Origin of the sequence: Micromonospora sp. C97 (assembly GCF_018070385.1) — a bacterium.
In the GTDB taxonomy this organism is placed as follows: Bacteria; Actinomycetota; Actinomycetes; order Mycobacteriales; family Micromonosporaceae; genus Micromonospora; species Micromonospora parva.
Genome location: NZ_JAGPXU010000041.1, coordinates 1 through 43,716, shown reverse-complemented (window position 1 = coordinate 43,716; position 43,716 = coordinate 1). Strand labels below are relative to the sequence as shown.

The 43,716-nt window shown below is 71.8% G+C and carries 40 protein-coding genes; 14 read left to right on the top strand and 26 right to left on the bottom strand.

Annotated elements, in window-relative coordinates; all coding sequences use genetic code 11:
- Positions 1 to 1,743, top strand: a 1,743-nt coding sequence (locus tag KBX26_RS30780; RefSeq protein WP_210867016.1) for a lipopolysaccharide assembly protein LapB, incomplete at its 5' end; no start/stop codon positions are given.
- Between the two features lie 101 nt (positions 1,744 to 1,844).
- On the opposite strand, the gene treZ is transcribed toward KBX26_RS30780, so the two are convergent.
- The 3 genes from treZ to glgX are packed head-to-tail and all read right to left on the bottom strand — an operon-like array spanning position 1,845 to position 7,991.
- Positions 1,845 to 3,569: a malto-oligosyltrehalose trehalohydrolase gene (gene treZ, locus KBX26_RS30775; RefSeq protein WP_210867015.1), complete on the bottom strand. Its 1,725-nt coding sequence runs from the start codon at positions 3,567 to 3,569 to the stop codon at positions 1,845 to 1,847.
- Complete coding sequence (gene treY, locus KBX26_RS30770; RefSeq protein WP_210867014.1) at positions 3,566 to 5,872, bottom strand: malto-oligosyltrehalose synthase; 2,307 nt, start codon at positions 5,870 to 5,872, stop codon at positions 3,566 to 3,568. The genes treZ and treY overlap by 4 nt, the downstream gene beginning before the upstream one ends.
- A gap of 1 nt (position 5,873) precedes the next feature.
- Positions 5,874 to 7,991, bottom strand: a complete 2,118-nt coding sequence (gene glgX / locus KBX26_RS30765) for a glycogen debranching protein GlgX (RefSeq protein ID WP_030332618.1) — start codon at positions 7,989 to 7,991, stop codon at positions 5,874 to 5,876.
- Between the two features lie 316 nt (positions 7,992 to 8,307).
- Here glgX and KBX26_RS30760 point away from each other — a divergent pair, with 316 nt between their 5' ends.
- Complete coding sequence (locus tag KBX26_RS30760) at positions 8,308 to 9,747, top strand: glycosyltransferase family 4 protein (RefSeq protein WP_210867013.1); 1,440 nt, start codon at positions 8,308 to 8,310, stop codon at positions 9,745 to 9,747.
- Between the two features lie 230 nt (positions 9,748 to 9,977).
- Positions 9,978 to 10,622, top strand: a complete 645-nt coding sequence (locus KBX26_RS30755) for a maleylpyruvate isomerase N-terminal domain-containing protein (RefSeq protein WP_156057571.1) — start codon at positions 9,978 to 9,980, stop codon at positions 10,620 to 10,622.
- 182 nt (positions 10,623 to 10,804) lie between these two features.
- On the opposite strand, the gene KBX26_RS30750 is transcribed toward KBX26_RS30755, so the two are convergent.
- The 5 genes from KBX26_RS30750 to KBX26_RS30730 form a co-directional block, all read right to left on the bottom strand.
- Positions 10,805 to 12,088: a citrate synthase gene (locus tag KBX26_RS30750; RefSeq protein ID WP_030332612.1), complete on the bottom strand. Its 1,284-nt coding sequence runs from the start codon at positions 12,086 to 12,088 to the stop codon at positions 10,805 to 10,807.
- 300 nt (positions 12,089 to 12,388) lie between these two features.
- Positions 12,389 to 14,434 carry a sulfatase-like hydrolase/transferase gene (locus tag KBX26_RS30745; RefSeq protein ID WP_210867012.1) on the bottom strand — a complete coding sequence of 682 codons (2,046 nt, stop codon included), beginning with the start codon at positions 14,432 to 14,434 and terminating at the stop codon, positions 12,389 to 12,391.
- The gene (locus tag KBX26_RS30740) at positions 14,427 to 15,860 is read right to left on the bottom strand and encodes a bifunctional 2-polyprenyl-6-hydroxyphenol methylase/3-demethylubiquinol 3-O-methyltransferase UbiG (RefSeq protein ID WP_210867011.1); all 1,434 of its coding nucleotides are present in this window, start codon (positions 15,858 to 15,860) and stop codon (positions 14,427 to 14,429) included. Before KBX26_RS30740 ends, KBX26_RS30745 begins: the two co-directional genes overlap by 8 nt.
- A gap of 17 nt (positions 15,861 to 15,877) precedes the next feature.
- The gene (locus KBX26_RS30735; protein ID WP_165947858.1) at positions 15,878 to 16,027 is read right to left on the bottom strand and encodes a hypothetical protein; all 150 of its coding nucleotides are present in this window, start codon (positions 16,025 to 16,027) and stop codon (positions 15,878 to 15,880) included.
- A gap of 217 nt (positions 16,028 to 16,244) precedes the next feature.
- The gene (locus KBX26_RS30730) at positions 16,245 to 18,086 is read right to left on the bottom strand and encodes a glycoside hydrolase family 15 protein (RefSeq protein ID WP_210867010.1); all 1,842 of its coding nucleotides are present in this window, start codon (positions 18,084 to 18,086) and stop codon (positions 16,245 to 16,247) included.
- A 68-nt stretch (positions 18,087 to 18,154) separates the two neighbouring features.
- Between KBX26_RS30730 and KBX26_RS30725 the strand changes: the two genes are divergently transcribed.
- Both KBX26_RS30725 and KBX26_RS30720 read left to right on the top strand, forming a co-directional pair.
- The gene (locus KBX26_RS30725) at positions 18,155 to 18,913 is read left to right on the top strand and encodes a sensory rhodopsin transducer (RefSeq protein ID WP_210867009.1); all 759 of its coding nucleotides are present in this window, start codon (positions 18,155 to 18,157) and stop codon (positions 18,911 to 18,913) included.
- 47 nt (positions 18,914 to 18,960) lie between these two features.
- The gene (locus KBX26_RS30720) at positions 18,961 to 20,085 is read left to right on the top strand and encodes an aromatic acid exporter family protein (RefSeq protein WP_210867008.1); all 1,125 of its coding nucleotides are present in this window, start codon (positions 18,961 to 18,963) and stop codon (positions 20,083 to 20,085) included.
- Positions 20,086 to 20,097: 12 nt separating this feature from the next.
- Here KBX26_RS30720 and KBX26_RS30715 read toward each other — a convergent pair whose 3' ends face one another.
- The 3 genes from KBX26_RS30715 to KBX26_RS30705 form a co-directional block, all read right to left on the bottom strand.
- The gene (locus tag KBX26_RS30715) at positions 20,098 to 21,609 is read right to left on the bottom strand and encodes a HAMP domain-containing sensor histidine kinase (protein ID WP_210867007.1); all 1,512 of its coding nucleotides are present in this window, start codon (positions 21,607 to 21,609) and stop codon (positions 20,098 to 20,100) included.
- A complete protein-coding gene (locus tag KBX26_RS30710) occupies positions 21,587 to 22,333 on the bottom strand; it encodes a response regulator transcription factor (protein ID WP_030332598.1) in 747 nt (248 codons plus the stop codon). Before KBX26_RS30710 ends, KBX26_RS30715 begins: the two co-directional genes overlap by 23 nt.
- A gap of 98 nt (positions 22,334 to 22,431) precedes the next feature.
- Positions 22,432 to 22,662 carry a hypothetical protein gene (locus tag KBX26_RS30705; protein WP_091408172.1) on the bottom strand — a complete coding sequence of 77 codons (231 nt, stop codon included), beginning with the start codon at positions 22,660 to 22,662 and terminating at the stop codon, positions 22,432 to 22,434.
- Positions 22,663 to 22,850: 188 nt separating this feature from the next.
- On the opposite strand from KBX26_RS30705, the gene KBX26_RS30700 reads away from it, so the two are divergent.
- The 3 genes from KBX26_RS30700 to KBX26_RS30690 all read left to right on the top strand — a co-directional run bounded on the left by KBX26_RS30700 (position 22,851) and on the right by KBX26_RS30690 (position 26,351).
- Positions 22,851 to 23,789, top strand: coding sequence for a serine/threonine-protein kinase (locus KBX26_RS30700; protein ID WP_210867006.1), 939 nt, complete (start codon positions 22,851 to 22,853; stop codon positions 23,787 to 23,789).
- Between the two features lie 70 nt (positions 23,790 to 23,859).
- Positions 23,860 to 24,285 (top strand): OsmC family protein, encoded by a 426-nt coding sequence (locus KBX26_RS30695; protein WP_030332593.1) that lies wholly within the window; start codon positions 23,860 to 23,862, stop codon positions 24,283 to 24,285.
- A 1,217-nt stretch (positions 24,286 to 25,502) separates the two neighbouring features.
- Complete coding sequence (locus KBX26_RS30690; protein WP_210867005.1) at positions 25,503 to 26,351, top strand: hypothetical protein; 849 nt, start codon at positions 25,503 to 25,505, stop codon at positions 26,349 to 26,351.
- A gap of 151 nt (positions 26,352 to 26,502) precedes the next feature.
- Here KBX26_RS30690 and KBX26_RS30685 read toward each other — a convergent pair whose 3' ends face one another.
- The 5 genes from KBX26_RS30685 to KBX26_RS30665 all read right to left on the bottom strand — a co-directional run bounded on the left by KBX26_RS30685 (position 26,503) and on the right by KBX26_RS30665 (position 30,919).
- The gene (locus KBX26_RS30685; RefSeq protein WP_210867004.1) at positions 26,503 to 27,021 is read right to left on the bottom strand and encodes an ATPase; all 519 of its coding nucleotides are present in this window, start codon (positions 27,019 to 27,021) and stop codon (positions 26,503 to 26,505) included.
- Between the two features lie 113 nt (positions 27,022 to 27,134).
- Complete coding sequence (locus tag KBX26_RS30680; protein WP_030332583.1) at positions 27,135 to 27,581, bottom strand: response regulator; 447 nt, start codon at positions 27,579 to 27,581, stop codon at positions 27,135 to 27,137.
- Between the two features lie 84 nt (positions 27,582 to 27,665).
- On the bottom strand, positions 27,666 to 28,013 hold the full coding sequence (locus tag KBX26_RS30675; RefSeq protein ID WP_030332581.1) for an STAS domain-containing protein: 348 nt from the start codon (positions 28,011 to 28,013) through the stop codon (positions 27,666 to 27,668).
- Positions 28,014 to 28,127: 114 nt separating this feature from the next.
- Complete coding sequence (locus tag KBX26_RS30670) at positions 28,128 to 29,153, bottom strand: cobalamin-dependent protein (protein ID WP_030332579.1); 1,026 nt, start codon at positions 29,151 to 29,153, stop codon at positions 28,128 to 28,130.
- Between the two features lie 8 nt (positions 29,154 to 29,161).
- Positions 29,162 to 30,919, bottom strand: coding sequence for a PP2C family protein-serine/threonine phosphatase (locus tag KBX26_RS30665; protein ID WP_210867003.1), 1,758 nt, complete (start codon positions 30,917 to 30,919; stop codon positions 29,162 to 29,164).
- Positions 30,920 to 31,132: 213 nt separating this feature from the next.
- Between KBX26_RS30665 and KBX26_RS30660 the strand changes: the two genes are divergently transcribed.
- Positions 31,133 to 31,462, top strand: a complete 330-nt coding sequence (locus tag KBX26_RS30660) for an STAS domain-containing protein (protein WP_210863418.1) — start codon at positions 31,133 to 31,135, stop codon at positions 31,460 to 31,462.
- 75 nt (positions 31,463 to 31,537) lie between these two features.
- Here the strand turns inward: KBX26_RS30660 and KBX26_RS30655 are convergent, their stop codons facing one another.
- Entirely contained in the window at positions 31,538 to 31,852 is a 315-nt protein-coding gene (locus KBX26_RS30655) for a hypothetical protein (RefSeq protein WP_030332569.1), read from the bottom strand.
- Positions 31,853 to 32,052: 200 nt separating this feature from the next.
- On the opposite strand from KBX26_RS30655, the gene KBX26_RS30650 reads away from it, so the two are divergent.
- The 3 genes from KBX26_RS30650 (at position 32,053) to KBX26_RS30640 (ending at position 35,092) form a co-directional block, all read left to right on the top strand.
- Positions 32,053 to 33,030, top strand: a complete 978-nt coding sequence (locus KBX26_RS30650; RefSeq protein ID WP_030332568.1) for a DUF2267 domain-containing protein — start codon at positions 32,053 to 32,055, stop codon at positions 33,028 to 33,030.
- Between the two features lie 114 nt (positions 33,031 to 33,144).
- On the top strand, positions 33,145 to 33,939 hold the full coding sequence (locus KBX26_RS30645; protein ID WP_210867002.1) for a spermidine synthase: 795 nt from the start codon (positions 33,145 to 33,147) through the stop codon (positions 33,937 to 33,939).
- A gap of 58 nt (positions 33,940 to 33,997) precedes the next feature.
- A complete protein-coding gene (locus KBX26_RS30640; RefSeq protein ID WP_210867001.1) occupies positions 33,998 to 35,092 on the top strand; it encodes an AI-2E family transporter in 1,095 nt (364 codons plus the stop codon).
- Positions 35,093 to 35,143: 51 nt separating this feature from the next.
- Here the strand turns inward: KBX26_RS30640 and KBX26_RS30635 are convergent, their stop codons facing one another.
- The 8 genes from KBX26_RS30635 to KBX26_RS30600 all read right to left on the bottom strand — a co-directional run bounded on the left by KBX26_RS30635 (position 35,144) and on the right by KBX26_RS30600 (position 41,638).
- Positions 35,144 to 36,445 carry an NAD(P)/FAD-dependent oxidoreductase gene (locus tag KBX26_RS30635; protein ID WP_210867000.1) on the bottom strand — a complete coding sequence of 434 codons (1,302 nt, stop codon included), beginning with the start codon at positions 36,443 to 36,445 and terminating at the stop codon, positions 35,144 to 35,146.
- 117 nt (positions 36,446 to 36,562) lie between these two features.
- Entirely contained in the window at positions 36,563 to 37,090 is a 528-nt protein-coding gene (locus KBX26_RS30630) for a GNAT family protein (protein ID WP_307857950.1), read from the bottom strand.
- Between the two features lie 186 nt (positions 37,091 to 37,276).
- A complete protein-coding gene (locus KBX26_RS30625) occupies positions 37,277 to 37,999 on the bottom strand; it encodes a VOC family protein (protein WP_210859669.1) in 723 nt (240 codons plus the stop codon).
- 220 nt (positions 38,000 to 38,219) lie between these two features.
- Entirely contained in the window at positions 38,220 to 38,513 is a 294-nt protein-coding gene (locus tag KBX26_RS30620) for a DUF6510 family protein (RefSeq protein ID WP_210859668.1), read from the bottom strand.
- 24 nt (positions 38,514 to 38,537) lie between these two features.
- Positions 38,538 to 39,302: a ferredoxin reductase gene (locus tag KBX26_RS30615; RefSeq protein WP_210867018.1), complete on the bottom strand. Its 765-nt coding sequence runs from the start codon at positions 39,300 to 39,302 to the stop codon at positions 38,538 to 38,540.
- 7 nt (positions 39,303 to 39,309) lie between these two features.
- Positions 39,310 to 39,909, bottom strand: a complete 600-nt coding sequence (locus KBX26_RS30610) for a sulfite oxidase-like oxidoreductase (RefSeq protein ID WP_030332555.1) — start codon at positions 39,907 to 39,909, stop codon at positions 39,310 to 39,312.
- A 75-nt stretch (positions 39,910 to 39,984) separates the two neighbouring features.
- The gene (locus KBX26_RS30605; RefSeq protein WP_210866999.1) at positions 39,985 to 41,010 is read right to left on the bottom strand and encodes a TerC/Alx family metal homeostasis membrane protein; all 1,026 of its coding nucleotides are present in this window, start codon (positions 41,008 to 41,010) and stop codon (positions 39,985 to 39,987) included.
- A 217-nt stretch (positions 41,011 to 41,227) separates the two neighbouring features.
- Entirely contained in the window at positions 41,228 to 41,638 is a 411-nt protein-coding gene (locus KBX26_RS30600) for a DUF2267 domain-containing protein (protein ID WP_030332553.1), read from the bottom strand.
- Positions 41,639 to 41,793: 155 nt separating this feature from the next.
- Here KBX26_RS30600 and KBX26_RS30595 point away from each other — a divergent pair, with 155 nt between their 5' ends.
- Together KBX26_RS30595 and KBX26_RS30590 are read left to right on the top strand one after the other, a co-directional pair.
- A complete protein-coding gene (locus KBX26_RS30595) occupies positions 41,794 to 42,066 on the top strand; it encodes a DUF2795 domain-containing protein (RefSeq protein WP_030332551.1) in 273 nt (90 codons plus the stop codon).
- A gap of 42 nt (positions 42,067 to 42,108) precedes the next feature.
- Complete coding sequence (locus KBX26_RS30590) at positions 42,109 to 42,777, top strand: DUF1345 domain-containing protein (protein ID WP_210859667.1); 669 nt, start codon at positions 42,109 to 42,111, stop codon at positions 42,775 to 42,777.
- Between the two features lie 261 nt (positions 42,778 to 43,038).
- Here KBX26_RS30590 and KBX26_RS30585 read toward each other — a convergent pair whose 3' ends face one another.
- Positions 43,039 to 43,707, bottom strand: a complete 669-nt coding sequence (locus KBX26_RS30585; RefSeq protein ID WP_210867017.1) for a hypothetical protein — start codon at positions 43,705 to 43,707, stop codon at positions 43,039 to 43,041.
- Positions 43,708 to 43,716: the final 9 nt, after the last annotated feature.

The window sequence follows — 43,716 nt, the reverse complement described above, 5'->3', positions numbered from 1 at the left end:
CTCGCCATTGATATGCGTCTAGCTGAAGCCGACCCCGACAACGCCGAAGCACAACGCGACCTCAGCATCACCCACAGCAGACTCGGCGACATCGCCCACGCTCGCGGCAACCTCAACGACGCCGAGAACGCCTACCGAACCGCGCTGACCATCCGAACCCACCTCGCGGAAACCAACCCCGACAACCTCCAGGCACAACGCGACCTCAGCATCAGCCACAGCAGGCTCGGTGACATCGCTCAAGATCGGGGCAACCTCAACGACGCCGAGAACGCCTACCGAACCGCGCTGACCATCCGAACCCACCTCGCGGAAACCAACCCCGACAACCCCCAAACACAACGCGACCTCAGCATCACCTACGGCAGGCTCGGCGACATCGCGCACGCTCGCGGCAACCTGAACGATGCCGAGATTGCCTATCGCACCGCCCTCACCGCATTCCAACGCCTGGTAGAGACCAACCCCGACAACCCCCAGGCACAACACGATTTATGCATCACCTACAACAGGCTCGGCGACATCGCCCGGGAGCGCGGCAGCCTTGATGACGCCGAGAACGCCTACCGCACCGCCCTCACCGCATTCCAACGCCTGGTAGAAACCAACCCCCAAAACACCGAGGCACAACGCGACCTAAGCATCGCCCAGAGCAAACTTGGCGACATCGCTCGAGATCGGGGCAACTTCAACGACGCCGAGAACGCCTACCGAACCGCGCTCGCCGTCCGAACCCACCTCGCGGAAATCAACCCCGATGACCGGGAGGCACAACGAGACCTGGGCATCGCCCACGGCAGGCTCGGTGGCCTCGCCCACGCTCGTGGCAACCTCAACGACGCCGAGAACGCCTACCGCACCGCCCTCACCGCATTCCAACGCCTGGTAGGAGCCAACCCCGACAACCCCCAGGCACAACACGACCTCAGCATCACTCATGGCAAGCTTGGCGACATCGCCCGGGAGCGCGGCAACCTCCAGGACGCCGAGAATGCTTACCGCGCCGCCCTCGCCGCATCCCGGCTTCTAGTAGAGGCCAACCCGGATAACACCGACGCACAACGCGAATTAAGCAATATTTACAGCATGCTCGGCGGTGTCGCCCAAGACCGGGGAAACCTCAAAGAAGCTGAGAACGCCTACCGAACCGCGCTCGCCATCCGAACCCACCTGGCGGAAACCAACCCCAATGACCGGGAGGCACAACGAGACTTGAGCATCGCCCACGGCAGGCTCGGCGACATTGCTCACGACCGCGGCAACCTTGACGAGGCCGAGACCGCCCAACGCGCCGCGCTAACCCTTGATGTGCGCCTAGCCGAAGCCAATCCGAATGACCCCCGAGCGCAACGTGATTTGACGATTACCTACAGCAGAATCGGCGATCTAGCTCAAGCTCGTGGCCGCTTTAACGAAGCGGAGACCGCCTATCAGGCGGCGTTGAACATCCAAAAACGATTGGTAGACGCCGATCCCGACAACGCTGAGGCTCAACGCGACCTGAGTATCACCCAAAGCAGGCTTGGCGACATAGCCCGGGAGCGGGGTAATCTCGACGAAGCCATGACCGCCTACAACGCAGCTCTAATCATCCAGGCTCGTCTAGCCGAAGCGAACCCCGACGACCCCGAGGCACAACGCGATCTTGGCACTACCCAGGGTCGGCTGTCTGACATCAAGCGAGCAAATATGACCAATACCGACCCTGGCCTTTCGGCTGGTTCCGACAAGGGTGTTACCTGACCAACGATCCATAGGCATGACTATCGTCACAAAGGTTAGAGAGGCGTGGACGATAGCCTCATTTATCCTGCATGGCCTTGACCGAGTCTGTCGCGCGCCGCTTAGAGGGCCACGATCGCCGCAGTCTCCGCTGGCAGCTCGATCCGGTCCCGCATCACAGTGACCCCCTCCCCCGTAGCCAGGAGCACTCGCCGAGCCACCCCAGGCAGCGACACCCCCTGCCCCCGCCCAGCAAAGTTGGCCACCACCAACGTGTCCCCCCGCCGCATCACCAGGAACTGGTCCCCGTGCTGCACAGACACCTCGTGCATCCGAGGATCCGACAGGTCCGAAGACGAGCGACGCAGGGCAATCAACCGCTGGTAGAACGACAGCATCGAAGCGTGTTCGGGCTTGTCCAGCTCAGCCCAGTCCAACCGCGACCGAGTAAACGTCTCCGGGTCCTGCGGGTCCGGCACGTCCCCCTCCGGCCACCCGTGCGAGGCGAACTCCCGCCGTCGCCCGGTCCGCACCGCAGTGGCCAACTCCGGCTCAGGATGCGACGTAAAGAACTGCCAGGGCGTGGAGGCAGCCCACTCCTCCCCCATGAACAGCATCGGAGTAAAGGGCGCGGTCAGCAGCAGCACAGCGCCAACCCGCAGCAGCGCAGGCGACAGCGAAGCCGAGATCCGATCCCCGGTGGCCCGGTTCCCGATCTGATCATGGTTCTGCAAATACGCAACCAACCGATGACCAGGAACCCGGGAATCCAGAGGTCGCCCGTGGTGCCGGTTGCGGAAGCTCGACCAGGTCCCCGCGTGGAAGAACCCGCCGGTCAACACGTCTGACAGCGTCTCCAGGGAGCCGAAGTCGCCGTAGTACCCCTGCCGCTCCCCCGTCAGCAGCGTGTGCAGCGCGTGGTGGGCGTCGTCGTTCCACTGGGCGTGCAACCCGAACCCGCCAGCCTCCCGGGGCGTGATGAGCCGCGGGTCGTTGAGGTCCGACTCGGCGATGAGCGACAGCGGCCGACCCAGGTGCGTCGACAGAGCCTCGACCTCAATCGCCAGCTCCTCCAGAAGCGGCACCGCCCGCGTGTCCGGCAGGGCGTGCACGGCGTCCAGGCGCAGCCCGTCGACGTGGTAGTCGCGCAGCCACATGAGGACGCTGTCGATGATGTAGCGGCGTACCTCGTCGGAGTGCGGGCCGTCCAGGTTGACCGAGCGGCCCCAACTGTTGCTCTGCTCGGCGAGGTAGGGCCCGAACTGCGGCGCGTAGGCCCCGGAGGGCCCGAAATGGTTGTAGACAACGTCGAGGATCACCCCCAGCCCTTTGGCGTGGGCGGCGTCGACGAACCGTTTGAGGCCGTCGGGGCCGCCGTATTGCTCGTGTGGGGCGTACCAGCAGACGCCGTCGTACCCCCAGTTGTGTTCGCCGTTGAAGGCGTTGACCGGGAGCAGTTCGATCAGGTCGACACCGAGCGAGACGAGGTGATCGAGGCGGTCGATGGCGGCGTCGAAGGTGCCGTCCGGGGTGAAGGTGCCGATGTGCAGCTCGTAGAGGATGCTGCCGGGCAGTTGCCGGCCGGTCCACGAGCTGTCGGTCCACGCGAAGGCGGAATGGTCGTAGCGGCGGCTGGGCCCGTGCACTCCCGCAGGCTGCCACGGTGACCGGGGGTCGGGCAGTGGGGTTTCGTCGTCGTTCAGCAGAAAGGAGTAGTCGAGGCCGGCGTCGGGCACCTCGACCCGCCACCAGCCGTCGGCGGTGGCGCGCATCTCGTGGTCGGTGTCGCCGGCCAGGCGCAGCCGCACCCGGGTGGCGTCCGGTGCCCAGACGGAGAATTCGGTCATGAAACGGCCTCCTCGGCAGCGGTGGGAGGAGCCAGCAGAGCGACGGGATAGTCGGCCAGAAGAGTGTCCAGCGGCGTCTCCCCGCCACTGTAGACCCGGCCGGTGAACAGGTCCTTCATCTCGTGAACGGGAAGTGACAGGGCTGTGTCGCACCACCCGCCGGCGCGGGCCAGGCCCAGCGGCAGCCGGGTCGCCACGGCGATCACGCCACCCCGGTCGAAGGCCAGGGCGTGCCGGCCCAACGGCCCATGCGCGGGCACCGGCCGGTAGGTGGTGAACAGCTCCGGGTGCGCCCGCCGCAACCGCAGGGTCCGCGACACGACGAGCAGCTTCGCCGCTCCGTCGGTGTCGATCGGGGGACGCCAGCCGCCGTCGATGCGTGCCAGCAACTCTCGGCGTACGTCGAAGTCGACCGGGCGGCGGTTGTCCGGGTCGACGAGGGAGTTGTCCCACAGCTCGGTGCCCTGGTAGGTGTCCGGCACCCCGGGCATGGTGAGTTGGATCAGCTTCTGCCCGAGGGAGTTGCACCAGCCGGCCGGGGTGATCGCGGCGGCGAGTTCGGTCAGCTCGTCGTGCAGGCTCGGGTCGTCGTACATGCGGTCGACCACGTCGTGCAGTGCCTGCTCGAAGGCCGGGTTCGGGTCCCCCCAGCTGGTCGAGGCGCCGGCCTCCCGGGCGGCCTTCTCGACGTACGCGTGCAGCCGCTCCCGTTCGATCGGCCACGCGCCGACGGCGGTCTGCCAGAGCAGATGGGCGAACGCCGGGTCGGGCAGTGGCGCGTACTCCATCCAGGTCTTGACCTGCTCGGCCCAGCGGCCCGGCAGTTCGCTGAGCACGGCGAGGCGGGCGCGGACGTCCTCGCCGCGTTTGGTGTCGTGGGTGGAGAGGGTGGTCATGGTGGCCGGCCAGCGGACCTGTTGGGCGGCGGCGAAGCGGTGGAACTCCGCGGGTGGCACCCCGAAGCGGGTGGGGCTGTCGCCGACCTCGTTGAGCGCCACGAACCGGGTCCACCGGTAGAACGCGGTGTCCTCCACGCCCTTGGCCATCACCGCGCCGGTGAGCTGGGGGAACCGCATGGCCAGCTCGTCGTCGGGGTTGCGCAGCCGGCGGGTGATCGCGTCCAGGGCGGCGGCCAGGTCGGGGCGGCGGCGGCCGGCCTCGGAGCGGGCGGCGGCGAGGTGCCGGGCGCCGTGCGGCGGGTAGCCGCGGTAGACGTCGAACGCGGCGGCCAGCTCGGCGAGCGCCGCGCGGGCCTGCTCGGTGGGCACCTCGGGGGCGAGAGCGGCCAGCCGGGTCAGCTCGGCGGCGAGCAGTTGGGTGGCGGCGGCCAGCTTGGTGGTGTGGGTCAGGTCCTCCCAGGAGGTACGCCGACCCGCCAGCTGGGTGTCCAGCACCGTGAAGTCGCCCTCGGCGTCGATGTCGATGAAGAGCCCACCGGCCATGGCCAGGGCGTCGTAGCCGGTGGTGCCGTCCACCGGCCAGTCCGGCAGCTCCTCGCCGTACTCCAGGATCTTCTCCACCACGAGCCACGCGTCCGGCGCGGCGGCCCGCAGCCGGGCCAGGTAGCCGGCCGGGTCGCGCAGGCCGTCCGGGTGGTCGACGCGGATGCCGTCGACCTCCCCGGCGGCGGCCCAGCGCAGGATCAGCTCGTGGGTGGCGGCGAACACCGCCGGGTCCTCCACCCGCAGGCCCGCCAGGCCCGCGATGGCGAAGAACCGGCGGTACGTCAGCTCGGCGTCACCGCGCCGCCAGGACACCAGCTCGTAGTGCTGCCGGTCGTGCACCTCGGCCGCGGTGCCGTCGCCGGTGCCGTCGGCGACCGGGAAGCGGTGCTCGTGGTAGCGCAGCTCCCCGTCGACGAGCTTGAGGTCGTCCAGGGCGCCCGCGTCGTCGGCCAGCACCGGCAGCAGTAGCCGGCCACGGTCCCAGTCGATGTCGAACCAGTCGGCGTACGCCGAGTCGCGCCCCCGGCGCAGCACGTCCCACCAGGCCGGGTTGGCGGCCGGGACGGCCACCCCGGCGTGGTTGGGCACGATGTCGACGACCAGGCCGAGGCCCTTGTCGCGCAGCGCGCGCAGCAGCCGCTGCCGGGCGGCCTCCCCGCCCAGCTCCGGGTTGACGGCCCGGTGGTCGACCACGTCGTAGCCGTGCTGGGAACCGGGGGTGGCGGTCAGCAGCGGGGCGCTGTAGAGGTGGCTGACGCCGAGGTCGGCCAGGTAGTCGACGATCGCGGCGGTGGCGTCCAGGTCGAAACCGGGGCGGACCTGGACGCGGTAGGTGGCCTTCGGAGGGGTGGCCGGCATGTCAGATCATCCTCTCCAGCACGACGAGGGAGCGGTCCGGCACCCGGATGGTGCCGCCCGCGCTGATCACCGTGGCGTCGTCCGGCTCCGGCTCGGCGGTGCTGATCACCCGCTCCCACTTCTGGCCGTACTCGCTGCCGGGCATGGTGAAGTCCAGTGGCGCGTCGTGGGCGTTGAAGCAGAGCAGGAACGACGCGTCGTGGTGCTTCTGGCCGTACTGGCCGCGCTCGCGGATGCCCTCGCCGTTGACGAAGAGCGCCACCGAGCGGCCGAAGTCGTTGCCCCAGTCCTCGCCGGTCATCTCCCGCCCGTCCGGGGTGTACCAGGCCAGGTCGGGCAGCGGCTCGTCGATGCCGCGCCCGCCCACCGGCAGGCCGGTGAAGAACCGGCGGCGGCGGAACACCTGGTGTCGTTTGCGGAACGCGGTGAGCGTGCGGACGAAGTCCAGCAGCTGCTCGTCGGCGTTGTCCCAGTCGACCCAGGCCAGCTCGCTGTCCTGGCAGTAGACGTTGTTGTTGCCGTGCTGGGTGCGGCCCAGCTCGTCACCGTGGCCGATCATCGGCACGCCCTGCGACAGCATCAGGGTGGCCAGGAAGTTGCGCCGCTGCTTGGCCCGCAGCGCGAGCACCGCCTCGTCGTCGGTGTCGCCCTCGACCCCGCAGTTCCAGGACCGGTTGTGGCTCTCGCCGTCCCGGTTGTCCTCGCCGTTGGCCTCGTTGTGCTTGTCGTTGTACGACACCAGGTCGTTGAGGGTGAACCCGTCGTGCACGGTGACGAAGTTGATGCTGTGGAACGGGCGGCGGCCGTCGTCCTGGTAGAGGTCGGCCGAGCCGGAGATGCGGGACGCGAACTCGGCCAGGGTGGCCGGCTCACCGCGCCAGAAGTCCCGCACGGTGTCGCGGTACTTGCCGTTCCACTCGGTCCACAGCGGCGGGAAGTTGCCCACCTGGTAGCCGCCGGGGCCGACGTCCCACGGTTCGGCGATCAGCTTCACCTGGCTGACCACCGGGTCCTGCTGCACCACCTCGAAGAAGGTGGACAGGCGGTCCACCTCGTAGAACTCGCGGGCCAGGGTGGCGGCCAGGTCGAACCGGAAGCCGTCGACGTGCATCTCGGTCACCCAGTACCGCAACGAATCCATGATCAGTTGCAGGGAGTGCGGGCTGCGCACGTTGAGGCTGTTGCCGGTGCCGGTGTAGTCGACGAAGTAGCGGGGGTCCTCCTCGCTGAGCCGGTAGTAGCTCGGCGCGTCCACCCCCTTGAAGCTCAGCGTCGGCCCGAGGTGGTTGCCCTCGGCGGTGTGGTTGTAGACCACGTCGAGGATGACCTCGATGCCGGCCGCGTGCAGCGCCTTCACCATGCCCCGGAACTCCTGCACCTGCTGGCCGAGCCGGCCCAGCGCCGAGTAGCCGTGGTGCGGGGCGAAGAAGCCGATGGTGTTGTAACCCCAGTAGTTGCGCAGCCCCAGGTCGGCGAGGCGGTTGTCGTGGATGAACTGGTGCACCGGCATCAGCTCGATCGCCGTCACCCCGAGCCGGGTCAGATAGTCGATCATCGGTGGGGAGGCGATGCCCGCGTACGTGCCGCGCAGCTCCTCCGGGATGTCCGGGTGGCGCATGGTCAGCCCGCGTACGTGCGCCTCGTAGATCACCGAGTGGTGGTAAGGGGTGCGCGGCGGCTTGTCGTTGCCCCAGTCGAAGTACGGGTTCACCACCACCGACTTCGGCATGAACGGCGCGGAGTCGGTTTCGTTCATCCGCTCCGGCTCGTCCATGTCGTAGTCGTAGACCGCCGGGTCCCACGTCACGTCACCGTCGATGGCCTTCGCGTACGGGTCGATCAGCAGCTTGTTCGGGTTGCAGCGCAGCCCGTTCGCGGGGTCGTACGGACCGTGCACCCGGTAGCCGTAGCGCTGGCCCGGCTCGATGCCCGGCAGGTACGCGTGCCACACGTAGGCGTCCACCTCGCGCAGCTCGACGCGGCGCTCCGCGCCGGTGTCCCACTCGTCGAAGAGGCACAGCTCGACCCGCTCGGCCACCTCGGAGAAGATGGCGAAGTTGGTGCCCATCCCGTCGTAGGTGGCGCCAAGGGGGTACCGCTCGCCCGGCCAGACCTGCATCTTGCTCCCTCAACCCATGGTGATGTGCGCACCGGCCGACGCTGCCCCGCGCGCAGGCAGGTAGTGCCCCCTGCCCGTACGCGCCAATCCATCCTTTCAGGCGGTGCCCGGAAACCACCTGTCTGATGCGACCTAAACCATCGGGTGTCCTCCGTCACGATGGCCCTTTTCGAGATGCGTTCTTGGGCCGGATGCCCTTTCCTTGTTCGGGGGCAAGCGTCCGCTCGCGCCCGCCAGGCCCTCGGCCACCCCTTACACCTCTCGCTCCGCCGCCACTGACGCCGGCGCGCACCACCATGCATGGACGGAGATTGATGTGACGACCCTGCGGGTCGACGAGCAGCTCGCTGCCACCAAGGACCGGGCCCACCGGCCCACCCTCACCTCACGGCCCAACGCGCAGCCCGGCCCGAGCCCGCAGTCCGGCCCGGTCGTGCCGGCGCAGTCCGGCCCCGGGGTGCCCCCGCAGACCCGCCGCATCCTCATGCTGTCCTGGGAGTACCCGCCGGTGCTCGTCGGTGGCCTCGGCCGCCACGTGCACGCCCTGTCGGTGGCCCTGGCCGCCGCCGGCCACGAGGTCACCGTGGTCACCCGGCACAGCGAGGGCGCGCCCCTGGAGGAGTACGCCGAGGGCGTACGCATCCTGCGCGCTCCCGAGGACCCGGTCACCTTCCCCCTCGCCACCGGTTCGCTGCTGGCCTGGACGATGGCCTTCAACCACACCCTCACCCGCACCGCGCTGCGCGCCACCCAGGCCGGCTCGTACGACGTCATCCACGCCCACGACTGGCTCGTCGCGCACACCGCGATGACGCTGCGCGAGCACCTGGACATCCCGCTGGTCAGCACGATCCACGCCACCGAGGCCGGTCGGCACCAGGGCTGGCTGCCGGAGGAGATGAACCGCACCATCCACGGTGTCGAGCACTGGCTCAGCAGCGAGTCCAACCGGGTGATCGTCTGCTCCGGGTACATGCGCGACGAGGTGAACGCGCTGTTCGGCGTACCGGCCGGGAGGGTCGACGTGGTCGCCAACGGCGTGGAGCCGCACCGCTGGCGGGTGCCCGCGAGCGCGGTGGCCGCCGCCCGCGCCCGGTTCGCCGGGGACGGCCCGCTGGTCACCTTCGCCGGCCGCCTGGTGTACGAGAAGGGCGTGCAGCACCTGATCGCCGCGCTCCCCCGGCTGCGCGAACGGCACCCCGGGCTGCGTGCCGTGATCGCCGGCGACGGCCCGTACCGCGCCGAGTTGGAGGCCGAGGTGCACCGCCGCGGCCTGGGCGGCCTGGTCAGCATGCCGGGCTTCCTCGGCGGCACCGACCTGCCGGCGCTGATGGCCGCGTCCGACTGCTTCGCCGTGCCCAGCATCTACGAGCCGTTCGGCATGGTCGCCCTGGAAGGCGCCGCGGCCGGTGCGCCGCTCGCCGTCGCCGCCACCGGTGGCCTCGCCGAGATCGTCGAACCGGGTGTCACCGGGATGACCTTCCGCCCGCACGACCCGGACAGCCTGACCGACGCCGTGCACGCCCTGCTGTCCGACGCCGACCGCACCCGTGCCATGGCCCGCCACGCCCGCCGGATGGTCCACGACCAGTACGGCTGGGCCGCGATCGCCCAGCACACCGCCGCCAGCTACGCCGCCGCCATCCAGCACGACGCCGCGTTCACCGCCGAACGCGCCGAGCAGCGGATGTCGCAGGGCCGTGCGCTTCCGGCGCTCCCCGAGGGCAACCTGCTCGCCGCCGCCGGCCTGCGCTGACCACGCCGGCCCGGCCCTTGCGGTTGGCCGGGCGGGGCGGGCGGGCCGGGCGGGGCCTTGCCTTGTGCGGTTGATCGACTCGGTTTTCTTGAAGTCGGGGTGTCCCAGTGCCGGGGACGCCCCGACTTCCTGAAAGCCGAGTCGATCACGCTGGGCCCGGCGGGTGTGATGCCCGTCGGGGCGGGCCGCGTCGCTCGGCGGCTGTCGGCCGGTCCTGCCAGAATGTGCTGATGTTTCGCGCTGTCGACGCCCTGGATGCCGCCTTTCCGACCGCCGCCGCCGTCGCGCTGGACCTGATCCGACGCCCCGAGGTGACCGAGCGGTGGTCACACCCGAGCGCGCTGCCACACCTGTCGGTGGGTGGCCTGGCGTGCCACCTGGGACGTCAGGCGGTCCGCGCTGCCGAGTTGCTGCCGATGCCGACCGACCTACCGACGTTGGATTCGGCGGACGACCACTACGAGCAGGCCCCGTGGGTCAGCGAGGGCACCCCGGACGAGAAGTCGGTCGCCGAGAGCAACGACGAGGCGGACGCGGCCCGCGGACCGGCCGACCTGCACGCCCGCTGCGCCCAGGCGCTGGAAGTGGTCGGCGACCTGCTCTCCCGGGGTGCCGCCGGTGAGGTCGTGCCGATCCCGTGGCAGGGCTGGTCGCTGCGGCGTGGGGACTTCCTGCTCACCCGCCAACTGGAGATCGTGGTGCACTCCGATGACCTCGCGGTGAGCGTCGGCGTACCCACGCCGGAGTTCCCGGCGGACGTCTTCGACCCCGTCCGGGACCTGCTGGTCCGACTGGCGGTGCGCCGCCGTGGTCAGTCGGCGCTGATCAGCGCCCTGAGCCGCAGCGAGCGATCCCAGGACATCTCGGCCTTCTGACTCCCGGCGGTGCCCGGTCGTGATCGACTCGGCTTCCTGAAAGTCGGGGTGTCCCGGCCCGAGGAACACCGCGCCTTCACGAAACCAGAGTCGATCAAGGGCGATCGGGCACGGCCAGAGCGGAAACGCGGCAGGCCGCCGACCCGGAGGGGTCGACGGCCTGCTGTGCAACGAAGAGCGGGTCAGCGCTCGCCGAAGGGGACGTAGTTCCGCTCGGCGGAGCCGACGTAGACCTGCCGCGGACGGCCAATCTTGGTCTCCGGGTCGTTGATCATCTCGCGCCACTGGGCGATCCAGCCGGGCAGCCGGCCGAGCGCGAAGAGGACAGTGAACATCTTGGTCGGGAAGCCCATGGCCTTGTAGATCAGACCGGTGTAGAAGTCCACGTTCGGGTAGAGCCGACGCGACACGAAGAAGTCGTCGGCGAGGGCGATCTCCTCCAGCTCCATGGCGATGTCCAGCAGCGGGTCGGGCTTGGCCATCCGGCCCAGCACGTCCTGCGCGGCCTTCTTGACGATCGCCGCCCGCGGGTCGTAGTTCTTGTAGACCCGGTGGCCGAAGCCCATCAGCTTGACGCCGTCCTGCTTGTCCTTGACCTTACGGACGAAGGACCGGACGTCGTCGTCGCCGGCGTGGATCTGCTGGAGCATCTCCAGCACCGCCTGGTTGGCGCCGCCGTGCAGGGGGCCGAACAGCGCGTTCACGCCGGCCGAGACCGAGGCGAACAGGTTGGCGTTGCTGGAGCCGACCAGCCGGACGGTCGACGTGGAGCAGTTCTGCTCGTGGTCGGCGTGCAGGACGAAGAGCATGTCCAGCACCTTCGACATCACCGGGTCGACCTCGTACGGCTCCGCCGGCACGCCGAACGTCATCCGCAGCAGGTTGTCCACGTAGCCCAGCGAGTTGTCCGGGTACAGCAGCGGCTGACCGATGGACTTCTTGTACGCGTACGAGGCGATGGTGGGGACCTTGGCCATCAGCCGGACCGTGGAGATCTCCACGTGCTCGGAGTCGAACGGGTCCAGGCTGTCCTGGTAAAAGGTGGACAGGGCGCTCACCGCGGACGAGAGCACCGCCATCGGGTGGGCGTCCCGGGGGAAGCCGTCGAAGAAGCGACGCATCTCCTCGTGCAGCAGCGAGTGGCGCCGAATCCACTCGGTGAACTCGGTCAGCTGCTGCTCGGTCGGCAGCTCACCGTAGATGAGCAGGTAGGAGACCTCCAGGAAGGAGGACTTCTCGGCCAGCTGCTCGATCGGGTACCCCCGGTAACGCAGGATGCCCGCGTCGCCGTCGATGTAGGTGATCGCGGATGAGGCAGCGGCGGTGTTGACGAAACCGGGGTCGTACGTGGTCATCCCGGTTTCCTTCAGCAGCTTGCTCACCCCGATACCGGCGGGGCCCTCGACCGCAGGATGTACCGGCATCGACAGCTGCCCACCGGGGTGATCGAGCTTGACTTCCGTCATGTGGTTCCTCGCTTCGCCGGCAGATCTACGTTGAATTGCCTTCGCTTCTACCGTAATTGCGGCTCGGGGGACAACGCCCGCCGTGGTTCGGCGGTGAGGTATGCGTCACCCGATTCCCGACCAGGCGGCCGGGAAACCCGGCATCCCGCCAACCGGGACCGGACCGGACCGGACCCGGAAGCCAGACCGGACCGACCCCGGACACCAGACCCGACCGGCCCGGAGAGCCAGGCCGGATCGGACCCCGACGCCAGACCGGGCCGACCCCGGACATCAGGCGAGACCAATCCGGAAGCACAGTCACGACAGGGTGAGGCGGCGCAGCGCACCGTCCGCCGCGACCTGGTAGACGTCGAGTGTGTTGGTGCCGGCGTGGAACAGCTTGTCGTCGGCGAGCAGCGCGGCGAACCGGCGTCCGCCGGGGTCGGCCGGCACCACCGGGACGACCGCCCCGACGCGACCGTTGACGGCGACGGCGAGCAGGGTGCCGTCCGGGATCCGGTCCGGGACGTCGCCCCAGACAAGCGCCGGCAGGGTGCCGGTGTCCGGGTCGGTGGCGGTGAACGCGGCCAGGTCGGCGACCCGGGCGCTGCCGGCGGCCGGGCCGGCGCGTACCTCGGTGCCGACCAGAGGGTGCGGTGTGGGCAGCGGCGGCGGGGTGGGTACGCCGCCGGGGAAGGTGACCGGTTCGCCGGGGCGGTCGTAGAAGTGCTTCGTACCGTCGGTGCGGGGCGCTTGCCGGGCGGAGCGCCCGTCGACCCGCCAGGGCAACCGGATGCCGGCCTCGTCGGCCACCGTCGGCAGCAGGTCGACGTGTTCCCAGTTGCGGTCGTCGACCCGGCCGGTCTGCTGCCGGGGTTCCTTGACGAACGTCGGCACCCAGGCGACCTCGCCGGCGGCGGCCTTGATGGCGTCCATGCCCCGGCCCTGGGCGCCGGGGCGGAAGCTCACCCCGTGGTCGGCGGTCACCACGACGAGCGCCTGGTCGTAGAGGCCGCTGGCGCGCAGCGTCCGCAGTGTCTCGCCGATCAGCCGGTCGGTGTAGCCGAGCTGGGCGAGGTGCCGCTGCCGGGCCAGGTCGACCCAGCCGGCGCCGTCGTTGGGCAGGTCCTCGGGGGCGTCGTAGCGCGCGCCGGACGGCAGGTACGCCCACGGTGAGTGCGGCATCAGCAGGTGCAGGAAGTGCAGGGTGGGGCGGGCGGTCGGCTTCAGCCCGGCCAGGAAGCTGGTGAACCGGGCCGGTTGGTTGTCGTCCAGGCTGTCCCACCGGAACTTCGGGTCGGCCGGCACCGGTTCGGCGGCGTCCAGGCCGGCTTCGGCCCGGGTCTGCTCGCGATAGGAGTCTTCCGGGTCGACGGTGCTCTCGGTGGGTCCGGCGACCCGGCCGAGCAGCTTGCCGGTCTCGCGGACCAGCACGCCCATCCCCTGTTCCGGGGTGACCGGCTGTTCGCACCGGCTGGGTGGGCACAGCCGGGTGATGCTCTCCTCGGCCTTGATGTCGTAGAGGCCGCCGAAGGCGGTGAAGATGTTGTCCGGGTACTGCGAGTAGTGCGGGGCGACGGGCTTCGCCGGGTAGCGGCCGGTGAGCATCGCCGGCAGCGCGTTCGGTGTCCACCCGCTGACCCCTGTCGAGTTGCGGTACCAGGTGGAGGCTCCGGCCAGTTCGGCGAAGTGCGGGTACCGACCGGCGTCGATCTGTCCGTCCGGGCCGAGCAGGCTGACCAGTGGCAGCTCGTCGAGAATCAGCATGACCACCGGTGGGTGCACGGCCGAACCCTGCGCGGTCCCTGCCGCACCGCCGTCGCCGCGCGGCAGGACCACCGCCGAGGTGGGCGAGACGAGCAGGAAGAGCGCCACGAAGGCCACCGGGCCGGCGGCGGCCAGTCGCAGGACCCGGCCCGGCGCCCGCCACCGCCGGTGCGCGAGCGCGCCGGCGGCTCCGGCCAGCACGGCCACCAGCAGCAGCGGTACGCCCCGAAGCGGCGTCACGTGCCGGCCCACCTGCACGGCGAGCGCGGCGACCAGCAGCCCGACCAGCCCGGTGTGGGTGACGGCGCGGGCGGTCCGGCCGGCGAGTCGGCTGAGCGCCCCGAGCAGCGCCACCGCGACGGTGGGGACCACCGTCACCAGGGCGACCAGCAGCAGGATCTCGGCCGGGTCGGCGCGGTGGAAGAGGAAGAAGTCGGGGCTGCGGCCGAGCACGTCCAGCAGGGGTTGGGTGACCACGAGACCGACCAGCGCGACGATCTCCAGCAGCCGGCCCAGCTCTGCGCGCCAGCCCCGCTCCCACCGCCCGGCCGGCGGGTCCGGCAGGGCGGGCGGGTCGACGGAGGCCGGTTCAGCCACCCATCACCGTCCGGTAGAGGGTGCGGGTGCCCGAGGGCAGCTCCAGCCGGTCGGTGATCCGACCCCGGGCGGCGAGCACCGTCTCGAAGGCGTCGCGGCGGTAGTCCGGGAAGAGGCCGGCGGGCTTGTTGGCCAGCAGCCGGGTCGCCATCGGGTCCTCCGGGTGGACGAACTCCACCACCACCGCCCCGCCCGGTGCGGTCAGCCCGGCGAGCCAGTCGACGACCTCCGGCAGCGGCACGTTGCGCCCGATCGCCAGGTGGTGCACGACGGCCAGGGCGAGCACCACGTCGGCGGACGCCCGCTCGGCGAAGCCGGCCCGCTCGACGCCGCGCCAGCCGCCGCCCGGCGAGGGGTCGGCCAGGTCCAGCACCAGCGGCAGGATGCGGCGCTGCCCCTCGGAGCGCAGTTTGCGGTACAGCTCGTCGACAACGGCCGGGTCCTGCTCGACGGCGACCACGTAGTCGGCGTGCCCGGCCGCCAACCGGGAGTACCGGCCGTCGTTGGCGCCGAGGTCGAGCACCAGGCGGGGGCGGGTGCCGGCGGCAGCCACCGAGGCGGCCACGAACTGCTCCTTCGCCACCCGGTCGCGCACCGTGTAGCCGCAGGTGCGCTGGTAGTCCGACCAGTGGGTCCCGGCCGGGCGGTGCTCCAGCTTGCGGACCAGTTTCTCGATGCCGCGGACGGTGGCGAGCAGCAACTCCCGGGAGAAGCCGGCAGCCCGCAGTTGGTCGCGGACCTCGGTGGTGCTGGCGGCGGCGTTGCGTTGCTGCATGGCCCCGTGCAGGTGCAGGTGGGTCAGCACGCCGGGGCGCAGCCGGCGGGCACCGGTGAACAGGGGCCGCAGCTCGTCGGCCTCGATGCCGTCGACCCGGGCGCGCAGCCAGGGTTGGAAGTCGACGCCCAGGTGGGCCGTGAGCATCAGCGGGTAGAGCACTGTCTGGCAGAACTGCCGGTAGCCGGCCCACGGTTCGCCGTCGCGGACCGGTTCGAACGAGCCGATGTCGATGAAGACCGGTTCGGCGCCGCGCCACTGGAGGTTGTACGCGGAGCCGTCCTTGGTGGTGAAACCCTCGCCGAGCGCGGCGTTGAGGATCTCCAGGTGCAGCAGGGCGGCGTCGCGCAGCATGCTGAACGACCACTCGTACGGGTGGGAGACGAACGGGATGCGCTCGTGACGCAGCACGGCGGCCCACGGTGTTCCGGTCGCGGCGGGCACCAGTGTGGGCGGGGCGTCCTCGGTGGCGCAGACCTTGCGCGCGGCGACGAGTGCCGGAAAGAACGTGCTGCCGGTCAACGCCCGCCAGTGCTGCGCGGCCTGGGGGTCCAGCCCGCGCAGCACCTCGTCGCCGACGTGGAAGACCCGGTTGGCCGGGTCGCGGAAGGAGGCCGGCTCGGGCCGTACCCCGGTGGGTGAGATCGCCATGGTCGGGACTGGCCTGCTCAGCGCTGGTCGGTGGGTTGCCGGCGGAACCGGTCGACGAGCCGTCGCCAGTAGAGCTTCGCGGCGACCGCGGCGCCGGCCACCCCGCCCACGACCGCCTGCACGATCAGGCTGCCGGACCCCGCGTCCAGGTAGGCCAGATGTTCCACGGATCGCTCCTTGCCCTCGCCGTCTCGACACCGGCATCCCGGTCATCACCAATGAGGCTTTTAACCCGGAAAGCCGGACTTGTCCATCACCGTACGCTGGTCCCCGTTGCCGTCGCGGCCACATCGGCGGACTCCCAGACTCGGCACAGAATGCGGCAGCGACGGCCGGGCACGCCGGCACGCTGCGGACACGCGCTGGGACCTCACCGAGACGCGGTCAGCCGTCGGCTGTTCCCGGTCGCGCCGCCCGTTGCGCCCACGCGTGCAGCGCGTCGCGGTCGCCGGCACCGTCGAGGTTCAGCGCCGCCTCGATCAACGCCAGGTGGGTGAAGGCCTGCGGGTAGTTGCCCAACGCGGTGCCGTCGGCGTCGAGCTGCTCGGCGTACAGGCCGAGCGGCCCGGCGTACCCGCACAACTGGTCGAACAACTCGGCGGCCTGCTCGCGTCGCCCCGCCAGGACCAGGGCCGAGACCAGCTCGAAGCAGCAGAGCAGGAACGCGCCCTCCTGCCCGGGCAACCCGTCGTCGGCCGTGTACCGGCGGATGAGCGCCGGGGCGACGGCCAGATCCCGCCGGATGCGATCGATGGTGGACAGCACCCGCGGGTCGTCACCGGAGAGGAAGCCGACCAGGGGCATCCGCAGCAACGACGCGTCGAGTTCGGTCGAGCCGTACGCCAGCACGAAGCTGCCGATGCCGCTGTCGAAACCACGCTCGACGACCTCGGCGTGGATGGCGTCGCGCTCCCCGCGCCACCGCTCGACGGGGGCGTCGTGGTCGCCGACCAGGTCGGCGAGGCGGATGCCCCGGTCGAGGCAGACCCAGGCCATCATCTTCGAGTTGACGTAGTGCCGCAGCGGCCCGCGGATCTCCCAGACGCCGTGGTCCGGCTCCCGCCACCGGGTGGCCATGGTGTCCACGTGCCGGCGCAGCACCTGCCACTGCTCAGTGGTCAACTCGCCGGTGAGCTGCTGGTACGACAGCGTGGCGTCGAGCACGTGCCCGTACGTGTCGAACTGCAGCTGGTGGGCGGCCTCGTTGCCGATACGCACCGGCCGTGAGTCGGCGTACCCGTCGAGGTGCTCAAGCACCGCCTCCTCGCGGGTCACCCCGTGGATCCCGACGAGGGGGGTGAGAACCTCGCCGGCACAATCGCACATGGTGAGCAGGAAGTGCAGGTAACGACGGCCCTCCTCGGCGTGACCCAGCCGGAACAGCGCGAGCAGCAGCAGCGCGGCGTCGCGGTGCCAGGTGAAGCGGTAGTCCCAGTTGCGCACGCCGCCGATCTCCTCGGGCAGCGAGGCGGTCGGCGCGGCGAGCAACGCACCGGTCTCGTCGAACGACAGGCCCCGCAGGACGGCCGCGCTGTGCCGCACCTCGGCGCTGCCCCGCCCGGTGTAGTCGGTACGGTCCGTCCACTCCCGCCAGGTCCGGCAGGTCCGCGCCAGCAGCTCGGCCGGGTCGACCTCGTCGATGCGGCCGGGGCCGTAACCGAGCAGTACGTCGACCGTCTGCCCCGCGCACAGCACCGTTTCGGCGCGCAGCGTCGCGCCGTCGACCCGGAACGACAGCCCGGAACGCAGCCGCAGCCCCGCCTCGGCGGCCACCCACTGGCCGTGGTCCCACCGCCAGTCCACCGGGCGGGAACCGTACCCGGGGCGCGGTGTCACCTCGGCTCGTACCCGCACCGACCCGGCGCGCACGTGCAGGCGGCGCACCAGCAGCATGTCCGCGCGGAACGGCTGCGCCTCGTCGCCGGTCCGGACGGCGAGGAAGTCCTGACCGGTCGCGGTGCCACCGGCGGCCCGGTACGCGCTCTCCACCACCAGGGTGCCGGGCAGGTACCGGCGGACCGGCGCGGCGTCAGCGGCGACGGAGAAGGTGAACGCGCCACCGACGCGACGGTCCAGCAGCCGGGCGAAGACCGCGTCGCCCTCGAAGTGCGGCACACAGAACCAGTCGACAGCGCCGTCCGCGCCGATCAGCGCCCCGGTGTGGGTGTCGGAGAGGAACGCGTACGAGTCGATCGGCGGCGTGCTCGCGGAGCCGAAGGCCGGCACGCGACTGCCTACCCGGCGGGTCGGCGCGGAAACGCGACTACCGGTCATGCCGGTGGGTACCCCGCCGCATGCGACAGTTCGTCAACTGGTCCGGCAGCCTCTCGTTCACCCCGAGGGAGTTCGCCGAGCCGGCCGACGAGGACGCGGTGCGGGAGCTGGTCGTCCGGGCGCGGGAGTCCGGGCGGACGATCCGGCCGGTCGGGTCGGGCCACTCGTCGAGCCCGCTGACCCGCACCGACGACATCCTGCTCAGCGTCGACCGGCTCGCCGGTGTCATCGCCGAGGACGCCGACCGGGCGCGGGCCTGTGCGGGCACCAAACTCAAGGCCCTCGGTGAGGGCCTGTACGACGCCGGGCTGGCCATGGACAACCTCGGCGACGTGGACTACCAGTCGATCGCCGGCGCGACCGCCACCGGCACGCACGGCACCGGCGTCGGTTTCGGCAACCTGTGCACCCAGGTGGTCGGCGTCCGCCTGGTCACCGGCACCGGCGAGGTGCTGGACATCTCCGCCGACGACAACGCGGACCTCACCAGCTTCGACCAGCTGTGCGTCCTGAACACCACCGACACCCGCGCCGACACCGAACTGCACCTCTACTACGCCGACGCCGAGCCGGTCGGCCCGTACGCCATCACCGTCGACGCCCGTCGGGTGCGCCACGTGCGGCTCAACGACCTGATCGACCCGGAGGCGGTGCGGCTCGACCGGCCGTACGGCTGTCTGCTGCGCTCCCCGGTCCCGGTGGTGGTGCAGTTCCTGCGCCAGGACACCCGGCTGCCCGGGGTGGTCGCCCTCACTGCGGCGATGGCGTACCCGGCGTAGCCGTTCGGCGCAGGTTCGGTCGGGGGCCGGGCCGGGTAGCCCCCGCCATGAGACTCACGGCCGGGACGCGGACGGCGGGCAGGCTGCGGACCCGCGCCGGGCGGGCCGTGCGGGAGAGTCGCCAGCGGATGCGGCTCTATCTGATCGTGGCGCTCCAGGCCGGTGTGGCTGCCGCCCTGGCCTGGCTGGTGGCCCGCGAACTGCTCGGCAACCCGGAGCCGACCTTCGCACCGGCCGCAGCTGTCGGTGTCATCGCGGCGTCGCTGGGCAACCGTGCTCACCGCGCGCTGGAGCTGGTCGCCGGGGTGGTGCTCGGCATCGGCGTGGGTGACCTGCTGATCAGCCTGTTCGGCACCGGCCCCTGGCAGACCGGTGCGATCGTCTTCCTGGCGATCACCGCGTCGGTGCTGGTACGCGGCACCGGCGCGCTGATGACCCAGGCCGGTGGTACCGCCGTGCTCATCGCCACCCTCACCCCGACCGCGCCGGACCTGGAGCTGCCCCGAACGATCAACGCCCTGGTCGGCGGGGCGGCGGGGCTGTTCGTGATGCTCGTCCTGCTGCCCCTCAACCCGATGCGGATGGTGCGCCGCTCCGCCGAGCCCGCCCTGAACCTGTTCGCCCGGGAGATGACCGCCTCGGCGCAGGCGCTGGCCGAGGCGGACTGGGGCCGCGCGCGGGCGGTGCTGGACCGGATGCGTGCCGCCGACCCGCAACTGCGCCAGCTCGTCGCCGTGACGACCGCCGCCGACGAGGTCGTCCGGCTCTCCCCGGTGCGGTGGCGACGACGCCGGGCGATCGCCACCTACCGGGCCGGGGTGACGCACATGGAGCGGGCCTTCCGCAACAGTCGCGGTCTGGTCCGCCGCATCGGCACCACCCTGCGCGACGAGGAACCGGTGCCGGCGGCGCTGCCCGCCGCCGTGGAGCACCTCGGCGAGGCGGTCCGGCTGCTGCACCGGGAGTTCGTGGCCGCGCAGGAGCCGGTGCGGGCCCGGGAGCGGGTGCTGCACGCCGTCCGGGAGGCGGGCGTGGCCTGCCGGCAGGACCTGGGTTTCTCCGGGACGATAGTGGTCTCCCAGCTGCGGACCGCCGCCAACGACCTCCTCCGGGCCACCGGCGTGCCCCGGGACGAGGCACGCCGGCTGGTCCGCGAGGCCGCCGCCGGCTGACCGGCGACCCGGTCACGCCGGTTCGGCGTCCGCTGTGGGATTCGGCAACCGGACGGTGAACACGGTCCGACCCGGACGGCTGTGCACCCCGACAGTGCCGTGGTGGGCCTCCACCACCGCCGCGACGATCGCGAGGCCGAGACCGGTGCTGCCCTGCGCGCGGGACCGGGAGCTGTCACCCCGGGCGAAGCGCTCGAAGATCTCCGGTTGCAGCTGCGCCGGCACCCCCGGCCCGTCGTCGGCGACGGTGAGCACGGCGTCGGTGCCGTCGACGGCCAAAATGGTGGTGACGGTGCTGCCCGACGGGGTGTGCACCCGGGCGTTGGTGAGCAGGTTCGCCACCACCTGGTGCAGCCGGGCGGCGTCGCCGGGCACCCGGATCGCCACCTCGGGCAGGTCGAGCTGCCAGCGGTGGTCGGGGCCGGCGACGTGCGCGTCGCTGACCGCGTCCACCACCAGGGCGGTCAGGTCGACCGGTTCGACAGCGAGGGGACGGCCGGTGTCGAGGCGGGCCAGCAGCAGCAGGTCGTCGACGAGGCTGGTCATCCGGGTGCTCTCCGACTCGACCCGGCGCAACGCGTGCGCCACGTCGGCGGGTACCTCGTCGCGGCCGCGCCGGGCCACCTCGGCGTAGCCGCGGATCGCCGCGAGTGGCGTGCGCAGTTCGTGGCTGGCGTCGGCGACGAACTGGCGTACCCGGGTCTCGCTGGCCTGCCGGGCGGCGAGCGCGTCGGCGACGTGGCCCAGCATCCGGTTCAGCGCCGCGCCGACCTGACCGACCTCGGTGCGCCCGTCGGTGTCGGCGGTCGGCACCCGGACCGCGAGCGCCACCTCCCCACGGTCCAGGGGCAGCTCGGTGACGCGGGTGGCGGTGGCGGCCACCCGGTGCAGCGGTCGCAGGGTGGCCCGCACGATCAACGCCCCGGCGGCACCGGCGATGACCAGCCCGATCGCGGCCACCCCGAGCTGCGCCGCGATCATCCCCCAGACGATCTCCTGGACGCCGGAGAGGGGGATCGCGACGACGCGTACCCGGCCGTCCCAGTACTGCCGGGCCACGGCCCGGTAGTCGCCGCGGTCACCGAGGTCGACGGTGCGCGGTGCGGTGTCGACCGGCAGGTCCGCCAGCGCGGCGACCTCCCCCACCGGCACGGACCGCGGGTCGGGGAACGCGTCGGAGGCGCTGTTGGTCAGGGTCCGGGCGCTGGTCACCCGGCCGTCGGTGATCTCGGCGACCACGGTGCCGGACGGCAACCCGGGTGGGATGCCCGGTCCGTTGCCGGGGAAGGCCGGCCGGCCCGGCCGGTCCCCCCGCATGGCCGTCGCGGGGGCCAGCTGGGCGTCCAGCCGGTCGATGAGGAAGTGCCGCAGCGCCACAGTGGTCAGGCCACCGATGGCGACGCTGACCAACGCCAGCAGCGCGAGCAGGGCGAACACCAGTCGGGTACGCAGAGAGCGCCCGGCCAGCCAGCCACGGACGGCGCGCAGCGGACGGCGGTGGCTACTCGGCGGGTTTGAGGACATAGCCCGCGCCGCGCAGTGTGTGGATCATCGGCGGCCGACCGGCGTCGATCTTCTTCCGCAGGTACGAGATGTACAGCTCCACCACGTTGGCCTGGCCGCCGAAGTCGTAGTTCCACACCCGGTCCAGGATCTGCGCCTTGCTGAGCACCCGGCGCGGGTTGCGCATCAGGTAGCGCAGCAGCTCGAACTCGGTGGCGGTGAGGGTGACGAGTTGGCCACCCCGGCGGACCTCGTGGCTGTCCTCGTCGAGGCTGAGATCACCGACGGTCAGGACCGCCTCCTCCCGGGCGGCGACCGCGAGCCCGGAGCGGCGCAGCAACGCGCGCAGCCGGGCGATCACCTCCTCCAGGCTGAACGGTTTGGTGACGTAGTCGTCGCCGCCGACGGTCAACCCGGCGATGCGTTCCTCGACCGCGTCGCGGGCGGTCAGGAAGAGCACCGGCACGGTCGGGGCGTCCTCGCGCAGCCGGCGCAGCACCTGGAAGCCGTCCAGGTCGGGCAGCATCACGTCGAGCACCACCGCGTCCGGTTGGAACTGTCGGGCGGTGCTCAACGCCGCCATGCCGCTGCCGGCGGTGCGCACCTGCCACCCCTCGTAGCGCAGGGCCATCGACAGCAGGTCGGTGAGCGTGGGTTCGTCGTCGACGACCAGCACCCGGACGGGTTCACCGTCGGGGCGACGCAGCTCGATCCGGCTCGGCGCGGCCTGCCCGTTCATGACCATGCCCCCATCGTGGCCACGATGCCTGTGCCGGGCCCCTGCGGACGCTGTGTGCCAGCTGTGCGGCCGGGCCGCCGCCACCGGTCAGCCCCGCCTCATGGTCACTCGGACACCCCGTAGGCGTCGGTGCGCACGAAGCGCATGCTCCAGCCACCAGCCTCGTCGGGCCGGTCGCGTTCGTAGAGATGGTCGGGGCCGGGCTGCACCGGGCCCGTACCGTCCGGGTGCCGCATGATCCAACGCTGGGGTGGGGCGCCGTCCGACCCCGCCGGCAGCAGCCGGACCAGGCCGTCCGCGGGCCCGCCGACGAAGCGTACGGTGACCTCGCTCATCGCGGTGTCCCCTCAGGTGACCGTGCCGGCACAATCGGTGACACCGGCTCTGGCTCGCAAGCTACCGCACCCCGCCGCCGGGGCGCAGCGAGTGCCCGGGGCCGTCCGGCCTCGGTTTGCCCAGTTCGGAGTACGGGTACCGCGATCGAGCACCCGGCCGTCGGCGGGGCGAGGGCGAGGAGTGGTCGATGCGGACGCTGGACGGGCGGTACCGGCTCGAACAGCGCATCGGGGTGGGCGGGATGTCCGAGGTGTGGCGGGCGTACGACCAGGTGCTGGACCGGCCGGTCGCGGTGAAGCTCATCTCGCCCGGTCGCGACGACCAGGACGGCCCGGTGGACCGGATCCGCGCGGAGGCCCGGTCGGCGGCCCGCCTGGAGCACCCGAACGTGGCGAGCGTGCACGACTTCGGCACCTCCTCGACGTGGCCCGGCCGGCCGGTGTCCTACATCGTGATGGAGCTGGCCGAGGGTGAGACGCTCGCGGTGCACCTGCGCTCCGGGCCGCTGGACTGGCGGATCGCGGTGCGGGTCTGCGCGGAGGTCGCCGCCGCGCTGGCCGCCGCGCACGCCGAGGGCATCGTGCACCGGGACGTCAAGCCCGCCAACGTGATGCTCACCCCGGCCGGGGTGAAGGTGCTCGACTTCGGCATCGCCATCGCCGCCGGTGCACTGGACCCGATGCCGTCCGGGGTGGTGCTCGGCACCCCGGCGTACCTGGCGCCCGAACAACTGGAGAAGACGCCGGCCACCCCGGCCGCCGACATGTACGCCCTCGGCGTGCTGCTCTACTACAGCCTGACCGCTCGCCTGCCGTACCGCGCGGAGACCGCCAGCGAACTGCTCCTCGCCCGCCGCTGTCAGCCGCCGGAGCCGCTGCCCGACATCGCCGGTCTCCCGGCGGAGGTCGCCGAACTGTGCCACTCCTGCCTCGCCGACGACCCCGAGCAGCGTCCGAGCAGCCTGGTCGCGGCGCTGCTGCTGGCCGAGGCGGTGGACGCCCGGGTGTACGTGCCGATGACCATCCCGACGGCCCGTCGGCCGGCCCCGACATCGCCGTGGACCGAACGGGCCGCCGCGGAGGCCACCGAGGCGGTGGCACTGGTGGACGAGCCCTCGCGGCGCTGACCGTACGGCGCACGGCGTTTCGCCGGGCGACGGCGGGGTAGCCGGCCTGGTGAGCGACGGGAGAAACGCGATGCCGGATCAGAGTTCCTGGCTGCGTGAGGCCACAGCGACCGCCGAGGGCGGTCACGTACGCACCGACGATGGCGGGCTCTCCACCGCGCTGGCCTCACCGCTGGCGCCGCACTGCACCGGGCTGACCCCGGAACAGTTGCTGGCCGCGGCCTTCGCCTCCTGCCTGCACCACGCGGCGGTGGAGGTGGCCGGGGAGATCACCGACGAGGCGCACACCGTGCAGGTCCGGGCGGAGGCGAAGCTGGGACGCGACAACGACGGCCGGTACCGGGCCGACGTGCACGCGGAGATTTCCTCGGCCGGCCTGAGCCGAGATCAACTGGCCGACCTGGTCGAGTACGCCGACCGGCTCTGGCCGTTCTCCAGCGGCGACGCCAGCCGGCACCGGCTGACCGTCACCCCGGCCGAGAACGGCCGACACTGACCCGCCGGGCGGCCCCGACCCGACGATCGTGACGCGTGTCGGCCCCGCATGATCGTGCTCGATCCTGGTTGTAGGTGCCTCGTTCCTGCTTGAGGGCCCTGTTTCCTGGATCGGGCACGATCTTGCCGAGGGCCTCGGCGACTTCGTCTACGACGCCGACGGGCACCGCGGCCATCACCCGCTTGATCGACTCGGGTTCCTGAAAGTCGCGGCGTCCACGTGGCGGGGTTACCCCGACTCGTCGACGACGCCGACCGGCACCGCGGCCATCACCCGCTGATCGACTCGGGTTCCTGAAAGTCGCGGTGTCCAGGTGGCGGGGTTACCCCGACTTCATGAAAGCCGAGTGGATCATGTCGGTCTGCGTCGTTCGCGCAGCCTGACTGGGCCGACCCAGCCGCACCGCGCCGTGCGGCAACCCCGATGGTGGTGCACAACCGGTCGATCAAGACCCTTGCCCGGCCGCCCAGCAGGACCCGCGACCAACCTGCGCCGGCCAAACCGGCCTCCGCCGGCCTCGCCGGCCGAACGAGGCACCACACTCTCAAGATCGTGCCCGATCCAGTAAACAGGCCCCTCCCCATGCCGAGGAGGCCACTACAACAAGGATCGAGCACGATCATCGCGAGCGGCGAGACCCCCACCCCACCAAGCGAACCGACGGCGGCCAGTGGGAACAGCCCCCGCGGGCCGAGCCAGGGGGCCGGGTGTCGCAACCCGGCACCGTGACGCGGCACCGTGACGCGCCACCATGACGCGCCACCATGACGCGGCACCGTGACGCGGCACCATGACGCGGCACCGTGACGCGGCACCGTGACGCGGCACCGTGACGCGCCACCATGACGCGGCACCATGACGCGGCGCCGTGACGGGGCACCGTGACGGGGCACCGTGACGCGGCACGCCGATGCCTGCCGATCGCGGCACTTCGCTGCGCCGCCGCCGGAGGATCGGCCGAGGGAGCGGTGGGCTTTCCGGGGGCATCGCATCGGGTGTTCGGTGGAACCTGGAGCGCGGTCGGACGTCGGACCGACGGCCCCTCGCCGCGAGCGCATTCACCCGGCAAGTCGGGAATAACCGTCTGGAGGCATCCGTGAGGTTGATCAGCTTCGCTCTGCTTTTGCCCGCTAAAGTCATCATGATCAGGGCAAATTGTGGCGCATGCCACCGTACCGGCCTATGGCATCGGGCATTCAGCTCTTTAGCCTCGGCAGGTGCATCCCGACGACCCCTCCGCCCAGAAGCTGACCGACGCGCGCCCGACCACCCCACCGGACGACGCCGCATCAACCGAACGGACGATCGGCCGTCACCGCGCTCCCGAACCGCGACGACGGGCCCTGCTGGGCTCGACCCCGGTGCGGGTGGCGCTGGCCACCGGTGTCACCTGCTGCCTCAGCCTCGTCGCGGTCGCCACCGCCCAGGGCAACGACGACACCCCCCGTACGGTCGAGCCGCTCGCCGAGGCGGTGGCCGAGCGCGCCGCCATCGCCGACGAACGCGCCTCCCGGTCACTGGACCGCGACCTCGCCCCCGCCCGGGTCCTGCCCAGCCCGACGGCGAAGCCGACACCCACCCCCACCGCCGTCCGCAAGACACCCAAGAAGCCGGTCAAGCCCCGTCGGCCCCGGCCCGTCGCCGGCCTCGACCAGGCCCAGATGGACAACGCGAAAGTCATCGTGGACGTCGGCCTGGAGATGAAGATGCCGCGCCGCGCCCTGGTGGTGGCGTTGGCGACCGCCATGCAGGAGAGCAACCTCTACAACCTGGCCAGCGACGTCCTGCCCGAGTCGGCGCAGTACCCGAACCAGGGCAGCGGCTCCGACCACGACTCGGTCGGGCTGTTCCAGCAGCGGCCCAGCAGCGGCTGGGGCACGGTGGCCCAACTGATGCGTCCGTCGTACGCCGCCCGGGCCTTCTACAGCGCGCTCAACGAGATCCCCGGCTGGCAGGACATGAGCGTCACCTCCGCCGCCCAGGCCGTCCAGATCTCCGCCTACCCCGACGCGTACGCCCAGCACGAGGACCGGGCGACCACCGTCGCGGCCGCGCTCACCACCTGAGCCGGGCGACCGACCCCGCGCCCACGGGCCTCAGCGACGACCCGGCGGCTGCACGCCCGGGTCCGGCCCACCGGCCTCGCGCGCACAGGCCCAGCGACGACCCGGCGGCTGCGCGCCCGGGTCCGGCCCACCGGCCTCGCGCGCACAGGCCTCAGCGACGACCCGGCGGCTGCACGCCCGGGTCCGGCCCACCGGCCCCGACGCGGCTGCCCGGCATGCCGGCGGCGGCGGTCGGGGTGTCCGCGGGCACCTGGTCGACCGTCACCTGGCTGAGGATCTCCTCCACCCGCGCCTCGCGCCGTCGACGGGCGTCCAACGCCGCCTCGACGTCACGTCGGGCCTGCACGGCCTCCGCGTACGCCTGCTCGCGCACCCGCCGTGCCTCCTCGCGGGCCTCGTCCAGCTCGACGCGGGCCCGGGCCAGGATCTCGGCGGCCTCGCGCCGCACCGCGTCCCCGGCGTGCCGGGTGACGGCGGCGTCGCCCAGGTCCAGCCGTTGCAGCAGCCCGCTGAGCCAGGCCGCCTCCTGACGGATCTCGTCCCACTCCCGGGCCGCCCCGGCCGCGCTCTCGGCCCGCGCCGCGAGCCGGGACAGCCGGATCCCCAGCTCGTCCAGGCAGTAATCCACCTGCCGCTGGTCGTAACCGATGTCAACGACGGAGAACCTCATACTGTCGCCCCCAGGCAGCCGCTGTTACTTCCCCACCTGGATCCTCGGCCGGGACCGCTCGCGCCGAGGAGGTTCGGGGAAAATGTTCAGCATCCGCTCAGGTGGCGGCGGCGTCAGGTGCGCTTGGGCAGCACCACGACCCGACCGAAGAACTCGTCGATGCGGCGGACCACGTCGTTGAAGTCGTCCAGGTCGATCGGCTTGGTGACGTACGCGTTGGCCTGCAACGTGTAGCTGCCGACGATGTCGGTGTCGGCGTTGGAGGTGGTCAGCACGACGATCGGGATGGTCCGCAGATCCTCGTCCTGCTTGACCGCACCGAGCACCTGCCGACCGTCCATCCGCGGCATGTTCAGATCCAGCAGGATCACGTCCGGTCGGTGGGCCTGCTGGTGCCGGCCCTCGGCGCGGAGAAACTCCATCGCCTCCTCGCCGTCACTGACCACATCGATGATCTTTTCGACGTCGGAGTCCGCCAGCGCCTCCTCGATCATCAGGACGTCACCCGGGTCGTCGTCGACCACCAGGATGCGTACCGGCTGCGGGCTGTCTACGCCCATCACTACCTGCCTCAGAGTCGGCGGAGACGGGACCCTGACGGTCACCGCGCTGGCGGGAAAATGCTGGCGGGGAAATCTAGCCCATCAGGACGCACTGCGGGACGCGGGGTCGACCGACTCCGGTTCGTAGCGCAACACGTCGGCGAGGCCCGTCACCCGCAGCACCCGCTCGACCCGCCCACGGGCGCCGGTGAGCCGGAGCCATCCCCCGTCGGCGGCCGCTCGGTTGTCACCCCGGACGAACACGGCCATCCCGGTGGAGTCGCAGAACGTGAGGTCGGTCAGGTCGAGCAGCACCCGGGTCTCGCCCGCCGCGGTGAGCCGGTCGATCACGGCGGACAGCTCGGGGGCGGTGCTCAGATCCAGCTCGCCGACGAGCCGCAGGTAGGCGCCACCACCGCCGCGCTCGACGTAGTTGACGCTGAACGTCACCGTTCTCCCCCTCGCTCCACCATGGGTGGGACGTTTGCAGTCCGGCAAGTATACGCAGAGCTGACCGTGCCGCCGCTGAGCGCGGTGATCGATCCGGAGCCACCAGTGGGTCGGTCAGCGGGGCCTGCCAGGCAGCGTCGCCGATCCCAGCGCCAGCGCCCGCGCCGCCCGCGGAAAGTCCCGCAACGCGCCGGCGTAGTGCTCCAGCGGCAGGGCGATCGCCCCGACGGGCACCCCACGACTGAGCAGAATCCCCGACAGCCACTGCACGAACTCCGTGAACAGCGAAGCGTCGTCGACGTAGACCGCGGCGGCCAGGAAGTCAACGATGTGGCCCAGGTCGCTCACTGTCGCGTCGAGCTGCGCGGCGGTGTACTCCCGGGTCGCCGGCACCCGCTCCCGCAGCTCCGCCAACGCGCTGTCGATCAACTCACCCCGACGACGCAGGAGGCTCGGGTACTCGTCGTCGGCCAGGTGGGCCAGCCGGGCCGGCGGCGCCCCGCGCAGCGCCCGCTCGTCGGCGATCAACTCGGCCGCCGAGGGCGCGTCCGGTGCCCAGGCCACCCCGAGCCGGCCCGCCCACCGGCCGTCAGCACCGAACCCGCGCCCGCCGACCACCACCGGCACGTCCGAACGGCGGCACGCCTCGATCATCCGGTGGGCGTACGGCAGGCGCATCGGCAGCGCGCACGCCAACGCGACCGCGTGCGCGTCGTAGCGGTGCAGATACGACACGAGGTGCGCGGCGGGCACGCTGGCCCCCAGGAAGGTCACCTGCCACCCGCGCAACCGCAGCACCTCGGCCACCAGCCGGGGCGGCAGCGCGTGCCACTCGCCGTCCATGCAGGCGACCACCACCCGACCGCCGGTCGGCCGCGGCTTCACGTGCGCCGACACCGCCGCCACCACCTGCTCGCTGATGTGGGTGGCCGCGTGCTCCTGGGCGACGCTCCACTCGTTGCGCGCCCACCGCTCGCCCACCTCGGCCTGGGCGGGAGCGACCAGGTCGAGCAGCACCCGTTCCGCCGCGACGCCGGCGTCGAGCAGGCCGATCGCCAGGTCGGTGGCGGCGTACTCGTCAGCGTCGGCGAGGTGGTCCAGGTAGCCGGAGTACGCCTCACCGAGGTCGGGGGCGGCCATGGCGGCGGTCACGCGTCGGTCTCCTCTGTCCGGTCGATGCCGGCGGGCACCGAGTGCAGGTGCCGCCCTCCGCGCCCGCCCGGGCCGGCCGCCCGCAACGCCAGCACGGCGATGTCGTCGTGGTCGCCCTGGGCCAGCCAGTCGCAGGTGACCTGCTCGACCCGTTCGGCCAGGGCCGGCGCGGGCATCCGCTGGCAACCGGTCAGCGCGGTGACCAGCCGCTCGGGGCCGAACAGCTCGTCGCCGCGCCGGCCACCCCGGGCCTCGGTCACGCCGTCGCTGTAGAGCAGGCAGGTTTCGCCCGGTGCCAGCCGCACGGTCACCTCTCCGACGCGGGGGTCGGACACCACCCCGATCAGCATGCCGCGTAACGGCACCGTCTCCACCTCGCCGGAGGCGCGCAGCACCAGTGGTGGCAGGTGCCCGCCGCCGGCCATGGTGAGGGTGAGGCCACCGTCGCGCTCCGGGCGGGCCACGCCGAGCACGATCGTGGCGAAGCGGCCCTGGCCGTGCGCCTGGGTGGTCTCGAGCAGCGCGTCGTTGAGCAGCCGCAGCAACCGCGCGGGGTTCGACTCCAGCCGGTGCAGCGCCTGAAGGCACTGGCGCAGTTGGCCGGTGAAGACGGCGGCCTCGACGCCCTTGCCCGACACGTCGCCCAGGAAGAACACCGAGCCACCGTCGGTGAGCCGGTGCGAACCGTAGAAGTCCCCGCCGATGCGCAGCCCCGCCTGCGCCGGGCGGTACGCGGTGCCCCACTGCACACCGACGGCCTCGACCGGCTCGACCGGCAGCAGGCTGGCCTGCAGGGTGTCGGCCACCTCCGCCTGGTCGCGGTAGAGCAGCGCGGTGGTCAACGCCGCACCGGCGCGGGCCGCGAACGCGCGGACCAGCTCCACGTCGTCCTCGTCGTACCAGCGGGTGGCGCGGCGGGCCACCAGCAGCACACCGACGGGGGCGTCGCGGCCCGGCAGCGGGACGACCCGGGCGACGGTCTCGGTGTCGGCGAGCCCCGGCAGCCACCCGGCGTCGACCGCCTGCTCGACCAGCCAGTCCACCGCGTGCGGCTCGGCCCCGGTCAGCCCGTCGGCGATGGCTGTCGGCAGCTCGCCGCCGACCAGCACGCCGCTGTCCACCGCTGGCGCGTCGTCGTCGGTGCGCGAGGCCCGCCACCAGCGGGCGCGCCCCCCGCGCGGGGCCAGCACCAGCACCGCCACCTCGGCCAGGGTCGGCACGGCGAGTCGGACGACAGCGGCGGCGGCCCGGTCCGGGTGCAGCGGGTTGCCGAGCTTGTCGCCGACCACGGCCAGGAACGCCGAGCGGGCTCGCTCGGCGAGCAGCGCGTCGGCACGGCTGACGCTGTCGGTGACGTCCTCGACGTACCAGCAGCAACGGGCACCGGAGAGGGGCACCCGGCGCGCGGTGAGCCGACGCCCACGATGGGTGAAGCCGCCGCGGGCGTCCTCGCTCAGGCCGGGCACACCGGCGGAGCTGAGCGGCTCGCCGGACGTCACCTCGGGCAGCAGCCGCTCGGCCACCGGGCTGACGTGGCGCACCACGCCGTCGGCGTCGCAGACCACCAGGCCCTCACGGAAATGCTCGACGACCTCGAACCAGTCGGGTGGGGCCTGACCCCGGTCGGGGGCCAGTGGCGGCAGGGCCGTCGTGGTGCGGCGAACGTCGGCGGACCACGCCGAGGGTCGTGTCGTGCTCGGCGTGGAGAGCCGTCCGTCGCCCGGGTCACAGTCCCTGACGTCGGAAGCAGTCACCAGCTGAGCCTCACTCCTTGTCGTTCACCGAACCCGTGCCGGAACCGGCGTCCACTGTCAAAAGTCTCCAGCCCACCCTACGCCCGAACACGGACAGCGGCATCCCACGGCAGGTGGGGGGCACCGACACGGCGGCGGACGCCACACCAGGGACACGGGTGCGCGGTCACCGCCCCGCTTTGCGTTTTGTCGGCTGGCAAGGAGAATGGTGGGATGCCTGATCAGCCGTTGACCATCGAGACAACCCGGCTCGCCGCCGGGCACGTCCGACTCCGGCTGACCGGCGAGCTCGACTACGACACCGCGCCCGAGCTGATCGCCGCAGCGGCCGAGTTGCGCAACGGCGTCCCGGTGCTGGTCGACCTGACCGGCGTGACCCTCTGCGACTCCTCCGGGCTCAGCGCGTTGCTGGTGGTGCACCGTGCCGCCGGGGCGATCCAGTTGACCGGGGTCAGTCCCCACTTGCAGCGGATGCTCGACCGCACCGGCCTGAGTGAGTTGCTGGCCGTGGCGTACTCCGACGACGTGCGCGCCATCGGCTGATCCGCCGGCCGTCCCCGGATCCGTTCGGGGATGGCCCCCGACCCTGGGACCTGGGGTCGGGGGCCGGAGGAATGTCTAGGGCGCCGTCATCGGCTGGAGCCGGGGGCCGTCGGCACGCAGATCGCCGACCGGGGTCTCATCGACGTCCTCGGGCTCCCCCGAATCGGGCGTCTGGTACAGGTAGCGGACGAACTGCCCACCCGCCTCGTTGTCGTCCGCGCCGGGCCACTGACCGATGCAGTCCATCCCGATCACCTCGCGGCCCGTTCCGTCGGCCTCCTCCAGCAGCGCCCACAGGCTCACCGGGTAACACCTGGTGACCTCGGGCGTGAGCTGCCAGCGCGCGTACCAACCGGGTCGGGCGGGGACGATCTCGACAACTTCCTTCATGACGACCTTCCTTCCGTGTACCTCGGAAGAACTCCGGTCCTGACCCGATCCTGCGGGACGTGCGGGTGAGCACCCCTCACCCCCGGCGGATGAAGCGTGGCGGAGGCCGGGCCGACCCGGCCGGCGGCCGCCGTTTCGTTCTCTGGAACGGCGGGAAGGCGACTGGCGCAGGCACGATCCCCAGCGGAAGGGGTGCCACCATGCGCAAGCAGATGGAGGGCGACAACCAGCGGCGCCGGGCGTTGGCCCGGCAGGCCCGTGAACAGAGTCGCCAGCCCAGCGAGATCGGCGCCAGCCTGAGCGCCTCCAAGCAGCTCACGAGCCTCGATGCGGGCAAGCGGGCCGGCCCACCAGCGGCCGGACCGCACAAGTCGGATACAACCCGCGGCGGGCCGGCACCGCCGCCGGTCGGTAGCGCCGACAACCCGCGTCCGCAGCCGTCCCCGCCGGGCGGCGCGGCCGGGGTGAGCAGCATGGGTTACCACGACCTGGTCGACGAGGTCCGGCGTCGCGCCGGGGTCGACTTCAAGACGGCGAAGGTGGGCACCGAGGCGACAGTGCTGGTGCTCGCGTTCGCCCTGGAGGCCGCCGAGCGGCAGCGGCTGCTCGCCGCCGTGCCGTCGTCGCTGCACGACGTGCTGCCGGTCGACGGCATCGAGCGGCACCGGGACCTGCCCGGCTTCCTGGCCGAGGTGGGCCGGATCAGCGGCAACACCCCGGAACAGGCCCGGTACCAGGCGGAGGCGACGATCGCCGCGCTCGCCGAGCAGGACAGCGACCTGGTCGAGTCGTTGCACGTACCCGACGGGTTGCGCGACCTGCTGAACCCGCCGGAGGCCGGCGGCGGTCTGGTGGGCGCCTCCACCACCACACCCACCCTGGACGACGACGAGATCAGCGCGGCGCTGGACGACCTGCCCTACTGGTCCGGCGACAGCCAGGGCCTCTACCGGGTGGTCGCGCTGCCGCCGGACAACCTGGACCGGGTGCTCGCCCGGCTGGATCGGCTGCGCCAGGACAACGGCCGCGGCCCGAGCATCGGGCGTCCGGGCGACACCGCCGCCGTGTTGACGGTGCGGACCAACCAGGCCAACGGGGTGACCGCGCTCGACGTGGACCTCGCCCGCCAGATCGACGACGCGATCGACGAGGTGGGAGCCGGGATGGCCGGCAGCTGACCGGACAACCGCGACATGGCGGGCCGGCGGGCCGGGGCGAACCCGGTCCGCCGGTCCGTCGGCCGTGCCGGGCCACCGGCCGGGTGGGCCATGGGCTCGGCTAGCGTGCCGGACATGAACCGCGCCGCCGACCGGCTGGAACTGGTCGCCGACCCGGTCCGCCGGACCGGGCGGACACTGCTGTCCGCCGGGGTCGAGCAGTCGTACGTGGATCTCGAGGATCCGCGCCACCTGCATTTCGAGTACGTCCGGCGGATCGCCTCGGCGGTGGACGTGGCGGCCCCGGCCGGTGCGCCGCTGAGCGTCCTGCACCTGGGCGGCGGGGCGTTGACGTTGCCCCGCTGGTTGGCTGCCACCCGGCCCGGCTCCCCGCAACGGGTCGTCGAGCGGGACGCGGCGGTGGTCGACCTGGTGGCCCGGGAGCTGCCGCCGCTGCCGCCGCAGGTGCGGGTGGAGGTCGCCGACGCCCGGGACGCCCTGACCGCCACCCCGGACGACCGGTACGACCTGGTGATCGCCGACATCTACCGGGCGGCCCGGATGCCCCGGCACGTGCGCACCGTCGAGTTCGTCGCCGAGGTGGCCCGCGTCCTGCGCCCCGACGGGTTGTACCTGCTCAACGTCACCGACCTGCCGCCACTTGTCGGCACCCGGGTGCAGGTGGCCACGCTGCGGGCGGTCTTCGCCGACGTGTGCGTGGTCGGCGACCGGCGGATGTTGCGCGGCCGCCGGTACGGCAATCTGGTGTTGGCCGCCACCTCCCGCCCCGGCGGGCTGCCGGTCGCCCGGTTGGCGGTGGCCGCCCTGCGTGACCCGGTGCCCGGGGGTCTGTTGCACGCCGCCGCGCTCGACACGTTCGTCGCCGGGGCCCACCCCGTCACCGACGCGGACGGCACCTCCGGGCGCTGATCGCCGTTGCGCCCGCCGTGCCGGGTTTCCGACGGTCTGCGCGGGGAAGGCGCGCCGGATGAGCAACACCGACGTCCGGGGCACCGCGCGTCGCACCCTGGTCGTGATCGGTCTGGTGCTGGCGACCGCCCTCGCGCTGGGCTTCGTGTACGCGACCCGCCGGGTGCTGGTCTGGGCGGTGCTCGCCGCGTTCTTCGCGGTCGCGCTCAAACCCCTCGTCGACCGGTTGCAACGTCGCCTTGTCCGCCGTCGGGCGCTGGCCACGCTGCTGGTGTTCCTCGCCGCGTTCGTGCTGCTGGCGATCCTGGCCGCGCTCATCCTGGTGCCGCTGTTCGGGGAGTTGAGCCGCTTCGCCGACCGGGCCCCCGAGCTGGTGCGCGACGCCCGCGCCGGGCGGGGCCCGGTGGGGCAGCTGCTGGAGCGCACCGGGGCGCGGCGCTACGCCAGCGAACACTCCGAGCAGCTGCGCGGCTTCGGCGGGCAGCTGCGCCAACCCGCGGTCGGCGTGCTGCGCGGCGTCGTCGAGTCGATCGCCGGGCTGGTCACTGTCGTCGTGCTCGCGTACCTCATGGTGTTGGAGGCGCCGCGGATCACCGGCGGCCTGCTCGCGGCGGCCGGGGACGGTCAGGGCGAGCGGCTGCGTCGGGTGGGCCGGGAGGTGTCGCGCACCGTCACCGGCTACCTCACCGGGAACCTGCTGATCAGCGTGATCTGCGGGGCGCTGACCTACGCGGTGCTGGCTCTCACCGGCGTGCCCTTCGCGGCCGTGATCGCCCTGCTGGTGGCGGTCGCCGACCTGATACCGCTGGTCGGGGCGACGCTCGGCGCGGTGATCGCGGCCGGTGCCGGTTTCCTGCACTCCCCCACCGCCGGAGTGGTGGTGCTGGTCTTCTTCGTGGTCTACCAACAGGTGGAGAACCACCTGCTCCAGCCGCTCATCCTGTCCCGCGCGGTCCGGCTGAACCCGTTGACCGTGCTGGTCAGCGTGCTGCTCGCGGCGGAACTGGCCGGTCTGCTCGGCGCGCTGCTGGCCATCCCCGCCGCCGGCATCATCCAGACCCTGCTGCGCGAGTACGGCCCGCGCCGGTTGCGGCCCGCCCCGCCGGCCGGTCCGGCCGCACGGCCGGGACGACCGGCCGGCTCCACCGACTGACCGGCGCGGCTACGACGCTCTCCTCCCCGGCGACCGGCCGGGTGACCGCTCTCAGCGGATCCGGGTCGCGACCTCCGGCGTGGTGCTCTCCAACGGCACCGCGTTCGCCGGCACCAACCCCAACTGGACGGCCGAGCGGGTCAACGCGGCGTCCAACGCCCAGTCGGCACTGACCCGCGTGCGGTTTCCCGGCATCGCCATCAGGTGGTACGCCCGGGTGACCGCCTTGGCCGGCAACCCGGCCAGGTTGACCTGCAACGGGTTCGCCGCCGCGTCCTTGCCACCGAGGTCGACGACCCAGCCCAGGTCGTGGTGCTTGTACGGCTTGCGCCGGCCGAACCCGTACGACGCGGCGATGTTGTACGCCGCGCGCTTGCCCTGCCGCTGCGCGTGCTGGGCCGTCATCCCGCAGACCTTCCCCGGGTTGACCAGGTCCGGCACGGCGGCGGCGTCGCCGCACGCGTACACCTCCGGGTAGCCGGGAACGTTGAGGAACTCGTCGGTGATTAGTCGACCCCGGTCGGTCCGCAGGCCCAACTCGTTGACGAACGGGTCGGGTCGCACCCCCACACACCACACCAGGGTGCAGGTCGGCACGTACTCACCGTCGGTGAGCTTCACCCCGTCGCAGGTCGCCTCGGCCACCGAGGTGCCCATCCGCACGTCCACCCCACGCCGGTTGAGCACCTTGTGCGAGGTGTCCGACATTCGCTTGTCCAACTCCGGCAGCACCCGCGACGCCACGTCGAGCAGCATCCAGCGGGGGCGGACGGTGAGCCGTGGCCGTTGGGCGTGCAGCGCGTCGGTGAACAGCTGCCCGTGCGCGGCGACCTCGGTGCCGGTGTAGCCCGCCCCGACCACCACGAAGGTGGAGCGGGCCTGCTGCTCCGCCGGGTCCTCGGCCTGCTCGGCCAGCTCGAGCTGGCGGACGATGTGATCGTGCAGGTAGACGGCCTCGGGCAGGCCGCGGAAGCCGTGCGCATACTCGGTCACCCCGGGGATGGGCAGCAGCTTGTTGACGCTGCCCACGGCGAGGATCAGCCGGTCGTAGGCCAGCCGGTTCTTGTCCCCCTCGGCCTGGGTGAAGCCGACCCACCGGTTCTGCAGGTCGACGTGGTCCGCCTCGCCGACCACCACCCGTACGCCCTTGAGCGTCCCCGTCAGCGGCACGGCGATCCGCTTGGGCTCGACCACCCCGGCCGCCACCTCGGGCAACAGCGGCAGGTACAGGAAGTAGTCGGTGGAGTTCAGCACCACGATCTCGGCCCGGTCCCGGGCGATCCGGCTCAACGTCTTCGCCGCGTGGTAACCGGCGAACCCGGCCCCCACGATCACCACACGAGGTTTCGTCATTGCGGGCCGTTTCCCGTCGAAGCCCCGGACAAACGTCGGACGCGGCACCCGCGCTCGGCTCGCACCGCAGCCGAACGTGGTCGCTGCGACCGTCCCCGACCGTCGGAGCTCCGGCGGTCAGGCGGGGGCGGGCGCGGTGATCGCCCAGCGTTCGTGGTCGCGCCAGGCGCCGTCGATGAACAGGTAGTCCGGGGAGAAGCCCTCCAACCGGAATCCGAGCTTGCGGGCCACCCGCCGCGACGGCTCGTTGCCCGGCTGGATGTTCGCCTCCAGGCGGTGCAGACCGACCGAGGTGAACGCGTGGTCGATCGCCAGGGCGATTCCCGCCGAGGCGTGCCCGGTCCCGCTGTACGGCAGGAACGCCGCGTATCCCAGGAAGCCGCCACGCAGCGCGCCGAGCACGATGCCGCTGATGTTCACGTAGCCGGCGATCGCGCCGCTGGCCCGGTCGCAGATCAGGTAACCGGCGCTGTCGCGGCGACGGATCCGGCGCAGGTAGAGGTCGTACTCCTCGGGGGTGGCCGGCGCGGCCAACCACGGATGGTGCAGGTCCCGACTGCGCCGCGCGGCGGCGACGAACTCGCCGGAGTCGGTGGGCCGGGGCCGCCGGATCGCGGCGGGACCACCGCTACGCAGGTATCTCACGGCCGACCACTCTGACCGACCGCTGCCGCCGTTGTCCAACCGGCCGGCCGGTGCGTGGCGCCCGCGGTTCCGTGATCGTGCTCGAACGTCGCGTGATCGTGCTCGAACAAGGATGTAGTGGCATCCGGCGGCGCACGTGACCACCACATCACTGATCGAGCGCGATCATGCGGGCGTTGGTCGCCGCTAGCGAGGCATCAGCAGGCTGAACTCCTGACCATCAGGGTCGGCCAGCGCGAGACGGCCCGTTCCGTCCGGGTCGGTGCCGAGCCGGGTCGCACCGAGTGAGAGCAGACGGTCGACCTCGACCTGCCAGTCGACCCCAGCGGCCGGGGCGAGATCGAAACGCACCCGGTCCCGGCCGCCGTTCGGCATGTACGGCGGACCGCCCCAGGTGATCTTCGTGCCGCCGTTCGGTGACTGGATGGCGGTCTCCTCGCCCTCGTCCCAGACCAGCGGCCACCCGAGCGCCCGACTCCAGAAGTACCCCACCGCCGGCGATCCGTCGCAGGCCAGCGCACCGACGAAGCCGCAGCCGGCGAGGAAATTGTTGCCCGGTGCGATGACGTCGAACTCGTTGCCCTCGGGGTCGGCGAGCACCACATGATCGATCTCCGGGCCCTGCCCGATGTCGGCGTGCCGCGCGCCGAGATCCAACGCCCTGGCCACCGTCTGCCGCTGGTCCTCCAGCGAACTGCTGGTCAGGTCGAAGTGCATCCGGTTCTGGACGACCTTCGGCTGATCCCAGGGCACGAAGCGCAGGCGCAGTTCCGGGTCGGCTCCCGGCAGGACCAGGACGCCGTCCTGCGGATCCTCCACCATCTCCCGATCCAGCAGCCCGGACCAGAACCGGGCGAGCCGCAGCGGCTCACGCGCGTCGAAGCTGATCGCGAACAGGTGTGCGGTCATCGCAGCGCTCGTCTCCCCTCCGACCGGACGCCGTGCCGGCCGTCGGAGCGCGAGCCTAGGGTTGTGCCAGGTCGACCGCACCCGAGTTTCGGCGGTGTCATCCCCGGTAGGGCGCTGCCACACCCCAGCCCCAGCGTCGGCTCACCGAGGAAGGACTCAGCCTGGCCCCGGTGTGGCAGGCCCTGTACGACCGGGGCGCCTCAGCCGGGCGAGCGACCCGTCAGAGCGGGCCGGGGAACGGTTGCTCCATCGGCATCGGCACCTGGAGGTAGGTGGTGCCGCGCATGTCCAGCCAGGCCCGGTCCGGCCCGCGCACCAGGCGCACCATCACCTCCTCGCAGGAGGGGCAGCGGGCGACCAGGCCCGGAGCGTGCGAGTAGACGTGCAGGCTGGCCATCGAGCCGGTCATCCCGCAGTTCTCACAGCGGCCCATCGCGCTGCTCAGGTCGACGGTGAACAGCTCGCGCATCGGGCCGTCGAGCATGTTGCCGTCCAGGTACGACATCTCGGTCATCGGATCTCCTCGACAGGGCGGGCGTCAGCCGGTGGGGCCGAAGCGTTCGGTCTTGACCCGGCGTGACGGGTGCCCCAGCCCCACCAGCAGGTCGGCGACGGTCTCCACGAACGCGGTCGGGCCGCAGACGTAGGTGAGCGGTTCCAGATCCGGGGGCCACCCGTGCGTGTTGACGTCGGCCAGCCCGATCCGGTGCGGTTCGCCGCGCCAGCCGTCGGGCGCCTCGCGGGTGTAGACGTACGCGACGTCCAGCCCGAAGTCGTCACGGACCCGGCGGCGCAGCTCGTCGGCGTAGATGACGTCGGCGGGGGTGCGCACCGAGTAGATCAGCCGGAACGGGGCCTTGCTGCCCACCGCCCGCCGGGCCCGGATCATCGCCATCAGCGGCACGATGCCGGAACCACCGGCGACGAGCTGCACCGGCGCGGTCTCCTCGGAGCGCCAGATGAACCAGCCACCGAGCGGTCCGCGCACCTCCACCGGGTCGCCGGCGGAAAAGACATCGATGAGGTACGGGGACACCTCGCCGTCGTGCACCCGCTGCACCGTCACCTCGATGCGCGGGCCGCCGGGCCCGTCGACGGCCGGCCCGGCGATCGAGTACGAGCGGGCCGCCTGGTAACCGTCCGGAGCGGTGAGCCGCAGGTCGACGTGCTGTCCGGGCAGGTGCCCCGGCCAGTCCGGCACCTCCAGCACCAGGGTCTGCGCGGTCGCTGTCTCCACCCGGCGCTCCACCAGCCGGCCCACCTGCCAGCGGTTCGGCGTCCGACGCTGGGTGCTCGTCGCCACGGCGCGCTCAGTCACCCTGGTACCGCTGTTCGCGCCACGGGTCGCCGTAGTCGTGGTAGCCGGCGGTCTCCCAGAACCCCGGCTCGTCCATCGTCTTGAGCCGCAGGCCGCGCACCCACTTGGCGGACTTCCAGAAGTACAGGTGCGGCACCAGCAGTCGGGCCGGCCCGCCGTGCTCGGCGGGCAGTGGGGCGCCGTCGAAGGTGTGCACCACCCACGCCTGGCCGCCACGCAGGTCGTCCAGCGGCAGGTTGGTGGTGTACCCGCCGTAGGAGTGCGCGAGCGCGAAGTGCGCCCCGGTGTCGACGTCGGCGAGCAGCGTGTCCAGTGAGACGCCCTGCCAGCTGGTGCCGAGCTTGGACCAGCGGGTGACGCAGTGGATGTCCACCGTCGGCGTCTCCTGGGGCAGGGCCATCAGCTCCTGCCACGACCACCGGTGCTCGCTGCCGTTCTCGGCGGAGATGACGAACTCCCAGGTGTCCAGGGACACCCGGGGCGTCGGGCCGGCCGAGAGCACCGGAAAGTCCTCGGTCAGATACTGACCGGGTGGCAGGGCCGGCTCCTGCGTTCGGGGCCGGCCCTGAAAGCCGGGTGACACGATTCCCATTGCACAGTCGTACCATCCGCCCCGGCCGGGGCGGGAGCTTTCCCGCGTACCCCCTCGTCGGCTGGCGCGGCGCGGTCAGTGCCGCTTCGCGACGACCTCGCGGTCCGCGGGCAGGTCGCCGCCGCGGGTGGCGCGCAGGCTGGTCAGTGTGACCACCACCAACACGCCGATGATCACGCCGAGCGAGGCCAGGGTGGGGATCTCCGGCACACCCTCCCAGATGCCGTGCGCCCAGTGCAGACCCAGCTTGAGGCCGATGAACGCCAGGATGACGGCCAGACCGTAGCTGAGGTGCACCAGCCGGCTCAGCGCCGCGTGCAGGACGAAGTAGAGCGCCCGCAGGCCGAGCAGGGCGAACGCGTTGGTGGCGAAGACCAGGTACGGGTCCTCGGTGATGCCGTAGACGGCGGGCACCGAGTCGACGGCGAAGACGATGTCGGTGGCCAGCACCGCGACCACCACCAGGGCGAACGGGGTGAGCGCCCGCTTCGCGCCCTGCCGCACGGTCATCTTGGTGCCGTGGTACTCGTCGACCACCGGCATGATCTTGCGCAGCAGCTTCACCGACCGCATCTTGTTGATGTCGACTTCCTGCTGATGCCCGGACAAGGCGTCGCGCAGCAGCTTCACCGCGGTGGCGATGAGGATGATCGCGAAGAGCAGGAAGGCGAAGTCGAGGGTCTGCAACGCCGCCGCGCCGAGGGCGATGAAGACGGCCCGCAGCACCAGCGCGCCGGCGATGCCGTAGAGCAGCACCCGCTGGGCGAGCACCGCCGGCACCGCGAACGCGGCCAGCAGCAGCATGAAGACGAAGAGGTTGTCGACCGAGAGCGACTTCTCCACCAGGTAACCGGTCAGGTACTCCACGCCCTGCTGGGAGCCGAAGCGGGACCAGATCCAGGCGCCGAACGCCAGCGGCAGCGCGATGTAGAACGCCGACCAGCCGACGGCCTCCCGCATGGAGACCTCGTGCGGGCGACGGGTGACCAGGAAGTCCAGCACCAGCAGCAGGATGACCCCGATGATGGTGACCGCCCACAGCGTGGGCGTGCCCACCGACGACAGGTCACTGGCAGCGGACAGATACGACACTTGGCTCATATGGGGTCTCCTCGAACACCGTCATGTTCGAGGTCTCCTTCACCCACCACCTGGTGGGCAACCACCCGAGGCGCGCCGGGCGCGCCGTACTGACCGGAATGGTTCGTGGGAAGTACTCCCCTCGCACGACAAGGTTAGGCCAGGCTGAATCACCGCGCCAAGCGGGACATCGATGGTTGCCCTGGTAAACCGCTGTGCGTACCCGCAACGGGCGCGGTCAGCCGCGGCGCAGCGTCGCTCCCGGGGCCATCGCCTGCTCGACCAGGCCCCGATAGTCACGCGGCAGTTGAGTCGCCACGTCATCGAACTCACCGCCGGTGATCGCCTCGCGCAGGGTGGTGAAAACCGCCCGACTGGCGTCCCGGGCGGCCGGCTCCTGCACCCCGGCGCGCACCGCGACCCGGGCCACGAACTCCGCCGCGCCGAACCGGTCCGCCTGCTCGGTGCTCGGGCTCGGTTTCAGCACGAGTTGCAGCGGTTGGGGCAACTGGGCGGCCAGGTCCAGAACCTCGCCGCCGGTCAACCGCTCGGCGAACGTCTCCAACACGGCCCGGGTCAGCTCGACCGCCCGCTCGGACGACGTCGCGGTGCGCTGGGAAACCTGGTCGATGAAGGTGTCGTAGTTCATCGCGTACTCCCTTGGGTCGCGTCGGCGTCAGCGGGTACCCGCGACGGGCGAGGAGAAACGGCACCCGGTTACCCCCGGCGGGTGGGCGTGACCGGCCGGCAGACGGGTAACCGCCGCCGGTCGTCACCACATCGATGCCCGAGGGAGCCCACGCCATGGCGAGCTACGCCGACGTCCTGCAGTACCTGTCGAGCCTGGACTACCCGGCCGAGAAGGACGACGTGGTCCGCGAGGCCGAACGGGAGGGCGCCCCGCCGGACGTGCTGAAGGCGCTGCGCGCCCTGCCGCCGGTCGACTACGCCAACGGTACCGAGGTGGCCCGGTCCGCCGGGATCGAGGCCGCGCCCGAGGTCGGCCCCGCCCAGCGGGCCGAGCAGGCCCGGGACAAGAAGCACAACCGGGTCTCGCAGCACCTGCGCGGCATCTGACCCAGCGGTGACGCCCACAGCCCGGCGAAGTAATCGTCACCGATGACCTACACCGGTGGCCCGTCCCGGCCGATGGATGTGCGCTTCCCCGCCGCGCGGCAGCTCGCCGTCGTGGCGGTGGTCGGGGTCGTCGCCGGCTGCGCCTTCGCGCTCGTGCTGCCGCTGCCGCTCGCCGCGCTGGCCGGCTGGGACGTGGGCGCGCTCAGCTGGCTCGTGCTGATCTGGCACAAGATCTGGCCGATGGACGCCGAGCGGACCGCCCAACTGGCCGTGCACGAGGACCCGAACCGGGCGGTCCGGGACGCCCTGCTGCTCTTCGCCTGCCTGGCCAGCCTGCTCGCCGTGGGGTTGGTGGTGGCCAGCGCGCAGAGCGCGCCCCCCGGACTCGCCCGGGAACTGCACAGCGGCCTGGGCGTGCTCAGCGTCGTGCTCTCCTGGTTCGTGGTGCACACAGTGTTCGCCGCCCGGTACGCCCGGATCTACTACACGGGCCCGGATGGCGGGGTGAACTTCAACCAACCCGAACCGCCGCGCTACTCCGACTTCGCGTACGTCGCGTTCACCATCGGGACGACGTTCCAGGTCTCCGACACCAACCTGACCAGCAACGAGATGCGTCGTACGGTGCTGCGCCACTCGATGGTGTCGTACCTGTTCGGCGCGTTCATCATCGCCGTGACAGTGAACCTGCTGGCGGGTCTGGCGCGATGACGACACCGGCTGGCCGGTCCCCCGGAGCGCGACACGGGGCGGGGCCGATCGAAGGGCCGGGACAGGCGGGCGCCCCTGGTCACGAACCGCGACCGAGGGCGCCACGCAAGCCTGCCCAGGCGGTGAACCGCATCCGAACCGGTCGCGGTCACCAGGCGGTGGAGGCCCGCCCGAACCGAGCGGCCAGCACTGCCGGGTCCAACCATACGACAGAACATCCCCCGTTTGGTCAGAATTTGCGGAAGTGTGGGCCAGGGCACGTCACCGCCGACCGCTCACCTCCGCGTACCGGTGCTCCAGGTCGACCCGGGCCAACGCCCCCACCAGCCAGGCCAACTGCTCCGACTCGCCACTGGCCAGGCCGGCCAGGTCGTCGGCCGACCTGCCCAGCCCGAGTCGGCGCGCGGCAGCCAACGCCCGCCGGTCGGCGACCGGGGCCACCTCCCGCCACAACGCCTGAGCCTCGCGCAGGAACAGGTCGACGACGTGGTTGTCCACCCCTGGAAGCTCGGCGAGCAGCGCCCGCTCCCGGACCGGGTCGTGGTGCGCCACCGCCCGCAACCGGCGCAGATCACCCCGGTACCGCTCGACCACCGTCCGGGCCAGGTCACCCAGCACGCTGGCGAGCCCGTCCACGTCGCCGCGCTGGCCGCTGGCGCGCAACACCCGCACCCGGTCCTCGTGCAGCGAACGAGCCAGCCGGGCGGCGCTGTCCCACCCCTCGTCCCGCAACGCCCGCGCCCCGTCCAACGCCCGCCGGAAGTCACCACGACGGGCCAGCAGCACCGACAGACACAGCACCTGGAACAGGCTCGCCGGGTTGTTGGTCACCCGGAACCCGTACTGCTCGGCGAAGCCCCGCCCGCTGCCGGCGAGCCGGCGCGCCAGACGTTTACGGTCCTCCACCGGGGTGATCAAACTGGTCGCCATCCCAGCGAC

Coding starts and splice junctions, on each gene's coding strand:
- KBX26_RS30750 (WP_030332612.1), bottom strand. CDS start 12,088: ATGACGGAAGTCAAGCTCGATCACCCCGGTGGGCAGCTGTCGATGCCG.
- KBX26_RS30595 (WP_030332551.1), top strand. CDS start 41,794: ATGGCGAGCTACGCCGACGTCCTGCAGTACCTGTCGAGCCTGGACTAC.
- KBX26_RS30670 (WP_030332579.1), bottom strand. CDS start 29,153: ATGGCCGCCCCCGACCTCGGTGAGGCGTACTCCGGCTACCTGGACCAC.
- KBX26_RS30705 (WP_091408172.1), bottom strand. CDS start 22,662: ATGAGCGAGGTCACCGTACGCTTCGTCGGCGGGCCCGCGGACGGCCTG.
- KBX26_RS30585 (WP_210867017.1), bottom strand. CDS start 43,707: ATGGCGACCAGTTTGATCACCCCGGTGGAGGACCGTAAACGTCTGGCG.
- glgX (WP_030332618.1), bottom strand. CDS start 7,991: ATGCAGGTCTGGCCGGGCGAGCGGTACCCCCTTGGCGCCACCTACGAC.
- KBX26_RS30685 (WP_210867004.1), bottom strand. CDS start 27,021: ATGAGGTTCTCCGTCGTTGACATCGGTTACGACCAGCGGCAGGTGGAT.
- KBX26_RS30605 (WP_210866999.1), bottom strand. CDS start 41,010: ATGAGCCAAGTGTCGTATCTGTCCGCTGCCAGTGACCTGTCGTCGGTG.
- KBX26_RS30720 (WP_210867008.1), top strand. CDS start 18,961: ATGAGACTCACGGCCGGGACGCGGACGGCGGGCAGGCTGCGGACCCGC.
- KBX26_RS30755 (WP_156057571.1), top strand. CDS start 9,978: ATGTTTCGCGCTGTCGACGCCCTGGATGCCGCCTTTCCGACCGCCGCC.
- KBX26_RS30590 (WP_210859667.1), top strand. CDS start 42,109: ATGACCTACACCGGTGGCCCGTCCCGGCCGATGGATGTGCGCTTCCCC.
- KBX26_RS30645 (WP_210867002.1), top strand. CDS start 33,145: ATGAACCGCGCCGCCGACCGGCTGGAACTGGTCGCCGACCCGGTCCGC.
- KBX26_RS30695 (WP_030332593.1), top strand. CDS start 23,860: ATGCCGGATCAGAGTTCCTGGCTGCGTGAGGCCACAGCGACCGCCGAG.
- KBX26_RS30655 (WP_030332569.1), bottom strand. CDS start 31,852: ATGAAGGAAGTTGTCGAGATCGTCCCCGCCCGACCCGGTTGGTACGCG.
- treZ (WP_210867015.1), bottom strand. CDS start 3,569: ATGACCGAATTCTCCGTCTGGGCACCGGACGCCACCCGGGTGCGGCTG.
- KBX26_RS30650 (WP_030332568.1), top strand. CDS start 32,053: ATGCGCAAGCAGATGGAGGGCGACAACCAGCGGCGCCGGGCGTTGGCC.
- KBX26_RS30710 (WP_030332598.1), bottom strand. CDS start 22,333: ATGGTCATGAACGGGCAGGCCGCGCCGAGCCGGATCGAGCTGCGTCGC.
- KBX26_RS30725 (WP_210867009.1), top strand. CDS start 18,155: ATGCGACAGTTCGTCAACTGGTCCGGCAGCCTCTCGTTCACCCCGAGG.
- KBX26_RS30740 (WP_210867011.1), bottom strand. CDS start 15,860: ATGGCGATCTCACCCACCGGGGTACGGCCCGAGCCGGCCTCCTTCCGC.
- KBX26_RS30660 (WP_210863418.1), top strand. CDS start 31,133: ATGCCTGATCAGCCGTTGACCATCGAGACAACCCGGCTCGCCGCCGGG.
- KBX26_RS30635 (WP_210867000.1), bottom strand. CDS start 36,445: ATGACGAAACCTCGTGTGGTGATCGTGGGGGCCGGGTTCGCCGGTTAC.
- treY (WP_210867014.1), bottom strand. CDS start 5,872: ATGCCGGCCACCCCTCCGAAGGCCACCTACCGCGTCCAGGTCCGCCCC.
- KBX26_RS30715 (WP_210867007.1), bottom strand. CDS start 21,609: ATGTCCTCAAACCCGCCGAGTAGCCACCGCCGTCCGCTGCGCGCCGTC.
- KBX26_RS30610 (WP_030332555.1), bottom strand. CDS start 39,909: ATGGGAATCGTGTCACCCGGCTTTCAGGGCCGGCCCCGAACGCAGGAG.
- KBX26_RS30700 (WP_210867006.1), top strand. CDS start 22,851: ATGCGGACGCTGGACGGGCGGTACCGGCTCGAACAGCGCATCGGGGTG.
- KBX26_RS30600 (WP_030332553.1), bottom strand. CDS start 41,638: ATGAACTACGACACCTTCATCGACCAGGTTTCCCAGCGCACCGCGACG.
- KBX26_RS30640 (WP_210867001.1), top strand. CDS start 33,998: ATGAGCAACACCGACGTCCGGGGCACCGCGCGTCGCACCCTGGTCGTG.
- KBX26_RS30625 (WP_210859669.1), bottom strand. CDS start 37,999: ATGACCGCACACCTGTTCGCGATCAGCTTCGACGCGCGTGAGCCGCTG.
- KBX26_RS30680 (WP_030332583.1), bottom strand. CDS start 27,581: ATGGGCGTAGACAGCCCGCAGCCGGTACGCATCCTGGTGGTCGACGAC.
- KBX26_RS30620 (WP_210859668.1), bottom strand. CDS start 38,513: ATGACCGAGATGTCGTACCTGGACGGCAACATGCTCGACGGCCCGATG.